This window comes from Microbacterium sp. MYb54, from assembly GCF_002979515.1.
Classification (GTDB): domain Bacteria; phylum Actinomycetota; class Actinomycetes; order Actinomycetales; family Microbacteriaceae; genus Microbacterium.
This window is the reverse complement of the sequence record NZ_PCPA01000021.1, coordinates 1-56,688: the sequence shown is the minus strand read 5'-3', so window position 1 is coordinate 56,688 and position 56,688 is coordinate 1. Positions and strand designations below refer to the sequence as shown.

General features: G+C 67.8%; 52 protein-coding genes (1 of these 52 only partly in view). 25 read left to right on the top strand and 27 right to left on the bottom strand.

The annotated features are described in order from the left end of the window. Window positions 1–242 carry the start of a Gfo/Idh/MocA family protein gene (locus CQ040_RS17265; RefSeq protein WP_105528626.1) on the bottom strand. The gene continues 922 nt to the left of window position 1, outside the view, so the window shows 242 of its 1,164 coding nt (coding positions 1–242); it begins with the start codon at window positions 240–242; its stop codon lies beyond the left edge, outside the window. A gap of 229 nt (window positions 243–471) precedes the next feature. Between CQ040_RS17265 and CQ040_RS17260 the strand changes: the two genes are divergently transcribed. Beyond that, entirely contained in the window at window positions 472–1,473 is a 1,002-nt protein-coding gene (locus tag CQ040_RS17260) for a LacI family DNA-binding transcriptional regulator (RefSeq protein ID WP_105528625.1), read from the top strand. Window positions 1,474–1,513: 40 nt separating this feature from the next. Here the strand turns inward: CQ040_RS17260 and CQ040_RS17255 are convergent, their stop codons facing one another. Genes CQ040_RS17255 through CQ040_RS17240 form a run of 4 tightly spaced genes read right to left on the bottom strand, consistent with a single transcriptional unit; the run spans window position 1,514 to window position 5,776 of the window. Continuing rightward, window positions 1,514–2,431, bottom strand: a complete 918-nt coding sequence (locus CQ040_RS17255) for a carbohydrate ABC transporter permease (protein WP_105528624.1) — start codon at window positions 2,429–2,431, stop codon at window positions 1,514–1,516. After that, a complete protein-coding gene (locus tag CQ040_RS17250; RefSeq protein ID WP_105528623.1) occupies window positions 2,428–3,375 on the bottom strand; it encodes a carbohydrate ABC transporter permease in 948 nt (315 codons plus the stop codon). The genes CQ040_RS17255 and CQ040_RS17250 overlap by 4 nt, the downstream gene beginning before the upstream one ends. Continuing rightward, window positions 3,372–4,709: an ABC transporter substrate-binding protein gene (locus CQ040_RS17245; protein ID WP_105528622.1), complete on the bottom strand. Its 1,338-nt coding sequence runs from the start codon at window positions 4,707–4,709 to the stop codon at window positions 3,372–3,374. The genes CQ040_RS17250 and CQ040_RS17245 overlap by 4 nt, the downstream gene beginning before the upstream one ends. Window positions 4,710–4,753: 44 nt before the next feature. Then, window positions 4,754–5,776, bottom strand: a complete 1,023-nt coding sequence (locus CQ040_RS17240; RefSeq protein WP_181157108.1) for a LacI family DNA-binding transcriptional regulator — start codon at window positions 5,774–5,776, stop codon at window positions 4,754–4,756. 77 nt (window positions 5,777–5,853) lie between these two features. Between CQ040_RS17240 and CQ040_RS17235 the strand changes: the two genes are divergently transcribed. Together CQ040_RS17235 and CQ040_RS17230 are read left to right on the top strand one after the other, a co-directional pair. Beyond that, window positions 5,854–7,143: an alpha-L-fucosidase gene (locus CQ040_RS17235; RefSeq protein ID WP_181157106.1), complete on the top strand. Its 1,290-nt coding sequence runs from the start codon at window positions 5,854–5,856 to the stop codon at window positions 7,141–7,143. Window positions 7,144–7,297: 154 nt separating this feature from the next. Beyond that, window positions 7,298–9,481 carry an alpha-L-fucosidase gene (locus CQ040_RS17230; RefSeq protein WP_105528619.1) on the top strand — a complete coding sequence of 728 codons (2,184 nt, stop codon included), beginning with the start codon at window positions 7,298–7,300 and terminating at the stop codon, window positions 9,479–9,481. 116 nt (window positions 9,482–9,597) lie between these two features. Here the strand turns inward: CQ040_RS17230 and CQ040_RS17225 are convergent, their stop codons facing one another. Beyond that, the gene (locus CQ040_RS17225) at window positions 9,598–10,554 is read right to left on the bottom strand and encodes a LacI family DNA-binding transcriptional regulator (protein WP_181157110.1); all 957 of its coding nucleotides are present in this window, start codon (window positions 10,552–10,554) and stop codon (window positions 9,598–9,600) included. Between the two features lie 201 nt (window positions 10,555–10,755). Between CQ040_RS17225 and galT the strand changes: the two genes are divergently transcribed. From galT to galE, 3 genes are read left to right on the top strand one after another with little or no spacing between them, the layout of a single operon-like run. Continuing rightward, window positions 10,756–11,934 carry a galactose-1-phosphate uridylyltransferase gene (gene galT / locus CQ040_RS17220; protein ID WP_374954153.1) on the top strand — a complete coding sequence of 393 codons (1,179 nt, stop codon included), beginning with the start codon at window positions 10,756–10,758 and terminating at the stop codon, window positions 11,932–11,934. Further along, entirely contained in the window at window positions 11,931–13,124 is a 1,194-nt protein-coding gene (gene galK / locus CQ040_RS17215; RefSeq protein WP_105528616.1) for a galactokinase, read from the top strand. The genes galT and galK overlap by 4 nt, the downstream gene beginning before the upstream one ends. A gap of 49 nt (window positions 13,125–13,173) precedes the next feature. Next, a complete protein-coding gene (gene galE, locus CQ040_RS17210) occupies window positions 13,174–14,154 on the top strand; it encodes a UDP-glucose 4-epimerase GalE (protein ID WP_105528615.1) in 981 nt (326 codons plus the stop codon). A 3-nt stretch (window positions 14,155–14,157) separates the two neighbouring features. On the opposite strand, the gene CQ040_RS17205 is transcribed toward galE, so the two are convergent. The 3 genes from CQ040_RS17205 to CQ040_RS17195 form a co-directional block, all read right to left on the bottom strand. After that, window positions 14,158–15,522, bottom strand: a complete 1,365-nt coding sequence (locus CQ040_RS17205) for an MFS transporter (protein WP_258133047.1) — start codon at window positions 15,520–15,522, stop codon at window positions 14,158–14,160. Further along, complete coding sequence (locus tag CQ040_RS17200; protein WP_105528614.1) at window positions 15,480–16,409, bottom strand: polysaccharide deacetylase family protein; 930 nt, start codon at window positions 16,407–16,409, stop codon at window positions 15,480–15,482. Before CQ040_RS17200 ends, CQ040_RS17205 begins: the two co-directional genes overlap by 43 nt. Window positions 16,410–16,516: 107 nt before the next feature. Further along, window positions 16,517–17,665, bottom strand: a complete 1,149-nt coding sequence (locus tag CQ040_RS17195; RefSeq protein ID WP_105528613.1) for an ROK family transcriptional regulator — start codon at window positions 17,663–17,665, stop codon at window positions 16,517–16,519. Window positions 17,666–18,001: 336 nt separating this feature from the next. Here CQ040_RS17195 and CQ040_RS17190 point away from each other — a divergent pair, with 336 nt between their 5' ends. The 6 genes from CQ040_RS17190 to CQ040_RS17165 all read left to right on the top strand — a co-directional run bounded on the left by CQ040_RS17190 (window position 18,002) and on the right by CQ040_RS17165 (window position 24,978). Continuing rightward, window positions 18,002–19,129: an aminotransferase class I/II-fold pyridoxal phosphate-dependent enzyme gene (locus tag CQ040_RS17190; protein ID WP_181157040.1), complete on the top strand. Its 1,128-nt coding sequence runs from the start codon at window positions 18,002–18,004 to the stop codon at window positions 19,127–19,129. Next, the gene (gene gntD, locus CQ040_RS17185; protein ID WP_105528611.1) at window positions 19,126–20,169 is read left to right on the top strand and encodes a guanitoxin biosynthesis L-enduracididine beta-hydroxylase GntD; all 1,044 of its coding nucleotides are present in this window, start codon (window positions 19,126–19,128) and stop codon (window positions 20,167–20,169) included. The genes CQ040_RS17190 and gntD overlap by 4 nt, the downstream gene beginning before the upstream one ends. Before the next feature lie 8 nt (window positions 20,170–20,177). Further along, complete coding sequence (locus CQ040_RS17180; RefSeq protein ID WP_105528610.1) at window positions 20,178–20,978, top strand: acetoacetate decarboxylase family protein; 801 nt, start codon at window positions 20,178–20,180, stop codon at window positions 20,976–20,978. 199 nt (window positions 20,979–21,177) lie between these two features. Beyond that, complete coding sequence (locus tag CQ040_RS17175) at window positions 21,178–22,533, top strand: aldolase/citrate lyase family protein (protein ID WP_181157041.1); 1,356 nt, start codon at window positions 21,178–21,180, stop codon at window positions 22,531–22,533. A 142-nt stretch (window positions 22,534–22,675) separates the two neighbouring features. Further along, on the top strand, window positions 22,676–23,761 hold the full coding sequence (locus CQ040_RS17170; protein WP_105596235.1) for an acetyl-CoA carboxylase biotin carboxylase subunit family protein: 1,086 nt from the start codon (window positions 22,676–22,678) through the stop codon (window positions 23,759–23,761). Then, window positions 23,758–24,978 (top strand): acetyl-CoA carboxylase biotin carboxylase subunit family protein, encoded by a 1,221-nt coding sequence (locus tag CQ040_RS17165; protein WP_105528607.1) that lies wholly within the window; start codon window positions 23,758–23,760, stop codon window positions 24,976–24,978. The genes CQ040_RS17170 and CQ040_RS17165 overlap by 4 nt, the downstream gene beginning before the upstream one ends. Window positions 24,979–24,994: 16 nt before the next feature. Here the strand turns inward: CQ040_RS17165 and CQ040_RS17160 are convergent, their stop codons facing one another. Further along, the gene (locus tag CQ040_RS17160; RefSeq protein ID WP_146115306.1) at window positions 24,995–25,432 is read right to left on the bottom strand and encodes a hypothetical protein; all 438 of its coding nucleotides are present in this window, start codon (window positions 25,430–25,432) and stop codon (window positions 24,995–24,997) included. A gap of 618 nt (window positions 25,433–26,050) precedes the next feature. Between CQ040_RS17160 and CQ040_RS17150 the strand changes: the two genes are divergently transcribed. Beyond that, window positions 26,051–27,043, top strand: coding sequence for a M23 family metallopeptidase (locus CQ040_RS17150; protein WP_258132761.1), 993 nt, complete (start codon window positions 26,051–26,053; stop codon window positions 27,041–27,043). A 59-nt stretch (window positions 27,044–27,102) separates the two neighbouring features. Then, a complete protein-coding gene (locus CQ040_RS17145) occupies window positions 27,103–27,627 on the top strand; it encodes a GNAT family N-acetyltransferase (RefSeq protein WP_105528514.1) in 525 nt (174 codons plus the stop codon). A gap of 87 nt (window positions 27,628–27,714) precedes the next feature. On the opposite strand, the gene CQ040_RS17140 is transcribed toward CQ040_RS17145, so the two are convergent. Further along, entirely contained in the window at window positions 27,715–28,989 is a 1,275-nt protein-coding gene (locus CQ040_RS17140) for a low temperature requirement protein A (RefSeq protein WP_105528513.1), read from the bottom strand. A gap of 61 nt (window positions 28,990–29,050) precedes the next feature. Then, entirely contained in the window at window positions 29,051–30,502 is a 1,452-nt protein-coding gene (locus CQ040_RS17135; protein WP_105528512.1) for a gamma-aminobutyraldehyde dehydrogenase, read from the bottom strand. 99 nt (window positions 30,503–30,601) lie between these two features. Here CQ040_RS17135 and CQ040_RS17130 point away from each other — a divergent pair, with 99 nt between their 5' ends. Genes CQ040_RS17130 through CQ040_RS17120 form a run of 3 tightly spaced genes read left to right on the top strand, consistent with a single transcriptional unit; the run spans window position 30,602 to window position 32,846 of the window. Next, window positions 30,602–31,069, top strand: a complete 468-nt coding sequence (locus CQ040_RS17130) for an Lrp/AsnC family transcriptional regulator (RefSeq protein WP_028500716.1) — start codon at window positions 30,602–30,604, stop codon at window positions 31,067–31,069. Window positions 31,070–31,098: 29 nt separating this feature from the next. Then, window positions 31,099–32,502: an FAD-binding oxidoreductase gene (locus tag CQ040_RS17125; RefSeq protein WP_105528511.1), complete on the top strand. Its 1,404-nt coding sequence runs from the start codon at window positions 31,099–31,101 to the stop codon at window positions 32,500–32,502. Then, window positions 32,499–32,846 carry a cupin domain-containing protein gene (locus CQ040_RS17120; protein WP_055866012.1) on the top strand — a complete coding sequence of 116 codons (348 nt, stop codon included), beginning with the start codon at window positions 32,499–32,501 and terminating at the stop codon, window positions 32,844–32,846. Before CQ040_RS17125 ends, CQ040_RS17120 begins: the two co-directional genes overlap by 4 nt. Window positions 32,847–32,915: 69 nt before the next feature. On the opposite strand, the gene CQ040_RS17115 is transcribed toward CQ040_RS17120, so the two are convergent. From CQ040_RS17115 to CQ040_RS17095, 5 genes are all read right to left on the bottom strand, one after another. Then, window positions 32,916–34,499 carry an ABC transporter ATP-binding protein gene (locus CQ040_RS17115; protein WP_105528510.1) on the bottom strand — a complete coding sequence of 528 codons (1,584 nt, stop codon included), beginning with the start codon at window positions 34,497–34,499 and terminating at the stop codon, window positions 32,916–32,918. Then, window positions 34,496–35,362: an ABC transporter permease gene (locus tag CQ040_RS17110; RefSeq protein ID WP_105528509.1), complete on the bottom strand. Its 867-nt coding sequence runs from the start codon at window positions 35,360–35,362 to the stop codon at window positions 34,496–34,498. Before CQ040_RS17110 ends, CQ040_RS17115 begins: the two co-directional genes overlap by 4 nt. Beyond that, a complete protein-coding gene (locus CQ040_RS17105) occupies window positions 35,359–36,315 on the bottom strand; it encodes an ABC transporter permease (RefSeq protein WP_105528508.1) in 957 nt (318 codons plus the stop codon). Before CQ040_RS17105 ends, CQ040_RS17110 begins: the two co-directional genes overlap by 4 nt. Window positions 36,316–36,400: 85 nt before the next feature. Beyond that, window positions 36,401–38,059: an ABC transporter substrate-binding protein gene (locus CQ040_RS17100; RefSeq protein ID WP_105528507.1), complete on the bottom strand. Its 1,659-nt coding sequence runs from the start codon at window positions 38,057–38,059 to the stop codon at window positions 36,401–36,403. Continuing rightward, window positions 38,059–39,786 carry an amidohydrolase gene (locus CQ040_RS17095; protein ID WP_105528506.1) on the bottom strand — a complete coding sequence of 576 codons (1,728 nt, stop codon included), beginning with the start codon at window positions 39,784–39,786 and terminating at the stop codon, window positions 38,059–38,061. The genes CQ040_RS17100 and CQ040_RS17095 overlap by 1 nt, the downstream gene beginning before the upstream one ends. A gap of 170 nt (window positions 39,787–39,956) precedes the next feature. Here CQ040_RS17095 and CQ040_RS17090 point away from each other — a divergent pair, with 170 nt between their 5' ends. The 4 genes from CQ040_RS17090 to CQ040_RS17075 all read left to right on the top strand — a co-directional run bounded on the left by CQ040_RS17090 (window position 39,957) and on the right by CQ040_RS17075 (window position 42,950). After that, window positions 39,957–40,631, top strand: coding sequence for a TetR/AcrR family transcriptional regulator (locus CQ040_RS17090; protein WP_105528505.1), 675 nt, complete (start codon window positions 39,957–39,959; stop codon window positions 40,629–40,631). An 83-nt stretch (window positions 40,632–40,714) separates the two neighbouring features. Continuing rightward, the gene (locus tag CQ040_RS17085) at window positions 40,715–42,004 is read left to right on the top strand and encodes a flavin-dependent oxidoreductase (RefSeq protein ID WP_105528504.1); all 1,290 of its coding nucleotides are present in this window, start codon (window positions 40,715–40,717) and stop codon (window positions 42,002–42,004) included. Next, window positions 42,001–42,477, top strand: a complete 477-nt coding sequence (locus CQ040_RS17080) for a MarR family winged helix-turn-helix transcriptional regulator (RefSeq protein ID WP_105528503.1) — start codon at window positions 42,001–42,003, stop codon at window positions 42,475–42,477. The genes CQ040_RS17085 and CQ040_RS17080 overlap by 4 nt, the downstream gene beginning before the upstream one ends. Beyond that, the gene (locus CQ040_RS17075; protein WP_258131647.1) at window positions 42,474–42,950 is read left to right on the top strand and encodes a DUF3237 domain-containing protein; all 477 of its coding nucleotides are present in this window, start codon (window positions 42,474–42,476) and stop codon (window positions 42,948–42,950) included. Before CQ040_RS17080 ends, CQ040_RS17075 begins: the two co-directional genes overlap by 4 nt. A gap of 66 nt (window positions 42,951–43,016) precedes the next feature. Here CQ040_RS17075 and CQ040_RS17070 read toward each other — a convergent pair whose 3' ends face one another. From CQ040_RS17070 to CQ040_RS17060, 3 genes are read right to left on the bottom strand one after another with little or no spacing between them, the layout of a single operon-like run. After that, window positions 43,017–43,766, bottom strand: a complete 750-nt coding sequence (locus tag CQ040_RS17070) for a phosphatase PAP2 family protein (protein ID WP_105528502.1) — start codon at window positions 43,764–43,766, stop codon at window positions 43,017–43,019. Continuing rightward, on the bottom strand, window positions 43,763–45,274 hold the full coding sequence (locus CQ040_RS17065; protein WP_105528517.1) for a carboxylesterase/lipase family protein: 1,512 nt from the start codon (window positions 45,272–45,274) through the stop codon (window positions 43,763–43,765). Before CQ040_RS17065 ends, CQ040_RS17070 begins: the two co-directional genes overlap by 4 nt. 29 nt (window positions 45,275–45,303) lie before the next feature. Further along, entirely contained in the window at window positions 45,304–46,611 is a 1,308-nt protein-coding gene (locus CQ040_RS17060) for an MFS transporter (protein ID WP_105528501.1), read from the bottom strand. Window positions 46,612–46,759: 148 nt separating this feature from the next. Here CQ040_RS17060 and CQ040_RS17055 point away from each other — a divergent pair, with 148 nt between their 5' ends. Then, window positions 46,760–47,329, top strand: coding sequence for a TetR/AcrR family transcriptional regulator (locus tag CQ040_RS17055; protein WP_105528500.1), 570 nt, complete (start codon window positions 46,760–46,762; stop codon window positions 47,327–47,329). Window positions 47,330–47,350: 21 nt separating this feature from the next. Here the strand turns inward: CQ040_RS17055 and CQ040_RS17050 are convergent, their stop codons facing one another. From CQ040_RS17050 to CQ040_RS17030, 5 genes are all read right to left on the bottom strand, one after another. After that, complete coding sequence (locus tag CQ040_RS17050) at window positions 47,351–48,277, bottom strand: site-specific DNA-methyltransferase (RefSeq protein WP_258131655.1); 927 nt, start codon at window positions 48,275–48,277, stop codon at window positions 47,351–47,353. A gap of 134 nt (window positions 48,278–48,411) precedes the next feature. Next, on the bottom strand, window positions 48,412–49,461 hold the full coding sequence (locus CQ040_RS17045) for a biotin/lipoate A/B protein ligase family protein (protein ID WP_105528499.1): 1,050 nt from the start codon (window positions 49,459–49,461) through the stop codon (window positions 48,412–48,414). A gap of 37 nt (window positions 49,462–49,498) precedes the next feature. Beyond that, window positions 49,499–50,236 carry a DUF1684 domain-containing protein gene (locus CQ040_RS17040; protein WP_105528498.1) on the bottom strand — a complete coding sequence of 246 codons (738 nt, stop codon included), beginning with the start codon at window positions 50,234–50,236 and terminating at the stop codon, window positions 49,499–49,501. A gap of 167 nt (window positions 50,237–50,403) precedes the next feature. Further along, complete coding sequence (locus CQ040_RS17035; RefSeq protein ID WP_105528497.1) at window positions 50,404–51,255, bottom strand: alpha/beta fold hydrolase; 852 nt, start codon at window positions 51,253–51,255, stop codon at window positions 50,404–50,406. 35 nt (window positions 51,256–51,290) lie between these two features. After that, a complete protein-coding gene (locus tag CQ040_RS17030; RefSeq protein WP_105528496.1) occupies window positions 51,291–52,028 on the bottom strand; it encodes a copper homeostasis protein CutC in 738 nt (245 codons plus the stop codon). 59 nt (window positions 52,029–52,087) lie between these two features. Between CQ040_RS17030 and CQ040_RS17025 the strand changes: the two genes are divergently transcribed. From CQ040_RS17025 to CQ040_RS17015, 3 genes are all read left to right on the top strand, one after another. Beyond that, window positions 52,088–52,528: a MarR family winged helix-turn-helix transcriptional regulator gene (locus CQ040_RS17025; RefSeq protein ID WP_105528495.1), complete on the top strand. Its 441-nt coding sequence runs from the start codon at window positions 52,088–52,090 to the stop codon at window positions 52,526–52,528. Window positions 52,529–52,533: 5 nt separating this feature from the next. Further along, entirely contained in the window at window positions 52,534–53,868 is a 1,335-nt protein-coding gene (locus CQ040_RS17020) for an MFS transporter (RefSeq protein ID WP_105528494.1), read from the top strand. A 63-nt stretch (window positions 53,869–53,931) separates the two neighbouring features. After that, on the top strand, window positions 53,932–54,219 hold the full coding sequence (locus CQ040_RS17015) for a hypothetical protein (RefSeq protein ID WP_105528493.1): 288 nt from the start codon (window positions 53,932–53,934) through the stop codon (window positions 54,217–54,219). 151 nt (window positions 54,220–54,370) lie between these two features. Here the strand turns inward: CQ040_RS17015 and rocD are convergent, their stop codons facing one another. Both rocD and ddaH read right to left on the bottom strand, forming a co-directional pair. Next, window positions 54,371–55,591, bottom strand: coding sequence for an ornithine--oxo-acid transaminase (gene rocD, locus CQ040_RS17010; RefSeq protein ID WP_105528492.1), 1,221 nt, complete (start codon window positions 55,589–55,591; stop codon window positions 54,371–54,373). Next, window positions 55,588–56,466, bottom strand: a complete 879-nt coding sequence (gene ddaH, locus CQ040_RS17005) for a dimethylargininase (RefSeq protein ID WP_105528491.1) — start codon at window positions 56,464–56,466, stop codon at window positions 55,588–55,590. The genes rocD and ddaH overlap by 4 nt, the downstream gene beginning before the upstream one ends. Window positions 56,467–56,688: the final 222 nt, after the last annotated feature.

Sequence of the window (56,688 nt, the reverse complement as noted above, 5' to 3'; positions counted from 1 at the left end):
AGGGCGGCGTCGAGGTCGGTCGTCCAGTCCTCGATGCCGTGCTTCGCTGCGAGCTCGGCGAGCTTGGCCTCGCTGCGGCCGACGAGGATCGGCTTCACGGTGATCCTCGAACCGTCGGAGAGCTCGATGCCGCCCTCCTCGCGGATCGCCAGGATCGAGCGCACCAGGTGCTGCCGATATCCCATGCGTCCGGAGACGCCGTTCATGATGATGCCGATCTCGCGGGTGTTCGCCTGGGCCATGGTGTTCCGTTCTGTCGCAGGAAGCTGTTCGCGCTTGCCCCACCAACTGGGAAAGCGCTTTCCGAGATCATGCCACGAGACTCGGGACGATCGCAACCGCAGGCCGCCGACCCGGTGCAGCCGAGATCCATCCGGCAGGCCGACGCGCTCCCGGGCCTCCGCCGTCTGCGCGGACACCCGCCATGACAGGATGGGCGAGTGACGACTCCTGCGACGACGAAGGTGCACTATGGCGACCATTCGTGAGGTCGCGAAACGCGCAGACGTCGCCCCCATGACGGTGTCGCGCGTCATCAACCGTCCGGAGACCGTCGCCGAGGCCACGCGCGAGCGCGTGCAGCGGGCGATCCGGGATCTCAACTACGTCCCCAACCGCCTCGGGTTGGGGCTGCGCAACAAGCAGACGATGGTGATCGCCCTCGTCGTCGGCGACATCTCGAACCCGTTCGCGACCGAGCAGATCCTCGGCGTCAGCGAGGCGGCGAAGTCGCAGGGGTACAACCTGATCTTCGCCCACACCGACTCATCGCCCGAGGAAGAGCTCGCACAGCTTCGGCACCTGGTCGAGCGCCGCGTCGACGGCATCGTGCTCTCTCCGGTGCTGAACACTCCCGACGCGGTGCGGTTCGTGCAGGAGCAGGGCGTGCCGATCGTGGTACTGGACTACCCGATGCCCGACAACGACGTCGACGTCGTACGCAGCGACAGCGAGGACGGCGCCCACCGCCTCACGCAATACCTCATCGACCTCGGCCACACCCGCATCGCGATGCTCAGCGGCACGGAGCAGGCGGTGACGGCCCGAGAGCGGGCAGCAGGATACCGTGCGGCGATGCAGGCCGCGGGGCTCAGCGAAGACATCCGCTTCGGCGCCTTCAGCATCGCGAGCGGGTACGCCATGGCCGGCGACGTCCTCACGGCGAAGGATCGCCCGACCGCACTCGTCACCGCCAGCAACTTCATCGGGCTCGGAGCCGCACGCAGGGCCCGCGACCTCGGCCTGCGGATCCCGGAAGACGTCTCAGTCGTCACGTTCGACAACATCGGCACCGAGATCGCCTTCGACCCGTTCTTCACCGGCATGGTGCAGCCGGTGCGGGAGCTCGCCGCCCTCGCGACCGACATGCTCCTCGAGCGCGCCACCGAGCGCCATGAGGGTCCTGGCCGCGATGTCGTGCGACTGATGGAGCTCGACACGCACAGCTCCGCCGCCGGACCGCACCCCGGCTGACCCCGACCCGCACCGTCACCCGGGCACCCGGGCACCCGACTCATTCCTTCACTCCGCCGGCCGCGAGCCCCTTCGTGACGAAGCGGAACGCGAACACGATGATGATCAGTGCCGGGACGCCGAGCAGGACCAGCGCGGCGTAGTACTGCGACGACTCCAGCGGCGTCGGCGCGAAGGCACTGCGGATCGACTGCACGGCCTGCGCCGCGGTCGTGAGCTCGGCGGAGCGCAGCAGCACTGAAGGGAACACGAAGTCCTGCAGCGACCACATCACACTCAGCGCGGCCAGGTTGATCAGCGGCCCGCGGCTGAGTGGGACGGCGATGCTCCAGAAGATGCGGAAATGCCCGGCGCGGTCGATGATCGCGGCCTCGACGAGCTGCCTCGGGATGTCATCCATCCGGTTGCGCAGCAGAAGCACCGCGAACGGCAGTGTCAGCACCGCCTCGGGCAATGCGACCCCGAGATGCGTGTTGAACAGGCTCAGCGTGCCGCTGAGGAAGTACACCGGAACCAGGATGGCCGTCGCCGGCACCGCGAGGAACAGGAGCACGCCGTAGTACAGCGCCTCCTTCCCGCGGAACGGCACGAAGGAGAACGCGTAGGCGGCGAGCGCGCCGATCGTGCAGACGAGGAGCGCGTGGAACAGTGCGACGATCGCGCTGTTGAGGAACGTCTGCGGGATCGAGACGCCGTTGAGCGGCCGGGTCAGCACAGCCCAGTAGTTGCCGATGCCGCCGACGGCCACCGACATCTGGACGGCATTGATCAGCGGGGCGGCGAAGGCCAGCGCGAAGATCGCGAGAAAGGCGTAGATCACGATCCGGTCGACTCGACGGGCCCTGATCGGGAGCGATTCCTCGCTCTCCTCGCTCTTGGCCTCGGCACGCCGACGCTGTCGTTCCGTGATCGTCGATGCGGCCGTCGAGACCGCCTTCGTCGATGCCGTGGTCGTCATCGGTTCGCCTTCCGCTGGGTGAGGATCTGGAGCACCGAGATCCCGAGCGCCACGATCAGCACGATGATGGATGCCGCGGCTGCGAAGCCGACCCGGTCTGCGCCGAGCGTCGCGCTGTAGATGTAGGTGCCGACGATGTCCGTCCGACCGCCCGGCTGTCCGCCAGTGGAGAAGTAGATGATGTCGAACGCGCGGAAGCTGCCGAGGAGCACCGAGAGCGCCACCGTGATGTGTGTCGTGCGCAGCAGCGGGAACAGCATGATGCGGTAGATCTGCCAGACGCTCGCGCCGTCCAGCACCGCCGACTCGATGATCGACGCGTTCACCTGGGCGACATCGGTCGTGTAGTACATGATCGGCAGACCGATGCCATAGGTGAGCAGGATGCCCACTGCCACGTAGGCGGCAGCGGGGTCGCCGAGCCAGTCCGGCGCGACCCATCCGAGTCCGGTGGCGCGGAGAGCCTGGTTGAGCGCCCCGTCGCGCGTCTCGAGCATCCGTCCGAACACCGTCGCGAACAGCGACATCGGGATCAGCGACGGCAGCAGGAACACGGTGTAGAAGAGCCTGCGGAGCTTCACCCCCGACGCCATCATCATCGCCAGCACGAAGCCGAGCGTCATCGCGACGACCACGCTGAACAGTCCGAAGAGCACGGTGTTCAGCAGCGACTGCTGGAACGACGGATCCCCCAGCACGAGGACGAAGTTCTGCGCGCCGACGTCGACCGCGTTGCGGAAGGTCAGCCCGACCTGCTGCGTGCTGACGACCCCGAGGATGCCGAAGCTGTAGAGGTAGTACACGCCGTAGAAGATCAGCAGCGGAGCCAGGAAGAGCAGGGCGATCCAGCCGCCGTGCTTGCGCAGCGGGCCGCCGGCAGCCCGGGGGCGACGTTTGCGCCGCCCCCGGGATCCTTCCGTGCCGATGACGGATGTCTCCGTCATTGCGCCCCGCTCTCGCCGTGCGGGTAGCGACCCGAGTCCCACTCGGACTGCATCTGGGCCGCGGCGTCCTCTGCCGAGGTCGTGCCGCGGAGCACGTCGAGGATCGCGTTGCCCTCGACCTTGTTCAGGAAGTCCTGCTGGCTGTTTCGCTGTGAGGTCGGGTCGGCGATCACGGCGCTCACGGCCGCGTAGCCGGCACGCGCCGCATCCGTCTCGAGCACGTCCTCTGAGACCTCATAGCCGGTGAGGCTCGGGACCAGGATCAGGTCCTTCGCCCAGATGTCGGCACCGGCCGGGCTCAGCAGGAAGGAGATGAACGCGGTCGCCGCCTTGACGTTCTTCGAGTTCGCCGGAATCGCGAGGCCACCCTCGGCGAGGGCGCGGATGGCAGGCTCGCCGCCGTCGACCAGCGGCAGCGGCGCAGCACCGACATCCTCGAGGTCGATCCCGGCAGCCGCACGTCCTGAGGCGGACAGCAGCGAGTTCTGCCACGAGCCGTCGATGAAGAAGGCCGCCTCGCCGGAGGCGAACAGCTCGCTCGGTCGGCTGCCCTGCAGGCTCAGCACGTCGGAGCCGACGATGCCGTCGTCGAACAGCGACTTGTAGGCGTTGAGCCCCGCGACCAGCGCGGGCTGGTCCCAGGAGCCGCTGCCGCCGATGATGTCGTCGGAGAGTCCCGGCGAGGTCTGCTCGGCGATCGTGAACAGCATCTCCTCCTGCCAGTACGGCTCACCGCTGAAGACCACGGGAGTGACGTCGGGCTTCGCGGCCTCGACGGCGGCGACAGCGGTCTTCCACTCGTCCGCTGTCTTCGGCACCGCGATCCCGAGCCCGTCGAGCATCGCCGCGTTGTAGTACATGACGGCGCTGCCGATGGAGCCCATCGGAAGCGAGTACAGCTCGCCGTCCGAGGCGATCTGCTCGGTCTGCGCGACCATGGACTCGTTGAGTCCGCCGACGAGATCGGCACCCCAGTCGCTCACCGGCAGCAGGTAGTCCTTGACCGTGTTGGTCATCGCCGAGACCTGAACGCCGACCACGTCGATGCTCTCGTCGCCGCTGAGGGCCAGCGGCAGCTGCTTCTGGTAGTCCTCGTTGGTGAAGGTCTTGAGCTTCACGGTGATGTTCGGGTTGGCCTTCTCGAACGCGTCGATCGCGGCGTTCAGGGTCGCCTCCGGCGGGAACCACGTCCAGTACGTGATCGTCGCCTTCTCGGAGGTGTTCTGCTCGACGCCTTCATCGCCGCCGACACCGCCGCTCGAACCGCAGCCCGCCAGGGCGACAGCCGCGACGGTCAGAGCGGCCAGGGATGCCGTCTTCACGAATCGCTTCATGGTGTTCCTTCGCTTCCTTGTGATTGTGCCCCCGGGTGGGGCGTTCAGGAGAAGATCGGTTCCGGGCGCTGCTCGCTCGGAACCGCGGATGAGCCGTGCACGTCGAGCACCGTCGGCAGCACGATGTCGCGTCCGGGTCCCGAGTACTCCCGGTCGAGGCGCTCGAGCAGCAGCGCGGTCGCCTGGCGCGTCATGGCATCGACGGGTTGGACGATGCCGGTGAAGAACGGGTCGTGCACGATCTCGGTGCGGGCGTTGTCGAACGTGACGATCGACAGGTCGTCCGGGATCGTGGCGCCCCTCTCGCTCGCGCGCCGCGCCGCGCCGATGGCGATGAAGTTGTTCGCGGTGACGAGCGCGGTGGGACCGGATGGCGCGTCGAGCACGCCCTCTGCCATCGCATAGCCGCTGGCGATGGTGAAGTCTCCATACCGGATGTCGACAGGGAGTCCTGCCGCGTCCATCGCGTCGCGGTATCCGTCCGCCCGGTCGACCGCCGTGACGATCTCGCGCTGTCCGCTCAGCATCGTGATGCGGCGGTGCCCGAGGAGGAGGAGATGCTCGGTGAGCTCGGCGGCGGCGGAGCGCGAGTCGCAGCGCACCGCATCCACATCGTTCTCCGGCATGCGGTAGCCGATCACGACGATCTCGCATCCGGCCTGCTGCACGAAGTCGACGGGTTCGGGGCCGTTGCGGACGGGCGAGAGGATGATGCCGTCGACCCTGCGCTCGATCATGGAGCGCAGCTGCCGCATCTCTTCGGCGGGGTCCGCCTGCGTGTGGGCGAAGATCACGGTGTATCCGGCCGCGCGCGCCGCGTCGCTGACCGCGGTGATCTGCTGGATCGCGAAGGGGTTCGTGATGTCGCTCACGAGGAGCGCGAGCGTCATGGTGCGCTGGTGTCGCAACCCCTGCCCGATCATGTTCGGCACGTACTTCAGGTCGTGGATGGCCTGCTCGACCCGCACTCGCGTCTTCGGTGCCACGCTGCCCGGATCGTTGAGCACGCGGGAGACGGTCATGGGCGCCACTGCTGCCCGTCGTGCGACGTCGCGCATCGTTGCCATCGTCCACCTCCTCGTGTGCGGTACGCGTATCATGATATGCGTACCATAAAGGAATGCACAACCTCGAAGGAGCAACGATGTCCCTCACCCCCGCCAGCTGGTTCCCCGGAGCCGCACTCGGCATCTTCATCCACTTCGGGCACGCCGCCCGCCGAGGATGGGAGCTCTCGTGGCAGCTGACCGGAGGCGTCGAAGGACAGTTCCCCGCCCGGGAGCCGGTGCCGACGGAGGAGTACTTCGCGAATGCGGCTCTCTTCGACCCCCAGGGTTTCGATGCCGCTGAGTGGGCGGATGCGATCGCCGCGACGGGCGCGACCTACGCGGTGTTCACGACCAAGCACCACGACGGCTTCGCGATGTTCGACACCGCACTGAGCGACTACTCCATCACGCGCACCTCGCCGTTCGGGCGCGACATCACGCGCGAGCTCGTCGACGCGCTGCGCGCCCGCGGCATCCGGATCGGCTTCTACTTCTCGTTCCCCGACTGGCATCACGAGGACTACCCGCGGATGACGGATGCCACCACCACCAAGCCGTACCGGATCGGCTCCTACGTGCGCACGTCGCCGGCGCAGTGGGCGAGGTTCCACGCGTTCATGCGCGGCCAGATCACCGAGCTGCTCACGAACTACGGCGACGTGGCCGTGCTCTGGTTCGACGGTGAATTCGAGCACACCGCCGAGGAATGGGACTTCGCCGGGATACGCGAGCACGTCCGCTCCCTGCAGCCCGACTGCCTGGTGAACGACCGCTGCCTCGGCCAGGGCGACTTCCTCACCCCGGAGCAGCAGCTTCCGGACGCGGCACCGGCGCAGCCCTGGGAGGTGTGCCTCACCATGAACGAGTCCTGGGGGTGGACTACCGACGACGAACGCTGGAAGAGCACCGCGACGATCCTCGACCGCTTCATCCACACGATCGCCGCCGGCGGCAATCTCCTCCTCAACGTCGGTCCGAAGGGTGACGGCACGTTCCCCGCGGAGGCGAGCGAACGGCTCACCGAACTCGGCGCGTGGGTGTCGCGGAACCGTGAGGCCGTGTACGGCCTCACGGCCGCACCGGATCGGATCAGCGGCCCCGTCCCGCTCGCCGCCAGGACAGCCGACGACGGCATCCGGCTCTTCGCGTACTGCACGCTGCGCCCGTGGGACCGCCTCGTCCTCCGCGGGGTGCCGGTGCGGCGCGTCCGCGGCGTGCGGGTTCTCGGCACCGACAGCGCCCTCGAGTACGAGGCCGTCCCGAGTCTTCCCGACGTGCATGCAGGGTCGACCGATCCCCGCGGAGACCTCGAGATCACGGTGCCGCGGGATGTCGCCGACAGCCTCATGCCGGTGATCGAAGTACACCTGGCACCGCTGGCCTGATCCGCTCTCGACGCGCCCCTCCAGGCCGGCCGCCACTCCGCCTCGGAGCCGGTGGGTCTTGCGTTCCGGAGGATGCTACGCGTACCATCGCCAACGATACGCGTACCATGCGTGTCGTCCTCGAGAGATCAGTCGCAACGATGCGGAGACCCTGATGAAGACCATTCCCGCCAGGCGCGGAACCCGCGCCCGGATCGCCACGATGGCGGTCGCCGCTCTGGTCGGAGGCCTGCTGGCCGCCACCGTCCAGACGCCGGCGATCGCCGCCACCCCCACCGTCCCCCTGCCTCAGGCGGCGGACTTCGAGCAGCCGATCACCCTCCTCACCGCGAGCGGCGAGCTCTCCCCCGGCCTCGCCGTCAATCGCCCGGCGGCGCAGCCCAAGCACTTCTGGACCGACGGCTTCATCGACGGCAGCCGCTCCGTCACCTGGTCGGTGTCGTCCGCCCAGCCGACCTCGTACCGGATCTCGCTGCTCGCAGACCTCGGCACCGGATCCACCCTCACTCTCACGTCGAGCGCCGGCGCTGTGACGACGATCACGACGACCGCATCGGGGTGGACGCGCACGGATGGCGGCGAGATCGCCCTCCCCGCCGGGACGAGCACGCTGACCCTCGCCCACACGAGCGGTTCCGGGCAGTCGATCAAGTCGATCGAGCTCGTGCCCGCCGGCGCGTGGGCCGACTACCAGGCTCGCGTCGCCGCCTTCAAGCAGGCGTCGGAGGCGACCAGGGTCGAACTCTCCGAGTCCGGGATGGGACTCATGTTCCAGTACGGGGGATGGTCGTTCCCCGCGACCGGGGCCAACCCCGACCTCGAGACCCACACCGATGACTTCGACGTCGAGGCGTTCGCCGACCTGGTCGAGGAGGCGGGAGTCGAGCACGTCATCTGGTCGATCACGTGGTGGAACTACACGATGCAGGCGCCGATCTCCGCGGTCGACGACATCGTCGGCAACGGGAACCGCACCGCGTCACGCGACCTGATCGGCGAGCTGGCCGATGCGTTCGAGGAGCGCGGGATCATGTTCCTGCTCTACTACCACATCGGTCAGGACGAGCACCTCGGATACAACTCGACCGACTTCTGGCAGGCGCAGCAGTGGCCGGACACATTCACCCCGACCGGGCTCGGCGACCGCTCCACCGCGCTCGAGAACTGGAAGACGATCGTCACGCAGATCGGCGAGCGCTACGGCACGAAGCTCGACGGCTGGTTCTTCGACGACGGACTGATCTACTACCCGGCCGACTTCGAGGAGCTGGGTGCGGTCGCGCGTGCAGGCAACCCCGCGCGCCTCGTGTCGTGGAACAACTGGATCGTCGCCGACTACACCGAGTTCCAGGACGTGGCCTTCGGCGAGGAGGGGTGCGTCGACCGGCCGGGAGCGGGTTCGCCCGCCGTGGGCGGAGACGGCATCATCGTCTCCGGCAAGGATGCGGGCCTCCTCCAGCACTGCATGCAGCGGATGGAGCAGGACTGGGGAGTCAACAGCGCGAACATGCCGATCACGACCCTGCAGACCGCGGCCGGGCTGCAGTGCTCCGTCAGCGATCGCCTCGCCCGCAACGGCGCGGTCAGCCTGAACCTGATGATGCACTACCCCGGAGTGCCCTCACCGACATCGATGGCCGAGATCGAGAAGCTGGCGGCGGGTCCCGTCGCCCCTGAACCCGGCGCACTGATCAACAACACCGAGTGCGGCATCTCGTACTCGGAAGGCTGGGCCACAGCGAGCAACCGCACCGGCGCCGGGGACCACCTCCTCGACGTCACCTACACCCAGACGCTCGATGCCTCGTTCGAATACGCCTTCACCGGCACCGGGATCGACGCGCTCGGCCCGATCGACTCGGCCGCGAGCGTCGGCGATGTCTACATCGACGGGGCCAAGGTCGACTCGTTCTCGCTGACGGCACCGTCACACACGCCGCAGAGCGTTCTGGCATCGGTCCAGGGCCTCCCTGCGGGTTCTCACACGCTGAAGGTCGTCCGCACCGGCGGCTCGTACCTGCAGCTCGACGCCCTGCGGATCACCGCCGCTCCCCCGGAGGTCGCCGTCGAAGCCACCGTCGTCGCGACCTGCCGCGGCGCGAAGGCCTACCTGAACGCATCGGTGACGAACGGCGAGGGCGCGCCCGTCTCGGTGAGCATCGCCACCGCCTACGGCACGAAGGAGATCGAGAGCGTTCACGCCGACAGGACGCGAGACGTCACGGTGAAGACGAAGCTCAAGAGGATCCCGGCAGGGACGACGACCGTCACGGGCTCGACAGCAGACGGCCGCACGTTCACCCGCACGATCGAGTACGCCGCCGTCGCCTGCCGCTGACGACGCACGACCGGGTGGGCGGGTGCCGGCTCCACATGAGCGAGCACCCGCCCGCCCGCGCATCCGCGCATCCGCGCTTCCGGGCTCAGCGCATCTGGGCTCAGCGGGACGAGGGCTCAGCGGGACGAGGTGCTCGCGCGCTCGACGAGAACCGTCGGGATGACGTCAGCCTCCAAGACTTCCGAAGTGCCCTCGATCGCTCCGACCAATACCGACACCGCGCGGTGGGCGAGGGCTTCGAAGTCCTGACGGATCGTGGTCAGCGGCGGGCGGTAGTTCGCGGCATCCGGCACGTCGTCGAAGCCGATCACACCGACCTCCTCCGGCACGCGACGGCCGGAATCGGCAAGCGCCCGCAGCAGCCCGAGCGCCATCTGGTCGTTGGCGCAGAAGACGGCTGAGGCCGAGGCCAGCGCCTGCCCCTGGGCATAGCCGGAGTCCGCGCTCCAGTCCCCGCGGACGACGGCGGGAGGACGGATGCCCGCCGCGATGAGCGTCTCGCGCCATCCCCGCTCGCGCTCGAACGAGGCGAAGGAGTCGGCGGGCCCCGCGAGGTGGTGCACGGTGGCATGTCCGAGGGCGAGGAGCCGACTCGTGGCCACGGACGCGCCGCCCGCGTGGTCGCTGTGCACCGACGCGAAACCGGCGTCGATCGGCGCATCGACCACGACCAGACGCAGTCCCGCTGGACGCTGCGCGTCGGAGACGAGCGCCGACGCCTCGTTCAGGACGATGGCGCCGTCGACCTCCTGCTCCGCCAGTCGGTCGAACGCTTCGGCGACGCCGTCGGCCGCTGTCACGAGGGTGAGAGCGTATCCGCGTTCCGCCGCCGCTTCGGCTGTGGCCTGCAGCATCCGAGAGTTGCCGACCGTGGCGAGCGTGGTGACGACGAGTCCGATCGTCTGCGAGCGGCCGGTGCGCAGAGCGCGAGCCGCACGGTGCGGGCGGTAGCCGAGCGCTGCCATCGCGTTCTCAACGCGCGCGCGGGTGTCGGGGTCGACTCGCGGACTGCCGTTGACGACCCGCGAGACCGTCTGGCCGGAGACCCCGGCGCTCGCGGCGACCATGGCCATCGACACGCGGCCGGAAGACTGCCGCTGCCGCGCGGGGCCGGAGCCCTCGACCTGGTCGCGTTCGCTCTCGGTCACCCGCATCCTCCGTCCGCAGTGCCGGTCGTCACTCGGGTCACGACTCGGGCTCACATGTCCGCCGTGTTGACGTTATCACGGCTCTGTGCGTACCATGTTTACGTGAACACGCACGATCTTCCCGAGTTGCACTCCGAGACGCTCGGCGCCGGCGTCGTCAAACGCGCCACCACGCTCGCCGACGGCCGAGACCTCATCTACTACGACGATCCCGGCACCGCGCTCGGAGCCGAGCGCGCCGTCGATGCCCGTACCCTCGACCCTCGCCCCGACACCGCGACGATGCGCCTCGACGTGCTCACCGGAGACTGGATCACGGTCGCCGCGAACCGGCAGAACCGGGTCATGATGCCGGGCGTGCACGCCGACCCTCTGGCGCCGCAGACGCCCGACAACCCGTCGGAGGTGCCGTCGCGCTACGACGTCGCGGTGTTCGAGAACCGCTCCCCCGCATTCGGCCCCGCACTCGCCGCGGCCGTCGGCACCGCGCCGGAGGCCTCGAACCCCCCGCGCGGGCTCGACGACCTCGCAGCTCTCGGCCTCGGACGCACCCGCACCTCTGTCGGGCGGTGCGAGGTCGTCTGCTTCAGCCCCGAGCCCGCAGGCTCGTTCGGCACGCAGACCGTCACCCGCGCCCGCACAGTCATCGAGGCCTGGGCCGATCGCACGGCCGCGATCTCGCAGCTGCCGGGCATCGAGCAGATCTTCCCGTTCGAGAACCGGGGCGAGGCGATCGGTGTGACCCTGCCGCATCCGCACGGTCAGATCTACGCCTACCCGTACGTGACTCCGCGCACCGCCCGCGTGCTGGAGTCGATCGACCGCACCGCGCCCGACCTGTTCCAGCGCATCCTCGAGTCGGAGCAGGCCTCCGAGCGTGTCGTGTTCCAGGGCGAGCACTGGACGGCGTTCGTGCCGTTCGCCGCACGCTGGCCGCTCGAGGTGCACCTGATGCCACACCGCCACGTGCCCGACTTCGCCGAGACGACCGAGGCTGAACGCGACGAGCTCGCGCCCCTTTACCTGCGGCTGCTGCGCGGCGTCGACGCCCTCTACGACTCCCCGACGCCGTACATCGCGGCGTGGCATCAGGCCCCCGTGCACGTCGGTCGCGACACCGTGCGCCTGCACCTGCAGCTGACGAGCCCTCGCCGAGCCGCCGACAAGCTGAAGTTCCTCGCCGGCTCCGAGGCCGCGATGTGGGCCTGGGCCGCCGAGGTGCCGCCCGAGCTGGGCGCAGCGCGCCTCCGCGACGCGATCGAACGCGCATCGCACGACCAGAACGACGCAGGAGCATCCGCATGACCGCCGCACACGACGCCGCACGAACCCTCTTCACCGCGCTCACCGGGCGCACCCCTGACGGCCTCTGGTCGGCTCCCGGCCGCGTGAACCTCATCGGCGAGCACACCGACTACAACGACGGCTTCGTGCTGCCGTTCGCCATTCCGCAGCGCACCGTCGCCGCGGTCGGCCGCCGCGACGACGATCGCGGTCGGGTCCTGGTCGGCTCGACCTTCGCCGATGAGCCTGTCGAAGTCGCCCTCGAAGATCTCGACCGGCTGTTCCCCACGGCACCCGGCGCGCATCCGGCTGTCCCGGAATGGGCCGCCTACCCAATCGGCGTCGCCTGGGCTCTGCGTCAGGCCGCAGGCGCGGGCGGTCCGTTCGGTGGACTCGACATCGCGATCGCCTCCGACGTGCCAGTGGGCGCGGGGCTCTCGTCGTCCGCCGCGATCGAAGGCGCGACGGCATCCGCGCTGAACGAGCTGTGGGGAACCGGCTTCGACGGCACCGCCCTCGCCCGCATCGGAAGGCGGGCCGAGAACGAGGCCGTCGGCGCACCCACCGGCATCATGGACCAGATGGCGTCGATGCTCGGCGAACCCGACACAGCGATCTTCCTCGACTGCCGGTCGCTCGAGACTCAGCTCGTGCCGCTCGGCGTCGCTGAAGCCGGGCTCGCGATCCTCGTGATCGACACCCGCGTGAAGCACGCGCACTCCACCGGCGGCTACCGTGAACGCCGAGCATCCTGCGAACTCGGGGCCTCGATCATGGGCGTGCCTGCGCTGCGCGACGTGTCGATCGCCGACCTGCCGAGGGCTCAGGACCTCATGGACGACGTGACCTTCCGACGGGTGCGCCACATCGTCACCGAGAACCAGCGTGTGCTCGACACTGTGCAGCTGCTCCGCGAAAAGGGCGTGCGGGCGATCGGCGACCTCCTCGTCGCGTCGCACGCCTCGATGCGCGACGACTTCGAGATCTCGACCCCCGAACTCGACACCGCTGTCGACACGGCACTGGCCGCCGGCGCACTGGGGGCCAGGATGACCGGTGGCGGGTTCGGAGGAGCCGCTATCGCCCTGGTCGAGCTGGCTGCCGTCGACCGTGTTTCGGCCGCGGTGAACGCAGCCTTCGCCGCCTCACGGTTCGCATCTCCCCTGCTGTTCACGGTCACCCCGTCCGCCGGCCCGCGCCGCGACGCATGACAGAATGATCCATCGGGCCGCGACGATTCCGCGGCGGAAGAGGAGAGCAATGTCCTGGATCGTCACCGGTGGCGCCGGCTACATCGGAGCCCATGTCGTGCGCGCCCTCGCAGACGCCGGGCTGACCCCCGTCGTGCTCGACGACCTGTCCAGCGGAGTCGCATCGTTCGTGCCAGAGGGTGTGGCATTCGTGCAGGGCAGCATCCTCGACCGCGAGCTCGTCGAGAAGACGCTGCGCGACCACGAGGCCGAAGGCGTGATCCACGTCGCAGGCTTCAAATACGCGGGCGTCTCGGTGCAGCGCCCCCTGCACAACTATGCGCAGAACGTCGAAGGCACCAGGGTCGTCCTCGAAGCGATGGAGGCCGCCGGGGTCTCGAACATCGTGTTCTCGTCGTCGGCCGCGGTGTTCGGCACCCCCGACGTCGCACTCGTCGTCGAAGACACCGCCAAGAAGCCCGCCAGCCCCTACGGGGAGTCGAAGCTCATCGGCGAGTGGCTGCTTCGCGACCAGGCCATCGCGACGGCAGACTCCGAGCGCCCGTTGCGTCACACCTCGCTGCGGTACTTCAACGTGGTCGGCTCGGCCGATCCGACGGTCTACGACGTCAGCCCGCACAACCTGTTCCCGATCGTGTTCGAATCGCTGCTCGCGGGGAAGACCCCCCGCATCAACGGCGACGACTACGACACCGAAGACGGCACGAACGTGCGCGACTACGTGCACGTGGGCGACATCGCCGCGGCCCACGTCGCGGCGGCTCAGCGCCTCGCCGACGGCCGCCCGATCGAGGCCGCCTACAACCTCGGTTCCGGCGACGGGCTCAGCGTGAAGCAGATCATGGATGCCATGGTCCGCGTCACGGGCATCGACTTCACACCCGAGATCGGCCCGAGGCGTGCCGGCGACCCCGACCGCATCGTGGCGACCGGCGAGCTCGCAGCGCGTGACCTCGACTGGAGCATGCGGTACTCGGTGGACGAGATGGTGCGCACCGGGTGGGAGGCGCGGCAGGCTGCTGCTTCCTAGGCGTCAGAGGTCGCGGGTGCGGATGGGATAGAGCCAGAAGCAGAGCCAGGCGAGGGCGGTGAAACCGAGCGGGACGACGGCCAGCATCAGGCGGATGCCGCCGTCCACCGTCTCGGGCTGCGCGTCGCCGAGCGTGGCATCGAAACCGGAGGCTGTCAGCACGACCGCTGCGACGATCGCCTGCAGCACCACCGAGCCGCGCACCACGAATCCGTTCACCCCGAAGTAGGCGCCTTCACGACGGTGGCCGGTGCGCACGGCATCCTCATCGATGATCTGCGCGAGCATGACCTCGAGCAGTTGCAGCAGTCCGCCGACACCCACGCCGACCGCCACACCGACCAGGGCCGCCCCGAGCACGTTCGACGGGGCGAGGTAGCCGAGCACGGCCACACCGAACACCGCGACGCTCCACAACACCGCGGTGCGAGGCGAGGTGCGACGCACGACCGCGCTCCACAGCACGATCGAGGGGATCGCGGTGACGAAGATGGTGCCGAGCAGCAGGCTGCCCTCCCCCTCAGGTGCGTGCAGGGAGTAGCGCACGTAGAAGGGGATCGCGGCGAGGATCACGGCGATCGAGGTCTGCACGAACAGCGATCCGAGCACGTACGGGACGAAGGCCCGATTGCGGAACGTGTACTTCAGCTGGTCGCTCCAGCGCATGGCCGCGGATGCCGCCTCTGGAACCCGACGCTCGATCATCCCGCCGAAGAACGACCAGACCAGCAGGACCAGACAGACCGCGGCGAGCACGATGGCCATGCCCGGCCAGCCGATCGCGCTGTAGAGAGCGGGGGCACCGGCCGTGCCGAGCACCATGCCCAGGATCGCGAAGATCTGCCGCGGCACATTGCCGCGGGAGCGCTCCTCGGTGGTGCGGAAGATCTCGGGGAACAGTGCCGAGATGTTCAGCACCACCACCACGAACGCGACGTCGTACACCGCGACGACGACGAGGAACCAGACGATGAGGCCCGCGACGGGAAGCTCCGGCGGCATCCAGACCAGCGCGAATGCCACCACGAGCGGCACGATTCCGAGGCCGATCCAGGGGATGCGACGCCCCCACGGGGTGCGCAGCCGATCCGAGAGAGCGCCGACGACGGGGTTCAGCACGGCGTTCAGGATGCCGTGGACGATCATCGCCACCGCCACCCACCCCGCCGGCACCGCGAGGTGGGAGACGTAGAAGTAGACGACGAAGGCCGAGAACGTCTGCGCCATGAGCTGCGTCGGGAACCCCGATGCTCCGAAGGCGATCGTCTGCCCTCTGGTGGGCGCCGCATCGAGGCGCCGGTCGCGCAGACGCTCGCGAAGCGACGTCACCGCGAGCCCGCCCGCTGCAGGTCGCGCAGGTCGCGCCACCCGACGCGCACGAGCGCCTCATCCTCGATCGCCTGCAGCACTGCCGGGTCGCTCAGTAGACGCAGCTCGTAGCCGCGCTTCGCGGCACTGAAGTCGACGGCCGCACGAAGCTCGTCGTCATCGACCATCGGATGCAGGTAGATCTCGGTGACCCCGGCCGGCACGGCTCGCAGCAGAGCGATGAAGCCGTCGCGCATCTGCTCGTACGTCTCCTCGTCTGGTGTGCCTTCGGCGCGGAGTTCGAAGGGATGCGACCACAGCCGATCGATGATCTCGACACCGATTCCGTCCGCGGCCGCCGCTGCGCCATCGAGCTGGGTCTGCAACGCGGAACCCTCGCCCACACCGTCCATGCTGCGGGGCAGCCGGAACGGGAGGCCGTGCCGTGCGGCGAGCTCGAAAACCGGACGGAGGAAGTCACGGCCGGTCACGAGTCCGTAGACCGAGCCCATGTGATTGTCGAGGTGCGTGACGTCGACACCGGCATCGAGCGCCTTCTGCAGTTGGGCGGAGAGCTCGGCAGCGACATCGTCGTCGGAGGCGTTCTGCTCGACCGAGAGGACATCGGTCGGGAAGAATCCCGCGGCGTCGACGAGGCTCGTAGCGGTGCCGGTGAGCGGACGCCACCGGTAGCGAGCCCACTCGCTGGTGAGGACGAGGTGCACTCCGATGTCGAGGTCGGTGCGAGATGCAGCGAAGGCGAGGGCTTCCGGGGACCACGAGCACGGGACCATCAGTGTCGTCGAGTCGATCCGGCCGGCAGTCAGCAGGTCGACGATGGCGGTGTTCGCCGCATGGCACATGCCGAAGTCATCCGCGTTGATGATGATCGCCCTGGCGCCGGGGGCGAGCCCGAGGCGGTCGGCGAGGTCGGAGGGTGCGGTCATCGGGGGTCCTGTCGGGTATGGGCAGCGGGGGCGTTCGGGCGGGTGGTGCTCGAGCGGGTGGTGCTCAGCGGGTGGTGCTCAGCGGGTCGTGTTCAGCGGGTCGGTGCTCAGCGGGTGCCCTTGGGAGCGGGGGTGAGGATGCGGGTGAAGAGTTCGCCTCGGAGCGCAGCGGCCGCTTCGTCGACAGCACCGACGAGCGGAGCCTCCGGACCGAAAGACGAGACGAGGATCCGGAGAGGGAGCTGCGCCTCGTACTCGTCGGCGATGCGCTTGATCGCGGTGACGAGTGCCGGGTGAGCTGCCTTGCCGCTGAGGATGAAGGCCTCCGGGTCGAGCACCAGCCCCACGCTGCCGGCCACGAGAACGATCCGGCGGGCGATTTCGGAGACGATCTGGATCGCCGCGTCGTCTCCCAGGACGGCCGCCTCCAGATGATCGGCCAGAGTCGCCTCGGCATCGCGGCCGACGCCGAGGGCGAGGTCACCGACCACCGCGTCTCCCACGAGGGGTGCGCCGATCGGGATGGGTGTCTGCGGCAGGTACATGACTTCGCCGGCGACGCCGGAGAATCCGCGGTGCAGGGCGCCGTCGATCACGATGCCGGCTCCGAGGCCGTCGTCGAGCAGCAGCAGCGCGAAGCTGGCGAGGTCACCGCCGACACCGGCTGTGAGCTCGGCGAGGGCGGCGAGGTTGACGTCGTTCTCGACGCGGACCGAGCAGTCGAGTGCCGCGGCCAGGGCGGAGCGGAATGCGCCCCCGTCGGGACCAAGGTCGTCGCGGATGCCTCCATCTGCAGTGACGATGCCGGGCACCCCGACGACGGCGAGGTGCACGGCTCCCTTGGCCGCCTTGACCGAAAGACGACACCGGTCGACGAGCGCCACGATGTGCGCGACGCGATCGTCGGTTCCGGGGAAGGCGGCGTGCTCCTCGGCACGCACGGTCCCGGTGGCATCGACCAGCACGACGTGGGCGGCATGGTGATCGACGTGCACAGCGGCGGCGAACCCGAGGCGCGGGTGCAATTCGACGCGTCCGGCCGCAGGCCCACGCGTCTCGCGGTCGAGTCCCGCGGCGGCGACGGCTCCCGCGCTCTCGAGCATCCGCAGCACTTGGGTGACGGCGGTGCGCGACAGGCCGGTGGCGGACATCAGCTCGGCACGAGTCTGCGGACCACTGCGCGCGAGAGTCTCGAGAATTGCGCGGCCGTTGAGCGTGCGTAGCAGGCCCTGCGGCCCCGCAAGTGGTCTGGACATAGGTGTTCCGGAGTCGCCTCTCGTCGTCGCGTCCCGCGCCGAGTTTCTGTGCCGGGCGCAGTGCCCGCAAGCATGCCACATCGTGTCGCACAGGTCGATACTTCGCACCGAGTCTGGTCGAGACGGTGCAGCGGTCACCGCGCCGGGGTGGTCACTGCCGGTGGGGTCGCCGTCGGGTGGGGTCCCACCAGGCGGGTCCGCGGATGTGTGGGGTGCTTGTGCGCGCAGGCGGCACCTCGTGGCAGAAGGTAACATTTCAGATTGCTGAAACCTAAAATGGTAAGCCTGACGGTCGCTGCCGTAGCGGTCGTCACAGAAAGTATGAGGAGAGCACTCTTGCAGAGTCTGACGGAGCTTGAGCAACTAGCGATCGACGCGGCCTTCAACCTCACAGATGGGCATCCGCGGCAAACGCTCACGACCTCGCAGGCGACGATCGTGCAGCGCCTTCCCGTCCTTTTTGCGGAGGCGGCCGTGCGGCCGCTCGCCGACCTTGAGTATGAATGCAAAGAGTCGTTCTTCTCGCTGCTCGGACAGCACTCCGCGCCGATAGCAGATGGACGGGTCTTCAGCGTCTATTCTTCCTCGGTGGCGACGATGGCAGTCGCGGCAGCTTTCGCGGAATCGGGCTCAAGGGTTGGCCTCCTGCATCCAACCTTTGACAACCTCCACGACCTGATGAACCGTGTGCTTCCGGTCGTCCCGATCGAAGAGGGGCTGAGGCCGACCGAGCGCGTACGCGCGGCAGTGGAGGGTGGAGCCTCGGTACTGTTTCTCACCACGCCGAACAACCCGACAGGGCAGGTCGTCAACGAACACGAACTCCGCGAGTATGTGACGTTGTGCCTTGAGTACGATCTGACGCTATGTCTGGACACATCCTTCCGCGGGTTTGACCCTCGAGCCCAGTTCGACCACTACTCGCTCTTGGAGTCAAGTGGCGTCCGGTACATCATTGTCGAAGACTCGGGGAAACTCTGGCCGGTGCTCGAAATGAAGCTCGGTTTTGTCGCAGTGAGCCGACACTGGCGGAAGCAAGTTGAACACGCGCTAAGCGATATCTTGCTTAGCGTTTCACCGCTGGTGCTCGCGCTAGTGAGGGAGCTGTCCCGAGACTCTATGGCTGGCGGGATGCAGAAGATGCAGCAACTGATCTCCCGCAACAGGCGTATCGTCTCCGATGCCGTTCGTTCCCTGAGCGACGTCAGAGTGTTGGACGAAGAGGCTCGAGTGAGCGTGCTTCGACTTGAGTTCGAGTCCTCGGACCTTGCCACAGAAGTGCGCGAAGAACTACACCTCACCGGTATGCACGTTCTACCCTGCGACCAGTTCCATTGGAGTGACCCTTCGCAAGGACGCCGCACGCTCAGAATCGCGTTGTCACGAGATGAAAGTGTGATCCAACGTCTCGTCACAACTCTCATCGATGTCATGTCCAGCCGGAAGCTGGAGTCAGTCGCGTGACCGGCCTCATCCCCTCCGCCTATCTCCTCACCGCCAAAGACCTTGCTGAGATCGATGCGCTCCTGGGCCAGATACTCAGCGGAGGGCTACACACCGTTGAAGACTCTGGCTTCCATGAGGACGCTCCCGTCCTTGCGCACGGATTGCCGCTTGCCCTACGTCGGCATCTGTATGAGTTTCGCCTCAAGGAGCCTTCTGCTGCTTGCCTGGTGCGGGGTTTCGTCCTCGACGATGATGCGCTCGGCCCGACTCCTGCAACGTGGCGCGAGGCTGGTTCGTCGGGCCCCACACTCACGGCTGAAGTCTTCTTCTATCTGTGCGCAACGATCCTAGGCGAGTCGGCGGCATGGTCGACGAAGCAGGATGCTCGGTTGATGCACGACATCGTCCCTGTGGAGGGCGACGAGGACAAGCAGCTCGGCTCTGGGAGCAACACCGTCCTTACGTGGCACACCGAAGACGGCTTCTCGGATCTGCGCGCGGACTACCTCGGTCTGATGTGTCTCCGAAATCATTCTGCGACCGGCACGACTGTCGCCAGCGTGGACACCATGTCCTTCGACGCCCGTACAGCCGCCGTTCTCCGTGAACCGCGTTTCGAGATCGTCCCCGACGGTTCCCATTTTCAGCCAATCAGTGCGACCGTTCGCGCCAGCCTCGGGGCTGAGTTGCTTGCACGGGGGCTTACGCGCTTGGAACACATGCGGGACTCTCCTGCACCGGTGTCGCTGCTGTTTGGCGCGCGTGAACGCCCCTACCTTCGGGCCGATCAGTATTTCGCACGCGCTATCGATGGAGACGACCTAGCAGCGGAGGCCTATGCATCGCTCGCTGAAGAGGTCGCGTCACGCCTAGAACCAGTGATCCTAGAGCCCGGTGATGTCCTCTTTCTCGACAACTATCGCGCGGTGCACGGACGGGACTCCTTCCAAGCGAAGTTCGACGGCACTGATCGTTGGCTGAAACGCCTCAACCTCGTCAGGAACCTTCGAGACTCCATGGAATACAGGAGCTCCCCATCCACCCGCGTAATGGTCTAGGTGTAACAATGACGAATACAGAACTGAGGGGCTACACCCTCCCCCTATCTCCCTCCGGAACAACGGCCCTGGTCGCCCCGCCACCCTGGCACTTTGCTGGCGACGTGCTCATGGTCGAGTTCCTAATGGAACCCGCTGTCCTGCAGGGCTTGCTCCCAAAGGGCCTAACTCCGGATGAGGACGATCCAAGAGGCGCAGTTATCGTTGGGGACTGGCAGTCTCTGTCACAGGATCAACATGAGGTGGCGGAGCCTCTTCTCGGACAGTATCGCGAGTTTTATATCGCGCTGAAGGCAAAGTTCAACGGTGAAGCCGTCGTGCGCAGTCCCTTTTGCTGGGTAGACAAAGACTTCTCGCTCCTGCGAGGTCACATCCAGGGCTATCCCAAGAAGCTCGGGGAGATCGGCATGACGCGGTCATTTCCCGTCGGTCAAGCCTCGCCGAGAATCGACGCCGGTGGCATGTTCCGCGGCACCCTTTCATCGGCGGGGTACCGGCTCGCGAGCATAGGAGTAACCCTGGAACGAGTCGTCGCCGAGCCGCCCGAGCTAATGACAGCTCCTCTCGCTCACAGCAGAATCTTCCCGCAGTGGGCTCCCGGCGGGGCGGGTGTGTGCGAACTGGTCACCGGTGGAAGCACCGATCAGCAAGTCTCCGAGGTATGGGCAGGCCAGGCTGACCTCAGCTTCTTTGACTCTCCGCACGATGAGCTCTCTAGGTTGAGGCCGGTTGAAGTGCTTGACGGATATAGGTTTTCCTTCTCGGAGACGTTGACCGGGGGGAAGTTGCTTAGTGATGACGGGCGCTGACCTGAGGGCAGGAATCCGGGCGTCCGGGTGGCATTCTTTCCGGACAGCGTCAGCGAACCCTGCGCCTGAAATGTCGCTGAGCGGCGCACTTGAGACCGACCTCGCATGCCTCGAGGGACTCACTGCTGGAGCCCCGCCGGAGAGTGAGCGGATTCTGCAGGGTAGGCCGATCTCCGCAGGCCTGCGATGCGGTCCACTGATGAGCGAGCAGGAGTTCCTGGACGGTACCAAGACGAAGGACGCGGTGGTTCTATCCGCCTTCCTTGACGAAGACCTCCTCATCCACCGATCGCGCCTTGCCGCCGTCCTTGTCGAGTCGGTGGACCCGTCTTCCCACGCCGTGATTATGGCGCGAAGTTCGGGACTACCGGTTGTTGCGATCTCCCCAGGAGAGCGAGGCATGCTATCCAGCGCCCATCAGGGGAAGTCTGTCTCAGTTGACGGTACGACCGGTAGCGTCTACCGTGGCGCACTCGACAACTTGACGGAGCAGTGGCCGGCCTCTGTTCACAACTGCCTTTCTGCCTGCGAACGGGCATCACGCATTAAGGTCTACGCGAATGCAGACCTGCCGGGGGACGTTCAGAGGAGCCGAGAGCGGCATGCCGCTGGCTTCGAGCCTCGCCTCGAACACCTTCTTCTTTCTGGACGAAACCTTACGACCCTTCAATGCGTGCTCTTCGGCAGGGACGCGGAGATCCCGCTCGCTGAATTCGTCGACTGCCTCGCTTCGGAGGTCGCTGACCTCTATCGCGCGGCCGGGGGTCTGCCCCTATATCTCAGGCTCCTGGATCCGCCGAGTCATGAGTTCGAACCCCGAGGAGCTCAGCTTTCACTGGTCGCCGAACGCCTAGGTATTTCTGTAGAGGCCGTCTCCAAGCGCGCAGAAGAACTACGCGAGATCAACCCGATGGTCGGATTCAGGGGTGCCCGGCTCCTCCTCGCGCGGCCCGACCTGCTCCGCGCTCAGGTCATCGCGATGGTCCGAGGGTTCACTGCGGCGAAGAATGATGGCGTCGAAGGCGACGAGATCCTTGTACTTATTCCCATGGTGATGGATGCGGAGGAGGCGAAGCGCATCCGTCAGGAGATCATCGAGACAGCTAAGGCGGAGCTGCAGCTCACCAGAGTCCACGTCCGGATCGGAGCCATGGTGGAAACGCCGCGAGCCGCTATGACCGCTGGCAAGATCGCGGAACATGTCGATTTCATAGCATTCGGCACGAACGACCTCACGGCACAAGTCTTCGGCATCTCCCGTGGCGACGCCTACAAGAAGTACCTCGACCACTACCTGTCTAACGAGATCCTCGAAAGCGATCCATTCGAAGTTCTCGATGATACGGTCGCGGAGCTGATCCGCGCCTGTGTTGCGGACATGAGGAAGGTCAACAGGGCCATCACATTCACTATCTGCGGCGAGCAGGCGGGCCATCAAAAGACCATCGCTTTTGCTCTGCAGGAAGGCATTGATGCCGTTTCTGTCGCCATCGAACTCATCCCCAAAACAATTATCCGTTCCGCGCCGAGACTGAGCCAGGAGCCCCGTGCTTAATATCCTCTTCCAATCTGAAGGTCGTTTAAAGGTTGACTGGACGCAGCTGCACCTGGTCGAAGGGTCCGTGGTCCTGGTTTGCTCTGCGTCGGCAGCATCTAAGCACCGGGACGTTGATCGAGCCGGCCATGAAGTGGTCATAGTGGATGAATTGACCCCGGAGTCTGTACGCTCCTTCGTTGCGTCCGCACTCCAGGCCATGCACCCGAAGGATATGCGACTAGCGACACTCGACGAGCACCTGATCCCGACACTTGGATCGATACGCGACCAGTTCGGAATCCCTGGAGTGTCACAGGAACAATCTCTGCGCTTCAGCGACAAGAAGCTCATGAAAGAGGCTCTGGCTAACAGCGGCGTTCGGACACCGCAGTTTGTCGTTGTGTCGGCCGACTCCGAACCGCCGACATATGATTTGCTCGTCGCCAGACTGGGGAGCCCGCTGTTCGTCAAGCCCACCTGCGGTGCAGGAAGCCACGGCACGCGACTTATCGAAACAGAAGCAGAATGGAGGGCGTGGCTCACGGTGCGCCCCGAAGACGTCGAGTTCGAGGTCGATGCCTTTCTGCAAGGCACTCTTTACCACGTCGACTTTGTCGTTGGAATTGACTCCAGTGACTGGTGCTCCGTCGGCGAATACACCCACCCCAACGCCGAGTTCCTCCAAGGAGGAACCCTCGGCAGCCGCGCGTTATCTCCCGACGATTGGGCAACACCGATCGTTCGCCACGCTGCGGTCCAAGCCCTGAACGCGCTGGGTGCTGGCACGGGGGTCTATCACGTCGAACTATTCTTGTCCAGCGCCGGAACGGTGACATTCCTCGAGGCCGCAATGCGCCCCCCCGGGGCCATGGTGCCAGATCTCTATTCGCACATCTATGGCAAGAACATCCAGTCGTTGGGTGTCATGGCGCAATGGAGGTCAGATGGAGCGACCGCAATTATCAAGTCGATTGCTTCCCCGAAACGAACTGGGTTTGGAATCTGGGCATGGATACCGCCTGCTCCAGGGGTCGTCGTAGCACTACAGGCACCAGAGCTGCCGCCAGGCTCGGAGCTGTCGATCACGTGGAGATGCTCAGTCGGAGACGCCCTTATTAGCCCGGAGGTCATCGTCGAGCGGGCAGGGATGTTGTTCGCCTCCCTGGCGAACTACGACGAAGAGCGTGTCGTCCTAAACGGGCTGAGACATGACTATCGACCAATCATCACGGAGGGACTGGCATGATCCATTTCGTTGTCCTGCAGAAGACGAGCAGATTCAAATTCAACGTCGCCGACATTGCAGATCAGCAGCGGAGGCGTATCCACATTGTCACGCGGGCAGTCAATGGGCTGACGCTTTCGACAGAACAGCGAGGGATGTTCGAGAGCATCGTTCATGTGAATGAATGGTCACTCGCAGACCTGCGCGCCGCAGTCTCCACATTGCTCGCGGAGCATGGAGCTGACAACCTGCGTCTCGTGACTCAGGACGAGTATTCCATGATGTTTGCCGCGATTATTAGAGAGGCATTCGACCTTCCCGGAGCGCGACCTGACCAGATTCGTAGATTCACCGACAAGCCGACGATGAAGGCGTTTGTTGGGAATTCGGGGATCGCCATTCCCAAGTTCGCCCAAGTTCAAACTACAGAGCGAACGTCGCATGCGGAAGCCTCGAGACTTCTGGCTGAGGTGGGTCTGCCGGCCTTCGTGAAGCAAGTTGATGGCACGTGCGCGGAGCATTCGCTCCGTGTAGACACCCGCACAGAACTTGAGACTTGGATTGACGCCACGCCTAATGCTTCACGTTTCGAAGTAGACACCTTCCTAACGGGCACGCTCGTGCACGTCGATTCGATCATCCAGAACGGTCGAGTTGTTCACACCCAGCTGACACGGGATACTTTCCCCAGTGCTGAGGCGACCGGCGACAAGCCGATTGGGGCGATAACCCTGCCGCATGTCGGCAAGTTTGCCGAACGGATGAAGGCATTCAATCTTCAGTGTCTGGAGGCGCTCAAGCCGCTCGTCGATGGCACCACGCATCTCGAGTTCTTCTGGACGCCCAACGATGAGTTCATCTTTCTCGAAATCGCCGCGCGGAGCCCCGGGGCAGATTGCCCTGCGCAGTATGAATTGAATTCCGGGATCAATTTCCAGTCGATTTACTTCCAGATTCACTTCGACCTTGATCCCGTCGTCTTAGCACAACCGGGCCCCTACGTTGCATGGCTTTGGTACGCGCCCCTTGACGGGCGGGCTGGAGCGTTCGAAGAACCTCGGCTCGAATCCGAGTATCGCCTCACACGGAGCATCGAACTTGGCGAACTGAGCTCTTCCACCGATGACACAAGGGTTCGCGCCGCCCGCATCATGCTGTGGAACCACGATTTTGATGCCCTGGAACGGGATTTCAACTTACTGCGACTCGATTATCAACCGGTCACCTATGTCCTCTAGCGTCCAGGCGAACCGATTAGGTAGGGACCGGTCCGGTCGCGGCCAACACTCCGGCGACCCCGACCGTCCCGGCCAGCAGTGCCGCCCGCAGTTCGGGCCACCGCGCCGGCAACCAAGCCCCCGACGACAAGTTCACCTCACGTCGCACGGCCTTGGCCGCCTTCACCACCCGCCCCGCACCCGCGGCGTCCGTGCGCAGCACCCGCTGCAGCAACTCACCCACCGTGCGGCACCCGAACTTTCCGCAGAACCCGACCTCTCCCGACCCGGCCGGACGCGCATCGACCGACGCGACCGTCTCCACGACCACTGCCTCCACCCGCCGCTGCACCTCGCCCGCCACCCACAGAAGCTCCATCTTCTCCACATCATTCAGCCCCGCCAGCACGTCAGAACGCAGCACCACATCCAGGTCGGCGACGACCTGACCAAGCAGTTCCACGGGGCTGTTCATACCCGCAAGTCAACACGGAACCACCGACATTCAAACCCTCAAGAACCCCAGATCAGAGCAATATTCCAGAACACTCTCGAAACTCACCAATCCTCCACAACAAGACTCAGAGCGCCGCTCTCCACACCTCCAGCCCCCGCCCAGGAAACCACCCCTCACCCCTCCATATGGTTGACGAATGAGCCCAGTGATGATCCGCAAAGCCCGCACCGATGACACCGAAGACTCCGAAGACATCACGGGCGCGCGCGTCCACAGGCGAGGTCTCACCTAGCCCAGACTTATCGAGCACCCCGTTCGCGCTAATACTCCAGCTCGACCCCCACGACACGTCCCCAACTCCGACCCTCGACCCCGCAAGAGACCCACCGTCATCCGCTCTCGATTTGACGCTCGCGATTTCGCGGATTAAATTACAGATCGGTAACGGTGGCATCCGGGGGGATCGACCGCCGCGAATACCTGCCCTCCCGGAAGGATCCCGTCACGAATTCCCTGCCACCCGAGCGCGCTCATGATGCCTCGGAAGTCCCGACAGAAGTCCCCGACTCGACCCGACCGCTTTTGAGGCGTGACCGGCGGCGCTCCGCCATCGCAGATTCGCAGAGTCCCCTCCCGGTGAATGCAGCTCCCGCACCGGACGCGACCCCCGCACCCGACGCAGCCCCCGCACGCAACGCCGCGCCCGAGGCAGCCCCCGCACGCAACGCGGCCGCTGCACCGGACGCAGCCTCCGCGCCCGAAGCCGCCCCCGCGCCCGAGGCAGCGGCACCGCAACCGCAGACAGCCAACAAGCCCCGGTCCTGGGACCCTCGCCTGCGCCCCCGGCACATGGCTCCGCAGACCGCACCGCGGGCTGCATCACCCTCGCGGGTTCCTGCCGGCCGAGCGAAGCGTCCGTGGGCGAAGGCCAAGGCGCTCGGCGCCACCTTCGCCATCGGTGTGATGATCACCGGTGCCGCACTGCCCGCGCTCAGCACCACGAGCGATCAGGCCGCCGCGACCACTGCCCGGGTCTCCACCGTGGCAGACGGTACCGCACAGTCCTACACGGCGAAGGACGAGATCCGCGCCGAGATCGCTCCGCGTGGGAGCTTCTCCGCGACGACGCCAGAGGAGATCAAGGAAACCCACTCGCGCGCCGTCGCCGCCGCAATCGCTGCCGGCATGCCGCTCGGGAGCGCGCTGGAGATCCCTCTGGCCGGACGCATCGTCATGCCGATGGCCGATGGGACCTACTCGTTCACGGATGGGTTCGGCGCCTCGCGTCCAGGCAGATCGCATCTCGGGCAAGACTTCGCAGCCCCCGTCGGCACGCCGATCAACGCCGCGATGAAGGGCTGCGTCTCCCGCTCCACCGAGAGCTACCAGGGCTACGGCGTGACGATCCAGATCGAGAGCATCGTCGACGGGCAGGCCGTGAGCACGGTGTACTCGCACATGACGTACGGAAGCCGCGCGGTCGAGGTCGGCGACTGTGTCGAAGAGGGCCAGTACATCGGCGACGTCGGATCGACCGGCTATGTGTTCGGCTCCTGCCTGCACTTCGAGGTGCACATCAACACCGTCGCCGTCGATCCCATGCCGTGGCTCAAGAAGAACGTGAGCTGACCCCGACCGTCCACCTGCACGGCCGCCGCTCGACTCCGGGATCCCCCTAGGGTGGGTGGATGAGCCCGCTGGTGATCCGCGCCGCCCGCACCGAAGACGCCGAAGACATCGCCGGCGTGCACGTCCGCTCGTGGCAGGTCGCCTACCGCGGGCTCATCGACCAGTCCGTGCTCGACGGTCTCTCCATCGACGAGCGCGCTGCAGGTTGGCGTCGCATCGTCGCCGAACCGCTGCCGACGGGCCTCGGAACCCTTGTCGCCGTGCGCGACGACCGCGTCGTGGGCTGGGCGTCGCTAGGCTCGGGCCGAGACCCCGATGGACTCACCGACGGCGAGGTCTACGGCATCTACGCCGACCCCTCAGCCTGGTCGACGGGCGCAGGCCACGCGCTGCTCGAGGCGGCCGAACAACGCATCATCGAGGCCGGCCATGACCGCGCCTACCTCTGGGTGCTCGATGGGAACGAACGTGCCGACTCCTTCTACGCCCGTCACGGTTGGGTCGAGGACGGCGCGATCAAGATCGAGGAGCGCCCGCAGCTCATCCTGCGCGAACATCGCCGAGTGAAGCTGCTGCCGGCCTGACTGCTCGGTTTCCCCGCTCGGTTCCCTGCGGTTTCCCCGCTCGGTTTCCCGCACGGCTTCCCCGCACGATCCCGCGCACGATCCCCGTCAACCGGCCATCGCGCGACCGGCACTCACCGCCCGGTCGAGCTGGGCATCGAGTGCGCGCCAGGCGCCGAGCTCGAACGACAACACGATCGCGATCGGCGAGATCACGATGACGAGCAGGCACAGCCACAGCGGTAGCCCCACCGCCGCCAGCACGATCGCGAGCACCGGCAACGCGAGAACGGTGATCTGCAGCGGCGAGTTCTTGGGGAACTCGGACACCAGCCAGGCATGCAGCAGGTACAGCGTGACCATGAAGACCAGCACCGGGACCGCGATCGACGAGATCGCCGTGAGAGTGCTCACGTGATAATGCTCGTCGTACACGTACCCGATGACGTGCAGGCCCGCACCGACCGCGGCGATCGCGGCGAAGAGCAGGATGTGGCCGTACCCCCACACCAGCGCCTTGGAGCGACGCACCGCGAGGATCGGCGCGCTCGGAACCATGAAGTAGACCCACCACAGCGCGAAAGCCATGACGATCCCGAGCCCGATCACCATGATCGACGAGAACGACCAGCCCTCCGCGTCGGTCACCGCCTGCGCCGCAGCCAGCGTGCCGAACACGGTCTCTCCGAGCGCGATGATCGCGAGCAGCGAGTAGCGCTCGGCGATGTGGTGCGGATGCCACGGGGTGGCCCCGCCGTGGCGAAGCCCCTTCGTCTCGGCGACGATCGGACTCGACCAGTCGATCACCGAGACGATCAGCGCTCCGATCAGGAACCCCATCGGATCGAGCGGGAGGAAGAGCAGGATCACCCATCCCACCTGCGCGATCCCGATGATCAGGGCGTAGGTCTTGGCGACGGCGAGATACTGCGGACTCCCGTGCGCGGCACGCAACCACTGCGCGATGACGGCCACCCGCATCACCACGTACCCGGCGACCATGATCTCGTTCTCGACCGGCTGTCCCCGCTCGAGCGACGCGAACATCGGCGGAAGGCCGATCGCCAGCACGACCACGCCCGCCATCTGCACCATGGTGAGCACCCGGAACAACCAGTCATCCGTGTCGAACGCCGACGCGAACCATGAGTAGTTGATCCATGCCCACACGATCGCGACCATGGCGAAGCAGAACCCGCCGATACCTGCGGCGAAGTCGCCGTGGGCGATCGCCGAGGCGAGCTGGTTGCCGGCGACCCCGAAGGCGGCGACGAATGTCAGATCGAACAGCAGCTCGAGTGGAGTCGCGGCGCGATGCGACTCGGTCGCATCGCGCCCCGACATCCGTCGCAGTCCATGGCGGAAGTAAGTAGGCGTCGACATGTGAACCCCCCAGAGTTTGTCGGTTCACGATAGTAGCCCGCTTCGACCCGGCGGGCTCGCGTCAGTCGAGCGCGCTCATCACGTGCTTGATGCGCGTGTAGTCGTCGAAGCCGTACTGCGAGAGGTCTTTCCCGTAGCCGGAGTGCTTGAACCCGCCGTGCGGCATGTCCGACACGAACGGGATGTGCGTGTTGATCCACACGCAGCCGAAGTCGAGGTCGCGCGAGAAGCGCATCGCCCGTGCGTGGTCGGTCGTCCACACCGAAGCGGCGAGCGCGTACGGCACGTCGTTCGCCATCTCCAGCGCCTCGTCATCCTCGGAGAACGACTGCACCGTGAGCACCGGCCCGAAGATCTCGCCCTGCACGACCTCATCGTCCTGGTGCACGCCGGATACGATCGTGGCCTCCCAGAAGTAGCCCTGATCTCCCTGGCGACGGCCACCGGTCTCGATCTTCGCGTGAGCGGGCAGGCGATCGATGAATACCTGCACCTGTGCGAGCTGGGCGGCGCTGCTCAGCGGTCCGTACAGCACGCCTTCCTCGTGCGGGGCACCGGTGCGGGCGTGAGTCTTCGCCCTGGCCACGAGCGCGGCGACGAGCTCGTCGTGCCGTGAGGCGTGCACGAGCACCCTGGTGGCCGCGGTGCAGTCCTGCCCGCCGTTGAAGAAGGCCCCGTTGACGATGCCGTCGACGGCCTTCTCGATCGATGCGTCGGCGAACACGATCGCCGGGGCCTTGCCGCCGAGCTCCAGGTGCACGCGTTTGACGTCGTTCGCCGCAGAACGCGCCACCGCCATGCCCGCCCGCACCGAACCGGTGATCGCGACCATCTGCGGCGTGGGGTGCTCTACGAGCGCGACGCCCGTGTCCCGATCACCGAGCACGACGTTGAGGGTGCCGGCCGGCGTATGCAGCGCGACGATCTCGGCGAGCAGCAGCGTGGTGAGCGGCGTCGACTCCGCGGGCTTCAGCACGACCGTGTTGCCGGCGGCGAGCGCGGGAGCGATCTTCCACACCGCCATGTTCAGCGGGTAGTTCCACGGGGTCACCTGGCCGATCACCCCGACGGGCTCGCGACGCACGAAGGAGGTGTGCCCGGCGAGGTACTCCCCCGCCGCCCGACCCTCGAGGCTGCGAGCGGCGCCGGCGAAGAAGCGCAGCTGGTCGACCGACTGCATGATCTCGTCGGCGACCAGGCTCGCGCGCGGCTTCCCCGTGTCCTGCGACTCGAGATCGGCGAACTCCTCGGCTCGCGCCAGCATCTCGTCGGCGATGCGGAACAGCGCCAGCTGCCGGTCGGCGGGCGTGACATCGCGCCAGAACCGGAAGGCGGCGGATGCGGCGGCATACGCGGCATCCACGTCGCTGACGTCGGAGAGCGGCAGCTCGCCGTAGGTGTCTTCGGTGACCGGGTCGGTGAGCGGCATCCGGCCGGCGCCACCCGCGGGCACGTAGCGTCCGCCGATGAAGTTCTGCAACGGCGCTGAATCCTTCAGAAGATGACTGGGCATGGGGTCATCGTATCCGCTTCGATACGGAATCTGAAGATCTGATCAGAGCAGACGACTGAATCAGTTGCATAACAAAGGTATGGCTGACAATATCGACATATGAGCACGAAGCCGTCCCTGCCTGCCCTTGATGACATCTCGAAGCGCATCGTCGAACTGCTGCAGGAGGACGGCCGCCGCCCCTACGCCGAGATCGCTCGAGAGGTCGGGCTCAGCGAAGCCGCGGCACGCCAGCGGGTGCAGCGGATGACAGAGGCAGGCATCATCCAGATCGTCGCGGTCACCGACCCGATGCAGCTCGGCTTCCACCGCATGTCGATGGTCGGCATCCGGGTCTCGGGGGATCCGCGCGCGATCGCTGAAGAGCTCACCACGATCCCCGAGCTGGCCTACGTCGTCGTCACGCTCGGCACCTTCGACATCCTCGTCGAGGCAGTGTGCGAGAACGACGAGCACCTGATCGACCTGATCGCGACCCGCATCCGCACGATCCCCGGCGTCGCGCACACCGAGAGCATGCTCTACGCAGGCCTCTACAAAGACCTCTACAACTGGGGCACGCGCTGAAGCGCGCCCCGCACACAACGGAGAGAACAATGGGCACCACCGTTTTCGAACGCCAGCAGCCGTCGCCGTCCGTCATCGACGACTCCCTCCGCGACACCGCCCTGCGGGTGTTCTGGCTCGACGATGTCGATCGACCGACGCATCCTCGCCTGAACGGCACGGTCCGCGCCGACCTCGCCATCGTCGGCGGCGGGTACGCCGGGCTGTGGACGGCGGTGCGAGCGAAGGAGCGCGACCCCGAACGCCGCGTCGTGGTGGTCGAGGCCTCGCGCATCGCCTGGGCGGCCTCCGGTCGCAACGGCGGCTTCTGCGAGTCGAGCCTCACCCACGGTCACGAGAACGGCGTGAACCGGTGGCCCGAAGAGATCGACCGCCTCGAAGAGCTGGGCCACGAGAACCTCGACGGCATCGGCGAGACCGTCGAGCGCTACGGCATGGATGCGGAGTTCGAGCGCACGGGGCAGCTGGCCGTCGCCGTCGAGCCGCACCAGGTCGAGTGGTTCCGCGAAGAGCCGGGCTTCCTCGACCGCGAAGCCGTGCAGGCCGAGGTGCACTCGGAGACGTTCCTCGCCGGCGCCTGGGACCGCGACGGCTGCGCCATGGTGCATCCGGCCAAGCTCGGCCTGGAGCTGGCGCGCGTGGCCGCAGATCTGGGCGTCGAGATCTACGAGCACAGCCTGGTGCGCGCCATCGAGGGCGACGGGTCGGGCCCGATCACGCTGGTCACCCCGAACGGTCGGGTGATCGCGGATGCCGTGGCCCTCGGCACGAACGTCTTCCCCTCGCTCCTCAAGCGCAACCGCCTGATGACCGTACCCGTGTACGACTACGTGCTGATGACCGAGCCGCTCACGACCGAGCAGCTGGCGTCCATCGGCTGGTCGAACCGCCAGGGCCTCGCCGACAGCGCGAACCAGTTCCACTACTACCGGCTCACCGGCGACAACCGCATCCTGTTCGGCGGCTACGACGCCGTCTATCACTTCGGCGGCAAGGTGCGCCCCGAGTACGAGGACCGCATCGAGAGCCACCGCAAGCTCGCCTCGCATTTCTTCACGACGTTCCCGCAGCTGGAGGGTTTGCGCTTCACGCACCGCTGGGCCGGGGCTATCGACTCGTCCAGCCGCTTCTGCGCCTTCTTCGGCACCGCCCGCAAGGGACGCGTGGCCTACGCGACCGGGTTCACCGGCCTGGGCGTGGGAGCCGCACGCTTCGCGGCCGACGTCATGCTCGACAAGCTGTCGGGGGATTCGACCGAGCGCACCGAGCTGCGGATGGTGCGCGAGAAGCCCATCCCCTTCCCACCGGAGCCCGCCGCGTCGATCGGCGTCAACCTGGTGCGGGCCGCGATGAACCAGGCCGACCACAACGAGGGCAAGCGCAACCTGTTCCTCAAGACGCTCGACGCCGTGGGAATGGGCTTCGACTCGTGAACGGTCTCGCCGCAGGGGCGGGAGTGGATGCCGGCGCCCTGGCACTCGACCACGAGCCGCTCCCTGCCGAAGAGGTGCTCGCCGGTTCGCCGACGACCGCCGTGCACGAGCTGGCGACGCTCGGCGGGATCGAGGTCGGCATCTGGGAGATGACCCCGGGCACCGCGACCGACACCGAGGCCGACGAGGTGTTCGTCGTGCTGTCCGGCCGCGCCACGATCGCGTTCGCCTCATCGGGCCTCCCCGACCTCGAGGTCGGCCCCGGCTCGGTGGTGCGCCTCGCCGAGGGCATGCGCACGACCTGGACCGTCACCGAGACGCTCCGCAAGATCTACGTGGCCTGACGCGCTCGAATCGCGAGAATGGCCCCATCCCGAGGGGAGATGGGGCCATTCTCGCGATTCGAACAGCCCTCAGGTGATCGGAACCGGCACCGAGTCGATCAGCAGTCGCGTGTACTCGTGCTGCGGGTCGCCCAGCAGCTGCTCGGTCGGACCGGCCTCGACGATCTCGCCTCGACGCATCACGATCGTCTCGGCGCACACCTTGCGCACGACCGCGAGGTCGTGGCTGATGAACAGCAGCGTGAGACCCTGCTCCCGGCGGATCCCGGCGACGAGGTCGAGCACCTGCGCCTGCACCGAGACATCGAGCGCACTGGTCGCCTCGTCCATCACGAGCAGCTCCGGCTCCACGGCGAGTGCGCGGGCGATCGCGACGCGCTGACGCTGGCCCCCCGACAGCGTGCGGGGTCGGGCGGCGAGATGCTCCTCCCCCAACCCGACGGCCGTGATCAGTTCGAGCGCCCTAGCCGCGGCATCGGCCCCGGTCCGCCCGGTGTGCAGCTTCAGCACGTCTTCGATCGCTCTCCCCGCAGGGATCCGCGGGTCCAGCGACAGATACGGATCCTGGAACACCATCTGCACGCTCTTCGCGCGCTCGAGACGCTCCGCACGCGACCGCGGGATGCCCGACATCGAGCGTCCGCCGATGCGGATCTCCCCTGCGTCGGGCTCCTCGAGCCCGACGATCATCCGCGCGAGCGTCGACTTGCCCGATCCCGACTCGCCCACCACGGCGAGCGACCCGCCACGGGCGATCACGAGATCGGCATCGGCGACGGCCGCGACCGGATCCTTCCCTCGGCGCCGATACGTCTTGCCGACTCCGGCCACCACGAGCTGCGGTTCGGAACCGGATGCCGCGGTCGGCGGCGTGATCGACCCCGAGATGCGCGGAGTCGCGGCGACCAGACGACGCGTGTACTCGGCGGCAGGCGCCGTGAGCACCTCCCGCGCCGCGCCCTCCTCGACGATCGCGCCGTCCTTCATCACCACGAGCCGATCACACAGGGAGCCGGCGAGGTTGAGGTCGTGCGTGATGAACAGCATCCCCATCCCGCTCTGCGCGCACAGGTCGCGCAGCACCTGCACGATCTCGGCCTGGGTCGTGACGTCGAGCGCGGTGGTCGGCTCGTCGCACACCAGCAGGCTCGGCGACGCGCTCAACGCACCCGCGATCATGACGCGCTGCAGCATGCCACCTGACAGCTCGTAGGGATGCTGCGACAGATGGTCGGCGGGCGCCGGCAGACGCACGGCCGTGAGCAGCTCGACGGCCCGTGCGTGCGCGGCATCCTTCGCCCACCCCTCGCACAGCCGCAGCGCCTCCGTGACGTGGTCGCCGATCGTGCGCATGGGGTTGATGCCGGCCCGCGGATCCTGGAACACCATCGCCGCCTCGTGTCGACGGATCTCCTGCCGACCGGCCGCACCCGCGAGCGGGGACCGCCCGTTCACCTCGACGGTGCCGCCCGTGATCGCCCGGTCGGGCAGCAGCCCGAGCACCGAACGCGCCGTGAGCGATTTGCCGGAGCCGGACTCGCCGACCAGCCCGACGGTCTCGCCCGGCGCGACCTGCAGCGAGATGCCGTGCAGGAGGCGGGTGCCGTTCGGGAGGTCGAGCGTGAGGTCCTGGATGTCGAGAAGAGTGCTCATGCGGGGATCCCTCCGCCGATCCGATCGGAGAGTTCCTCACCGATGATGTTCACGCACACGACGACGATCACGACGGCGACGGCCGGGGCGATCGCCGGCAGGAACTGCCCTGCCGCCACCCCCGACTGCGCCTCGTTGATCATCGCGCCCCAGTCGGCGGTCGGCGCCTGCACGCCGAGGCCGAGGAACGACAGCCCCGCGAGCTCCGCGAGCACGTAGCCGAAGTTCAGAGTGGACTGGGCTCCGACGATCGGCGTGACGTTCGGCAGCACGCGGCGCAGGGCGATCCACGATCCTCCGAAACCCTGCACCCGATAGGCCGAGACATACGGGCGGGTGCGCTCCGCGGCGACCAGCGAGCGGGTGAGCCGAGCGACGAAGGGGGCGTAGGCGATGCTCATCGCGATGATCGGAGCGACCAGCCCCTTGCCGAACAGCGCGACCGCCATGATCGCGATCAGCAGCGAGGGGAATGCGAACAGCACGTCGAAGACCCGGCTGAGTGCGGCGTCGATCCACCCACCCCGCCATCCGGCCCAGAGCCCCAAGAGGATGCCGATGACCGTGGAGAAGACGACCACGAGGAGCGGGCCGATGAGCGCCGTGCGCCCGCCGTAGATCAACCGGCTGAGCAGGTCGCGACCGAGCGAGTCGGTGCCGAGCCAGTGCGCGGCCGAGGGCGGAGCGAGGAAGGCGGTGAAGTCCACCGCATCAGGGTCGTAGGGTGCGATGAAGGGCGCGAAGACCGCGGCGAGCACGACGATCCCGAGCACGACGACGCTGGCGAGGTACAGGAATCGCGGACGCTTCCGGCGGGGCGCACGCAGCACCCGCATCGCGAGAGTGGGGGTCGAGGAGGTCATCGGGCACCAGCTCCGGCAGCGGATCGCGGGTCGATCCAGGGTTCGAGGATGTCGACGATGGCGTTCATCACGACGAACGCGATCACGACGAGGAGGACGATGGCCTGCACGACCGGGAAGTCGAGCCGGTCGACGGACTGCACGAGCAGCGAGCCGATGCCTGACAGCCCGAACGCGGCCTCGACGATCGAGCTCGCCACGATGAGCCCTGCCACGAGCACGCCGCTCACGGTGAGGATCGGGCCCAGGGCATTGCGCAGCACATGCCGGCGCACGACCACCGAGCGTCGCACGCCACGGCTCGTCGACACCTCGACATGCTCGCGGCCCAGCTGATCGACCATGGCCGAGCGAGTCACCTTGCCGACCAGGACGATGAACACCAGCGCCAGCGCAATCGAGGGCAGCGTCAGGTGATAGACCATGTCGAAGAAGCCCTCGCCGGCCCCGAATGAGGGGAACCAGCCCAGCTGCACCGAGAACAGCGCGATGAGGACGATCGCTCCGACGAACGACGGGATCGCGCCGAGCACCGTGAGTCCGATCAGCACGAACCGGTCGAGGGCCTTCCCTCGGTTCAGCGCGGCGACGGCACCGAGCACGACGCCGGCCACGAGCACGATCGCACCCGACATCGTCACGAGCATCAGCGTCACGGGAAGCCGGTCGCCGATCACCTCGGTGACGTCCTGCCGATACTGCAGCGACCGGCCGAGGTCGCCCTGCAGCAGGCCGAGGACCCACCGGATGTACTGCTCCCACGGCGGGAGGTCGAGCCCGTACTGGGCGGTGACCTGCGCCACCGCCTCCGGGCTGGGCTTGCGTCCGCGGAGCAGGAAGCTCACGGGATCTCCGGGCACCAGGAAGCGCGAGAAGAAGACGAGCAGCGACGCCAGGAACAGCGTCAGCAGCAGGCCGCCGAGCTTTCCGGCGACGCGACGTGCGGCTGTCATCGGGTGGTCTCCTCCGGGGTCGAGGTTCCGGCGATGCCGGGGGTGACGGGTGCGGCGGCCGCTTCGGGGCGGCCGCCGCATCCGCTCAGCGGGCGCCGATCGTGGCGGCCCAGGGGTAGTACATGAAGGCGATCGAGGGTTGCACGCCCGTGATGCGCTCGCCCAGGTAGAGCGAGATCGGCGCCTGGTACAGCGGCAGCCACGGCAGCTCCTCGTTGGCGATCTGCTGCGCCTTCGCGGTCAGCTCGCTGCGCGCCGCCGGGTCGTCGATCGTGACGGCCTCCTGCAGGATCGCGTCGAACTCGGGGTTCGACCAGCCGCCGTAGTTGCTGAAGTCGCCGGTCCTCAGCACCGAGTACATCTCGAGCGCATCCGGGCTGGAGAGGTACCAGCTCGTGTAGAACAGGTCGACGCCTTCGCGGGCGCTCGGGTCGGAGAAGAGCGCGGTGTAGGCGTTCGGGGTGACGGTCTCGACCTTCACCTTCAGACCGATCGACTGCGCCGCGGCGACGGTCGCCTGCGAGATGACGGCGAAGTCGTTGCTGATGGGCGCGGTGACGTAGGTGAGTTCTGCCCCCTCGGCACCGGCCTCGGCGATGAGCTTCTTCGCCTCCTCCACGTTCTGGTCGTAGGAGGTGATGTCGTCGAACGCCGCGGTGCGCGCGGCATCCGAGGCGTCCTGCCAGACCGACTCGGTGGTCATCACATCGGTCGTCGCGCCCACCCCGCGATACGCGGCCTGGAGGATCCCGTCGCGGTCCATCGCGAGCAGCAGCGCCTTGCGCACGCGGACGTCGCCGAGCGGGCCGTCGAGGTTGCTCACGACGACGTTGCCGACCGCCGTGTTCATGCCGAACAGCACGTCACCCTTGCCCGCGGACTGCAGGGTGGGCACGGCCTCCATCGGCACCATCCACGACCCGTCGACGCTGCCCGACTTCAGGGCGTTGATCCGCGCGGTCGGGTCGGTCATGAAGACGAACTTCACCTCACCCGAGCGGGCCTTGAGGTCGGCGTCCCAGTAGTCGTCATAACGGGTCATCGTGATCGACTCCCCCGAGTCCCACGAGGTCAGCTGGAACGGGCCGGTGCAGTTCACGCCGCCGGTCGAGTTGCCATAGTCGGCGCCCTTCTCGGAGAGCGTCGCCGCCGACTCGATGACGCCGGCCGACCCGCCCATGCCGAGGTTGAATTGCGAGTCGGGCCCGGTCATCGTGACCGTCACCTGACGGTCGCCGGTCTGCTCGATGGACTTCACGTTCTGATAGACCGAGAACCAGAACGAACCCACGGCGGGGTCCAGGTGTCGGCTCATCGACGCGACCGCATCGGCGGCGGTGAGCGGCGTTCCGTCGTGGAAAGTGACGCCCTCGCGGATCGTGTAGACCCAGGTATCGGGCGTCGGGTGCTCGAACGACTCGGCCAGTCCCGGGCTGAGCGAGTAGTCGGGGTTCAACCGCAGCAGCGATTCGCAGACGTTCGCGAGCACGGAGTTGTCGGCGTAGTCGAAGGCGTACGCGTAGTCGAGGGAGTACGGCTCGGCGTAGCTCGCGAAGGTGAACGAGTCGATGTCGCCGCTGGGTGCGGCCGTGGTCTCGGTCAGCTTCCAGTCGATCGGTTCGTCGGAGCCGGCGTCGGTCGAGCCGGCGGGGCCGCAGCCGGCGAGCGCGGTGATGGCGAGCAGGCCGGCGAGGGCTGCCGCGCTGCCACGGATGAGGGGGCGGGAGAGGAGCGTGCGGTTCATCAGGACTCCTTGCGGTGGGTGTCGGGTACAGCAGGGTCGTATGCAGAGGCGTCGGATGCAGCGGCGTCGGATGCAGAGGCGTCGTACACGAGGCGCCCTTCGATCCATGTCGACGCGACCCGTGCCGTGTGCAGCTCGGCGGACGGGATGCCGAACGGGTTCGGCTCGATCACGACGAGGTTGGCGAGGTAGCCCTCCTGGATGCTGCCGGTGTCGTCGTCGCGCCGGTTCACGTATGCGGTGCCTGAGGTGTAAGCGGCGAATGCGGTTTCGAGATCGAGTCGCTGCTGCGCGCCACCGAGGGGAGGTTGCGCGGAACCCGGGTAGGTGCGGTTCACCGCGACGTGGATGGCGGCGAGGGGATCGGCCGTGGAGACCGGCCAGTCGCTGCCCGCTGCCAGGCGCACGTTCTCGCGCACGAAGTCGCCGAACGGATACTGCCGGTCGACCTGTCCGTCCTGCAGGAACGGCAGCGTGAGCTCATCGAGCTGATCCTCGTGCGTGGCCCACAGCGCCTGGATGTTGGCGATGGCGTCGAGCGGTGCGAAGCGCGCGACGTCATCCGCTGCGACGATCTGCAGGTGCGCGAGGTGATGCCGACCATCGGTGTCGCCGTTGGCGTCGCGAGCGATCTGCAGGGCGTCGAGCGCCTCGCGCACAGCGCGGTCTCCGAGCGCATGCATGTGCACCTGCTGCCCGGCTTCGTCGAGCGCCGTCACGTATTCGCGCAGCTTCTCCGGCTCGATGAAGCTGAGGCCGTGGTTGCAGGTGTCGTGCCCCGTCTCGTCACGGTACGGGGTGAGCATCGCGGCGGTCTGGTTCTCGGCCACGCCGTCGACCATGATCTTGGTGGTCCCGAGATCGATCCGCCGATCGGGGTACTCGGCAGCGGCGCGGGCACGGCGGTCCGCCATCCGCGCGACCTGGTCGATCCCCCCGTCGCGCGCCCACCACTGCGCACCGACGACGTGCACCAGCAGGCGCCCTTCGGCAGCGGCGCGCTCGTAGGCGGGGAGCGGGTCGGCGATGCCGCCGGAGTTCGCTGCGACCATCGCGTCCTGCCATCCCGTGACGCCGAGGGCGATGAGCTCATCCTGTGCACGCAGGAGTCCCTGATACGCGAGATCGTCGGAGGTGGCAGGGCGCACGGTGGCGAACAGCTCGCCCGCTCCCTCGTGGAAGGTCCCTGCCGGGAAGCCGTCGGCCTCCCGCACGATCCGGCCGTCTTCCGGGTCGGGCGTCTCGGCCGTGATCCCGGCCCGCTCGATCGCCGCGGTGCTCGCCCAGGTGCTGTGGTGGTCGCGGCTCTGCAGCAGCACAGGCCGACCGCCCGCCGCCTCGTCGAGCAGGCCGCGGGGCGGGTTGCCGCCGGGGAAGTGATCCATCCCCCACCCACCGCCGAGGATCCACTCCTCGTCGGGGTTCGCCTCGGCGTAGGCGCGGATGAGGGATGCCGTCTGCTCGGCGTTCTCGGCCTCGGTGAGGTTGCACTGCAGCAGTTCGATGCCGCCGCCGACCGGGTGGATGTGCGCATCCTGGAAACCAGGGCTGAGCAGCGCGCCCGCGAGGTCGACCCAGGTCGCATCCCCCGCCGCACGCGCCGAAGCATCCGCGTCGGGGAGGACGGCGGCGATCCGCCCGTCGCGGACGATCACGGCGTGACCGGTGAGTGGGGTGCCGGAGCCGGTGAAGACCGCACCGCCATGGAAGACGAACTCGGATGACATCGTTCTGCCTCTCTGCAGCATCGAAGGGGGAACTGCGATCACGCTAGCTCCCGACAACACCGGTGTCAACAGTGTTGACCACACTCGGGACTCGACCTAGATTGAAGACGTCGCGTCACGCTCGGAATCCGATCGGACTGCGATGATGGACGAGACGGAAGGAGGCGGCGATGAGCGCGGTCACGAAGAAGGACCAGCCGCCCAAGCGCGCCCGACTGGATCGAGACCTCATCGTCGAGGCCGGCCTCGAACTCTCCGGCGCACCTGGCGTCACGACGATCTCGGTACGCGACCTCGGTTCCAGGCTCGGCGCCGACCCCACCGCGATCTACCGCCACTTCCAGAGCAAAGACGCCCTGATGGGTGCGCTCCTGGACGAGCTCAACGGCCGCGCAGCGGCATCAGTGCGAACGCCCGTCGAGAAGTGGGACGAGCGCCTGCGCGAACTGTCGCTCGCGACACTCGACCTGTTCACTCGGCACCCCGCGATCGGCGCCGAGGCGATGACGCTCACGACGCACGGGCCCGGCGAACTCGCCGCCATCGAGCTGATGCTCGACGCGTTCCAGCGCTGCGGACTCGACGGTGAGGAACTGGTGCGGCACTACGCCCTGCTGGCCGCGCACGTGCTCTCGCTCGCCGCCGGCATCGCTCGGGCACGGGCCGAGAACACGAGCGATGACGACGGCGACTCCTGGCTCGACACCCCGCTGCTCGCCGACCCGCGCAGGTTCCCGCTCATCGCGCAGCACTCGCTGCTGCTCTCGGAGCTGCAGGACCGGGACCTCTTCCTGAGCGGGGTCGACCTCATCATCGACTCCGCCAGACGCACCGCCGCCGCCTGAACACACGGACCCCTTGCGCTCCAAGTAGTTTTGTGACAAAACTATGTTCACCGCTCACGGCGAGCGGAGAGCAGGAGAGATCGATGAGGATCATCATCGTCGGCGCAGGCATCGGCGGACTCGCCACCGCGATCAGCCTGCACGAGGCGGGGTTGCGCGACGTGACCGTGTTCGAACGCAGCAGCACCATCCGCGGGCTCGGCGTCGGCATCAACCTCCTCCCCCACGCGATGCGCGAGCTCACCGAACTCGGTGTCGCCGACGCGATCGCCGCCGAAGGCGTCACTCCCACGACACTCAGCTACTTCAGCCGCCGCGGCCAGGAGATCTGGAGCGAGCCGCGCGGCCTCGCCGCCGGCTACCACTGGCCGCAGCTCTCCGTGCACCGGGGCCGTCTCCAGCTCGCCCTGCGCGACCTCGCCGAAGCCCGCCTCGCCGAGCCGATCCGCCTCGGCCACCGCCTGATCGCCACGGCATCGAACGCCGACGGCACCGAGACCGCGCGCTTCGCGACCGACGACGGCGAGGTCGAAGAGACCGCAGACGTGATCATCGGCGCCGATGGCATCCATTCGGCACTCCGAGCCCTGAGCTACCCCGCCGAGGGCGCACCGCCCTGGAGCGGTCTGACGCTGTGGCGCGGCATCACCCGCATTCCCGCATTCCTCGACAGCCGCACCATGATCATGGCCGGCGACGGCGAGCAGAAGTTCGTCGCCTACCCCCTGAGCGAGAGGGATGCCGCGGGTGACATGCTCGTGAACTTCATCGCCGAGCGCCGCGTCGGCGGCACCGGCGACGCGGACTGGAACCGCGCCGTCGACCCGGCGCCGATCGCCGAGCTGTTCCGCGAGTGGAGCTTCGACTGGCTCGACATCCCCGCTGCGATCGCGCGTGCCGAAGAGATCCTCGAGTATCCGATGGTCGACCGCGATCCCCTCCCGCAGTGGACCCACGGGCGCACCACCCTGCTCGGCGACGCCGCGCACGCGATGTACCCGAACGGGTCGAACGGCGGCTCGCAGGCGATCCTCGACGCTCGCACGCTGGCGTTCCACCTTGCCGCCTCCGACGACTCCGCCGCCGGCATCGAGGAGGCGCTCGCCCGCTATGAAGACGCTCGTCGCCCCGCGATGACCGCGCTGCTCGCCGGGACCAGGGCCACCGGCCCCGAGCGGGTGATGCAGCTCGCCCGCGAGCGCGCACCGCAGGGCTTCGACGACATCGAGCAGGTGATCCCCCTGGCCGAGCGTCGACGGATCGCGACCGACTACAAGGTCGCGGCCGGATTCCTGCCCGAGCTGCTCAACGACCGGCCGTCGCTCACCCCGCCCTCTGCTCGCTCGTCGACTCCGACGCAGGCGCGCCGATGACCGGGCTGGACGCCGCCAGACTCGCCGCCGTCATCTCTCCGCTGCGTCGCGCACTGCTGGCCGCGACGCGGGCGGAAGCCGGTCTCCCCGAGCTCTCGGAGGCGCAGATCGATGTCCTCCGCACCCTTCCGGCGGGTGCGAGCCGAGGTCCGGCGGAGATCGCCGCGCAGTTGCGCCTGAGCCGACCGACGGTGAGCAACCTGCTCAGTTCGATGGAAGCGGATGGCCTGGTCGAGCGTGGCCCCGATCCTTCCGACGGACGTCGAGTCGTGGTGCGCGCCTCCGACCGGGCGCTGGACCTGTTCGACCGCTTCGATGCCGTGAACTCCGCCCTCGTCGCACGGGTGAGCCGCGAACTCGACGACGCGGATCGCGCTGCCCTCGACGCCGCACTCCCCGCACTCGAACGCCTCTGCGCCGCGCTCACCGGGCCGGATGCCCCCACTTCGTCGAACCGTCAGGACACCCCGTGAACACCCTGCACGATCTGCTGCCCGCCCCGACGCTCGAGGCCGCCTTCGACGTCTCCGTCGACCTCGGTGTGCTGGAGGACCACGGCGCCACCAGTGCCGGGCATCGCCGCGTGGTCCCGATCCTCGGCGGCCGCATCACCGGCACCGTCGAGGCCGAGATCCTTCCCGGCGGCGCCGACTGGCAGCTCGTCCGCCCCGACGGCACGATCGAGATCGACGGCCGCTATTCGGCGCGCACCGCATCCGGCGACCTCCTGCTGCTGCACGCGAAGGGACTGCGCACCGGGTCGCCGGAGGTGCTGGAGAGACTGGGCCGCGGAGAAGACGTCGATCCCCGCTCGTACTGCTTCCGCACGACCGTGCAGGTCGAGACCGCTGCACCTGCGCTCGCCGATCTCCAGCGCAGCCTCTTCATCGCGGTCGCGCAGCGCCAGGCGAACGCGGTGCACTACCGCGCCCATCGCGTGGGCTGACTCCGGATGCGAAGAACGCCGGGAGCCCCTGAGAGCTCCCGGCGTTCTCGATATCGTGCCCAGACCTCAGCCCGCGGCATCCGCCTTCCGCAGGAACCACACGCGGCGCTCCTGATCGCGGCGCAGCCAGGGCAGGAACGCCCACCACAGCAGCACGGCCACCGCAGCACCACCGATCAGTCCGGCGCACGTGTCGGTGAACCAGTGCGCGTTGATGAGCGTGCGCTGCCACACCATGCCGACGGCCAGGAGCACCCCGAGCACGATCCAGACGCGACGCACCCAGACCGCGGACGCCGGGATCAGCGCGAGCACCGTGATGATGATCGCCGCCATGCTCACCGAATGCCCGGATGGGAACGAACCGTGGTCGACCTGCACGAGCGGGCCGAAGAGTCCGCCCGCCACGTCTTCGGCCGGACGCGGCCTGTCGACGAGGTTCTTCGTGAGCTGCGACAGGAGCCCAGGGCCTGAGAGCTGCACCGCGATCACGAACAGCGCGGAACGCCAACGACCGATCAGCACCAGCACGAGCGGGAGCAGGATCATCATGAGCACAGCCCCGGGGAGCTGACCGAGGTTCTGGAACATCTGCGCCAGCGCGAAGCCGGGCAGCGTCGACTCCGGCCCGACCCCGATGCCGCTGCGCCACAGGTCGTCGAGGCCCTGCGTCCACGGCGCATCGGGCGCGGCGAGCACGCCGATCGCGAGCGCCACGAACACCGCGAGCAGCCCGAGCGCGGTCCACAGCATCCACCGAGGGCGTGGCATCGCTGCCGGTCGGGTGGTGTCCCCGACCGCGACAGCCGTCGTCACGATGACGTTCCCAGCAGCGGACGCACCGAGGCATAGGCGTCGGCGACGTCACGCGTCGGCACGTCGTAGACCCGGGCGATGCCCTTCGCCCCCTGATGGCGCGGCCACCCGGGGTCACCGCCCGCGATGAACGCCACAGCAGCTCCGTGCACCTCGTCGGCCAGCTCCTGCGGCGGGTTCGGGCCGGCGAGCGGCTCCATCGCAGGACCGTCGAGGCAGTCGAAGAAGAACGGCACGTCGAGGCAGTGCTCGGCGAATCCGAAGTGTCCCGACGGCCACGAGAACCGGTACAGCCAGGTGGGGGCGGTGCCGCGGTCGGCGACGATCTTCAGCAGCGCCGAGCGGAACATCCGGTCGGTCAGCAGCCGACCGGCCACGCGTGCGTTGCCCAGCCCTGTGAGGTCGGCGTTGGCGGCGAGATACTCCCGGCGCACGCTCTTCGGCAGACCGAGCTTGTTCAGCAGGAGCGACCTCGGCACCCAGCGGAGCTTCTTCGCCGCGTCCGAGAACGCCATCGTGAACTCGTCGTCGGTCGCGCCGAGCACCAGCGGCTTGTCGGCGCCCACACCGGCCCTGAGCGCCTCGCGCGTCGAGCGCGGCAGCAGGTCGCCGTCGATCGTCGGTCCGAGCGGCAGCCCCTCTTCGACCACGCTCCCGAGCGAATCGGGCCCGAGCTCTGTCGCCTTCTTCTGCAGCTCGAGGATGCGCTCCTCGGACAGCGTCGAGAACCCGGCGACGGTCGGCTCGACCCCCGCGGCCGCAGCGAGTCCGCGACCGGACGCCTCGGCACGCGCCGGGGCGACATCGGCGAGCGCACCGGAGATCGCATACACACCCTGGAACAGGTGCTGCGCCTTCTCCATGCCGAGCAGCGTCATCACAGCGCCTCCACCGGCGGACTGCCCGGCGATCGTGACCCGCGACGGGTCCCCGCCGAACTCCGCGATGTTCTGCTGCACCCACTCGAGCGCGAGCAGCCAGTCGCGCACGCCGCGGTTCGAGGGCGCATCCTCGATCCAGCCGAAGCCGTCGAAGCCGAGGCGGTACGACAGCGACACGGTGACGACGCCGTCGCGGTTGAAGTTGCGGCCGTCGTACCAGGGGCTCGCGGGCGAGCCGGCGAAGTATCCGCCGCCGTGGATCCAGACGAGCACCGGGAGTCCTGCCCCCTGCTCAGCACGGGTCGGGTTCGGGGTGAAGACGTTCACGTTGAGCGTGGAGTCGCCCTCGACGCTCGGCTCGGGGATGAGCGTCACGCCCGGGTCGCCGCGCTGCGCGGTGGCCGCGAACTCGAGCGCGTCACGCACCCCCTCCCACGGACGCTTGGGCACGGGCGCTTGGAAGCGCAGCTCGCCGATCGGCGCCTCCGCGAACGGGATGCCGAGGAACCCCGCCGACCGCGGATTCCCGCGCCCTCCCGTGGTCGGACGCCAGCGTCCACGCACCCGTCCTGCGGCGGTTGCCACCTCGACGAAGTCGGCGGTCGTCTCGAAGTCGGTATCGGTCATCACAGCATTCTCCTGGTCGTTCCTGGTCATCAGCGCACTCCCTTGATCGGCGCGGTCGCGACGGCGGCGAGGATCACGAACACGATCGCGAAGACGAACAGCATCGCGTAGCCACCGAGAGCCGTGATGATGACACCGCCGATCGCGGGGCTCAGAGCCTGCGGCACGTTGGTCGCGACGTTGAGGATGCCGAGATCCTTGCCGGCCGAGACGCCTTCGTTCGGCAGCACCTCGGTCATGAGCGCCGCATCCACCGACATGTAGAGGCCGAAGCCGACGCCGTTGATGATGCTCATCAGGATCATGCCGGTCATGTTCGGCTGCAGCAGCGGCATCGCAAGCCCCGCCACCATCACGACGGATGCGGCGTAGATGAAGACCTTGCGACGACCGACCTTGTCGCTCCACCAGCCCGAGAGCGCGATCGCGATCAACGTCGGTATGAACGCCACGAGCGTCAGGGTGACCACCGCACCCTGGGCTTCAGCGAGAGGCAGGCCGATGTAGTCGGTGAGCATGTACAGCTGGTAGGCGCTGACGACGAAGTAGCCGAGGATCAGCAGGAACCGCGCGGCGAACGCCCACGCGAAGTCCGGGTGGCGACGCGGGTCGATCCAGAAGCCCTTGAAGAATGCGCCCCAACGGAACGCGTCGACAGCGGCATGCTTCGACGACCAGTCGCGGTTCACGAGCGCGAACAGCAGCGCGGCCACGATCACTGCGCCGCCGAAGATCCCGTATCCGATGCCGATCTGCGCGGCGAACGCACCGGCGAGCATGATGCCGACCGTCATCCCCAGCTGGGTGCCGAGGCCGATCATCGCGCTCGCGCCGCCTCGCTTCGAGCGGGGGAATCGGTCGGCCGTGATGGCGGTGAGCGGCGCCTGGAAGAAGTTCAGCGCCACCTGGATGACCACCCAGAACACCGTGATCCAGAGGATGTCCGTCAACGAGCCCATACCGAACAGGAAGATGCCGCCGATGACCGCGCCGAGCACCATCCACGGCACGCGGCGCCCGAAGCGCGAGCGCGTGCGGTCGCTCAACGCCCCGACGATCGGTTGAGCGAACAGCGTGAAGACGAAGGAGATCGTCGTCACGATGGCGAGGTTGCCGACCTTGTTCGCCTCGTCGATCATCAGGATCTGGCTGGGCAGCAGGATGGCGATGAGCCCGCCGTACGTGGCGAACAGAGTGAGTGACGCGATCAGCAGGCTGGGCAGCAGACGCCGATTCGCCGGCGGGCTCGCGGCAGGGTCACCCGCTTCGGGCGGCACGGATCGAATCGTGCCGGTCGGGGCGAGTTCGGCGGCGGGGTCGAGCGGGGACACGGACATGTCGGCTCCTCGTTGAGCGGTTTCGGGTTAATACCAAACGCCGTTCGGTATTCATCCGACATCGTGACAGATCGGACGCCACCCCCGCAAGCCATTCACGAACGTTGTTTGGTTTTTGTGATCTCGCCGTGACGGTTACCCTGGAGCGATGGCGACACGAGGGGCATACGCGAAGGGCGTCGCGAAGCGCGAAGAGATCCTGGAAGCCGCCCTCGCCGTCGTGGCCGAACACGGATACCGCAAGGCCTCGGTGCGTGAGATCGCGGATGCCGCCGGCCTCAGCCCCGCAGGACTCCTGCACTACTTCGGCTCCAAAGAAGAGCTGTTCGTCGCGATCCTGCGTGCCAGAGACGACCGCGACGAGCAGCAGTACGCCGGAACGGATGCCGCCACCGCCTTCCTCGCGGTCATGCGCCACAACGCCTCCGTCCCCGGGCTCGTGCAGCTCTACGCTCAGCTGGCCGCCGAGGCGGGAGACCCCTCGCACCCCGCGCACACCTACTTCCGCGAACGCACCGCACGCGTCGAGGGCTTCTCCGTCGCCCAGCTCGCGGAAGATCAGCGCGAGGGCCGCATCCGCTCCGACCTCGACCCCGCCTGGGTCGTGCGCACCCTGCACGCCCTGGCCGACGGGCTCCAGGCGGCATGGATGCTCGACCCGACGCTCGACATGGCGGCCGAGATCGAGCAGTTCCTGGTGCTGCTACGGCCCGTGTGACGACGAGCCCGACCACTCGGTTCAGTCGAGCGTCTTCACCTCGGCGTGCGGCATCCGCGTCTTCATGATCCGGACCGCCTCGGGGTTGTCGTCGACCAGCACCGCGTCGCGGCCGAGCGCCGAGGCCACGGCTCCCGTCGTGCCGCTGCCCGCGAACAGGTCGAGCACCCGGTCGCCCGGACGGCTCGAAGCCGTGACGATACGCCGCAGGATCCCCTCCGGCTTCTGCGTGGGGTAGCCGGTCTTCTCGCGCCCGGTCGTGGGCACGATCGTGTGCCACCAGACGTCGGTGGGGAGCTTTCCGCGCGCGGCCTTCTCGGCCGTGACCAACCCCGGCGCCATGTAGGGCTCGCGGTCGACCTCGTCGGAGTTGAAGACGTACTCCCGCGGGTTCTTCACGTAGACCAGGATCGTGTCGTGCTTCGTGGGCCACCGGCTGCGCGACTTGGCGCCGTAGTCGTACGCCCAGATGAGCTCGTTGAGGAAGCAGTCCCGCCCGAACACCGCATCGAGCATGACCTTCGCGTAGTGCGCCTCCCGGTAGTCGAGGTGCAGGTACAGGGTGCCGTCATCCGCCAGCAGTCGCCAGGCTTCCTCGAGCCGCGGCATCAGGAACGCGCCGTAGTCGTCGAAGCGGTCGTCGTAGGCGCGCAGCATCCCGCGCACGCGCTCGTACGCGTGGCCGTGGAATCCGTGCCGCACCTCGGTCTCGGGCTCAGCCTCCCCCGGTGCGGAACTCAGGACGACCGGAGCCGCATCCCCCGTTTCGGAGGCCGGAGCGTCCGGATCCGGGACTTCCTCCTGAGTTGTGACCATCCGCCGAGCGGTGACCACCTGTCGCTCCTGCGTGCGGCCCGTGTTGAACGGCGGGTCGAGGTACACGAGCGTGAACGACCCGGAGGGCAGGGTCGCGGCGACGGCGAGGTTGTCGCCCTCGACGATCGACACCGCACCCGGCACAACAGGATCGGGAACGACCGGCTCGGGCACGACCGGCGCGATCACGGACGCGGTGTCCGACACGTCGTCCGGAGTGTCCGCCACGGCGTCCGCCGCCGTGGGGAGGTCAGGTTCCAGCGCCGTCACGGCACCCGATGCAGCCACGCCTCGGTGGCGAACTTCGATTCCACGAGCGCCTCGGCGTCGGCATACTCGTCTGCCGAGATCGACCCGATCTCGGCGTCGGTCAGCGAACGGAAGGTGTCTTTGAAGCGCTCGATGATCTCGGCGCGCTCGAGTCCGGTCTGGCTGCGCAGCGGGTCGACGCGCTTGGCGGCGGACGCGGTGCCCTTGTCGCTGAGCTTCTCCCGCCCGATGCGGAGCACCTCGGTCATCATCTGACCATCGATGTCGTACGACAGGGTCGCGTGGTGCAGCACTCCCCCGTTGGCGAGGCGCTTCTGCGCGGCGCCGCCGATCTTGCCGGTCGGGCTCGCGATGTCGTTGAGCGGCTGGTAGACCGCGTCGATGCCGAGGGAGCGCAGCGCCTGCAGCACCCAGTCGTCGAGGAAGGCGTAGGAGTCGGCGAAGGTCATTCCGGCCACGAGCGACGCCGGCACGTACAGCGAGTAGGTGATGATCTGCCCTGCTGCCATGAGCATCGCGCCGCCGCCGGAGATGCGGCGGACGACGTCGAATCCGTGCTTCGCCGCACCATCGGGATCGACCTCGTTGCGATACGACTGGAACGAGCCGATCACCACGGCCGACTGGTCCCACTCCCAGATGCGCAGGGTGGGTCGGCGGCGCCCTTCGCCCACACGGGCGGTGAGCACCTCGTCGAGGGCGAGGTTCATGCGGGGCGAGACGGCCTTCTCGTGCACGATCTCCCAGTCGAAGTCACGCCACCCCGGCGCCGTGACGAGCGCGCGGCGCACAGCGGTGCCGACCGCTTCGGGAGTGAAGCCGAGCAGCTGAGCGCCATCGGGCAGCGCCTCGCGGACGGCGGATGCGATCGCCGTCGCATCCGACTCCACCGGCAGCCCGTTCACCGCGGCGTTGATGTCGTCCAGCGCCGAGTCCGGCTCGAGGAAGAAGTCTCCGGCGAGGCGGAAGCGGGAGATCCGGTCGCCTTCGATCTCGAGGTCGACGACGACGAGCTTTCCACCTGGGACCTTGAATTCACCGTGCACGGTTCCAGCTTAAGGCGCGCAGCCCTCGTTCCGGCGGTCAGCCTCCGAGCACCACCACGCGCTCCCCGGCGCGGATCGGCGTCGAGTACCGATTGCCGACGGGTGGGAGCGGGCAGACGAACTGATCGGAGAACGCGCACGGCGGCAGGTACGCGCGGTTGAAGTCGATCACGGCCGTGCCGTCATCAGCCGGCTCGTCGACCGGCAGGAACCGGAAGCGATAGGTCTCGAGCCCGTTCGTGCCGTCGGCGAACACCGCGCTCAGTGCCCCCTGACCGTTCCTGGTCACGGTGAGCGTCTGCGGCGCCCCGGCCAGCTCGAACCGCAGCCGCCCGGCGACGGCGGTCTCTCGCGCATCGCCGTCGACCGACGTGATCACGATCTGCTCATCCGGCGTCTCCTCGAAGATCGCCGGCAGTCGCCAGCGTTCATCGGGGGAATACGCGTCGATCGCCGTGAACCACTCCCGTTGCGGGCGGGCCGGATTCAGCACGCGCAGCGCGAGTGTGCCGTGACGTTCGAACACGCGCACCTCACGACGTCCGAGACGGATGCTCTCCGCACCGCGCAGCGTGACGGTGGAGCCTGCCTGACCGAGCTCACTGCCGCGGATGCCGCCGTCGCCGGTCAGCGCCCAGAGCCCGGGGATGCCGTCGACCGCCGCTGCCTCGGTGATGAGCCAGTTCGTCGACTCCAGCGCCGACGGACCGTACTCCGACCCCGCATAGCGCTCGCGTGACGCGTGCCAGTCCTGCCAGTCCTTCACGAAGCTCATCGGAGCGGATCCTCCCTTGCGAGGGCACCGCACCGCGGAGCACTCCTCGCTCATGCGCGGAATATTGCCCCGAATCTACGGTGGCTCCGCGGCCGGCGAGGCGGTCGCGTCACACGCCTTCACCGCGCGTAACGCCGCGTCACACCAGCGGCGTCGGGGAAGGATCCTCAGCGCGCGGGGATGTGCTTGTCGAGCCACGCCAGCACGTCGGCGCGCACCTCGTCCTGCTGAAGTTCCGCGAAGATCTCGTGGCGCGCATCCGGGTAGACCAGCGTCGTGACGTCGGTGAGTCCGGAACGGCTGCGGTATTCGTCGGCGAGCTTGTGCACGCTGCGGGGTCCGCCCACCGGGTCGTCCCGACCGACCAACAGCAGCATCGGGATGTCATGCCCCAGATCCTTGGCCGGGCGGCCGTAGAGCTTCGCGGCCTCGATCGGCCCGAACAGCTTGAGCAGCGGCTCATCGGTGGTCAGCGGGTCTTCGTCGAACGCGGTCCAGACGGCCGGGTCTCGGCTGAGCCATTCGAGCCCGGTCGCCCCCTCACCTGCCCAGCGCGCGTTCAGAGGTGCGGCGTTGAGCGAGCCGGGCATCCGAAGCGCAGAGCCGGAGAGGATGACCGCATCCCATGCGTCAGGGTGGCCGTTGACGAGCATCTGCGCCAGGAACGAACCCCAGGAATGACCGAGCAGCACGAGCGGCAGATCGGGGTTCTCGTCGCGGATGATCTCGGTCAGCTGCCAGACGGCCTCTTCGGCCGCGCGCAGCCCGCCCTTGCCCAGTCGGCCGAGCTTCTCGGGCCCGCCGTGCTGACGGATGCCGGTGCGCCCGTGCCCGCGGTGGTCGTCGGCATAGACGTGGAAGCCGGCAGCGGTGAGTGCCGCGATCAGCGCGCCGTACCTCCCGGCATGCTCGCCGACACCGTGCAGCAGCTGCACCACGCCGCGGGGCGACCCCTCGGCGGAATGGACGTCGTAGACGATGTCGACGCCATAGGCATCGGTGAACTCACGGGTATCCATCACGGTGCGAGCCTACCCACGCGCGTCGCAGGCGGCTAGCGCGCGAGGGCATCCCGGATCGCGAAGGCGATGTCGCGGTCAGTGACCTCGTACCCGCCGACGCCGTCGGAGGCAGAGCCCATGCGCACGCCGCCGTCCTCTGCCACGGCACGCTTGGCGGAGAAGTGGATCGCATCGACGCCGGCCGCTGCGAGCACCGGAGCACTGGCGACATCGACCCCGCTGCCGGCCATGATCTCGATCTCGCCCTCGGCTGCGGCGACGAGCGCACGCAGGGTGTCGACGCCGTCGATCGCGGCGGAGGCTCCACCCGAGGTGAGTACGCGGGCAAGGCCCAGCTCGCGGGCGCTCTGCAGCGTCGCGACGGGGTCGGCGGTGACATCGATCGCGCGGTGCAGCGTCGCGGGCGCGCCCCCTGCGGCATCGCGCAGACGCGCCATGGCGAACAGGTCGAGGCGCCCGTCGGCGTCGAGCGCACCGATCACCACACCGGATGCACCGGCGGCGATCGCGCGGCGCACATCGAGTTCGGCGACCGCGAGCTCATCCTCGTCGTAGTGGAAGCCACCCGCGCGCGGCCTGATCAGCACGTGCACCTCCGGGCCATCCGCTCCGGCAGCCTCGACCGCGAGCTCGAGCGTCGCGGGCGACGGGGTGAGTCCGCCGAGAGCGAGGGCCGTCGCGAGCTCGACGCGCGCGGCGCCGACCTCCTTGGCGATGCGCACTCCTGCGGGGTCCTGCACGGCGATTTCCAGGGCGAGCGTTCGGGTCACCCCTCCATTGTGCCCGCTGCTGAGACGGCATCCGAAAAATTAGATAGACTAACTAAGTAATGTCTGCGTCTGATGAATCACTCCACCTCACCGCCACAGACCTTCGCATGGCCACTTTCCGGCTGGCCCGTCGCCTGCGTTGCGCACGTGCCGCCGACACGATGAGCGATGCGCAGCTGGCGGTGCTCGCCGACCTGCGCATGAACGGACGCCGCACGATCTCGACCCTCGCCGAGCGCGAGCGGGTGGCTGCACCGTCGATGACCAACACCATCAACGGTCTCGAGGAACAGGGCTTCGTCGTGCGTGCCACCGACGAGGACGACCGCCGCCGCGTGCAGGTCGCCATCACCGAGGCCGGCGCCGAGATCGTCGTCGAGACCATCCGCCGCCGCGACGAGCTGCTGGCCGACATGCTGCGCGAGGTCGACTACACCGAGGCCGAGCTCACCACGCTGCGAGAGGCCAGCGCCCTGATGAGGCGGGTGGTTGAGCGATGAGCGCCATGTTCCGCTCCTTCGCGAACATCAACTACCGCATCTGGTTCGCCGGCGCCCTGGTCTCCAACGTCGGCGGGTGGATGCAGGCGACCGCCCAGGACTGGGTGGTGCTCACAGAGCTCACCGACAACGATGCGACGGCGATGGGTGTCACCATGGCCCTGCAGTTCGGGCCGCCGCTCGTGCTCGTCAGCCTGACCGGGTGGGTGGCCGACCGCTTCGACCGCCGGCACATCCTGTTCGCGACCCAGTCGGCGCTGCTGGCCCTCGCGATCGCGGTCGGCGTGCTCCTGCTCAATGGTGTGATGACGCTGCCGATGATGTTCTGCTTCGCCCTGGGCTTCGGCGTCGTGAACGCGTTCGATGCCCCCGCCAGGCAGGCGTTCGTCTCCGACATGGTCTCCACAGGTGACACCTCCAACGCGGTCGCACTCAACTCCGCGTCGTTCAACCTCGCCCGCATGGTGGGGCCGGCGGTCGGAGGCCTCCTGATCGTGGCGATCGGCTCCGGCTGGGTGTTCATCGTCAACGCCGCGACCTTCCTGGCGATGCTCCTCGCGCTGATGATGCTGCGCCGCAGCCTGCTCGCCCCTCGCCTGAAGAACCGCAGCCGCGGCGGGCTCGCTGCCGGATTCCGCTACGTGTGGGGACGCAGCGACCTGCGCGTGGTGTTCGTCACCGTATTCCTGATCGGCGCCTTCGGCATGAACTTCCCGATCTTCGCCTCGACCATGGCGCTCGAGTTCGGAGCGGGAGCAGACGGCTACGGGGTGCTCAGCTCGGTCCTCGCGATCGGCTCGCTCATCGGCGCCCTGCTCGCCGCACGACGCGATCGGGCACGGGTGCGGGTCGTGATCCTCGCCGCCGGCGGATTCGGGATCGCCGCGTTCATCTCGTCCGCGATGCCGACCTACGCCTCGTACGCCGTCACCCTGACCTTCACCGGCTTCATGATCGTGACCCTGCTCACCACGGCCAACGGCTACGTGCAGATCACGACCGAACCGGCGCTGCGCGGACGCGTGCTCGCCCTCTACATGGCCGTGATCATGGGCTCGACCCCGGTCGGCGCCCCCATCGCCGGGTGGGTTGCCGACACGTTCGGGCCGCGAGCCGCGATCATGCTCGGCGGCACCGCCGGATTCGTCGCGTGCGCGATCGGCGTCATCTGGGTGGCGACCTCGGGACGCCTCCGGCGCGCCGAGAACCGTCGATTCCTCCTCACGCTCGACGAGACCCGTCCGCTCCGCGTCGTCGAGGTCGACCCGATCGAGTTCAGCGACGAGGCGGCCGTCACCACCCCGATCCGGAGCGCCAAGAAGCGCGACCTCGAAGGCTGACCCTCCTCGCGGCGTTTGTCAACGCCCTCCACGAGGTGCCGGTGGCGACCGTACCGTCGAAGCATGGACGAGAACACGGAACGCACCCCCCACCCGCACCCGCAGGATCCGGCTGAGGGCGCGCGCCGGGTGCCTGACGAAGACACCGGGCAGGGCGACGGCACCGGTGGCGCGATCCAGGGCGACAGCTCACGTGGCGAGTCGACCGGCGGTGCCATCCAGGGCGACGCAGGTCAGGGTCACCGCGCACCTCTGGGCGGCGACGAGGGCACCGAGGATCAGCTCGACGCCGACAACGAAGCAGAAGAAGACACTCTGAAGACGCTCGACCCGGATTCCCCGCCGGCCTGAGCGTCTGCGAGGGCAACGCCACCGCCAGCCGTCGGCTCCCCCAGGCCACGGCCCTCCCCTGCGATGGCGTTGCCCGCCGCATCGGCCCGCTCTCCTGAACGCGAAGAACCCCCTTGCAGACGATCGCAAGGGGGTTCTTCGACGAGGCAGGTCAGGCGAGCACGAGTTTGAGCTGCTCCACCGCCCAGTCGAGCTCGGTCGCGCGGATCACGAGCGGCGGTGCGATGCGCACGGTCTGACCGTGCGTGTCCTTCACCAGGACCCCGCGCTCGAGGAGCTTCTCGGCGATCTGACGCCCGGTGCCCTTCGCGGGGTCGATGTCGACACCGGCCCAGAGACCGGCGATGCGAACGGCCGTGACGCCGTTGCCGATCAGCGGCTGCAGAGCCTTCTCCAGGTGTGCGCCGAGCGCCCGCGCCCGCTCCTGGAACTCGCCGGACTGCAGCATCTCGACCACGCGCAGCCCCACGGCAGCGGCGAGCGGGTTGCCGCCGAAGGTCGAGCCGTGCTCGCCGGGACGGATGACGCCCAGCACGTCGGTGTTGCCGACCACGGCCGAGACCGGAAGGATGCCGCCGCCGAGCGCCTTGCCGAGCAGGTACAGGTCGGGCACGACACCCTCGCGGTCGCACGCGAAGGTCTCGCCGACACGGCCGAGCCCTGCCTGGATCTCGTCGGCGATGAACAGCACGTTCTTCTCGTCGCAGATCTCGCGGATGCGGCGGAGGTAGCCCTCCGGCGGGATCACGACCCCGGCCTCGCCCTGGATCGGCTCGACCAGCACGGCTGCCGTGTCGTCGGTGATGGCGGCCGCGATGGCATCCGCGTCGCCGTAGGGAACCACGTCGAAGCCGGGCGTGTAGGGCCCGAAGTCGTCACGCGCCTGCTCGTCGTCGCTGAAGCTGACGATCGTGGTCGTGCGCCCGTGGAAGTTGCCGGCCGCGACGATGATGCGCGCCTTGCCCGGAGCGACCCCCTTGACCCGGTACCCCCACGCGCGGGCGACCTTGATGCCGGTCTCGACAGCCTCGGCCCCGGTGTTCATCGGGAGCACGAGATCTTTGCCCGCGAGCTCTGCGAGCGCTGCGGCGAACGGCTCGAGGCGGTCGCTCTGGAACGCGCGGCTGACGAGCGTGACCCGGCCGAGCTGCTCGGTGACGGCGGCCACGAGTGCCGGATGCCGGTGCCCGAAGTTCACGGCCGAGTACGCCGCGAGCAGGTCGAGGTAGCGCTTGCCCTCGACATCCGTGACCCACGCACCCTCACCACGGGCGATGTTCACCGGCAGCGGGTGATAGTTGTGGGCGACGTGGGGCTCGGCGCCCGCCTCCGTCACGGCCTCCGCGCCCGCGGTGGCGTCGACCGCGGTCACTCGGCACCCCGCAGCTCGAGCGTGCAGCACTTGATGCCGCCGCCGCCGAGCAGCAGCTCGGAGAGGTCGATCATGATCGGGTTGTAGCCGCGCTCGCGCAGCTGCTTCTCGAAGCCCTTGGCGCGCGGCGAGATGACCACGTTGTAGCCGTCGCTCGCCGAGTTCAGGCCGAACACCGAACCGTCTTCGTCCGAGACCAGGATCGCGTCGGGGAAGCGCTCCTCGAGCACCGCGCGGCTGGCGTCGTCGAAGGCACCGGGGAGGTACGCGATGTTCGCGCGCTCCGGGCCGCCGTTCTCCGTGCCCTGCACCGGGTCGAGCACGGCGATGGCGGTGTCGAGGTGGTAGAAACGCGGGTCGACCAGGTTCAGCGACACGACCTCACGGCCGAAGATCTCGCCCACCTCGCGGTGGCTGTCGCCCGTGGAGCGGAAGCCGGTGCCCGCGAGGATCACGTCGCCGACGAGCAGGAAGTCACCCTCGCCCTCGTTGACCTCCTTCGGCATCACGGTGTCGTAGCCGGCGGCGCGGAACCAGTCGGCGAAGGCAGGAGACTCGCCCTGGCGCTGCACGAAGCGGAACTCGGGCACGTAGGCACGGCCGTCGATGAGGAATCCGCCGTTGGCCGTGTAGACCATGTCGGGGTAGCCGGCGAGCGGCTCGATGAGCTCGACCTCGTGGCCCAGTTCGATGTAGAGGTCGTAGAGCTTCTGCCACTGCGCGACCGCGTTCGCGGTGTCGGTGGGCTTGGTCGGCTCCATCCACGGGTTGATGGAGTAGTTGACCGTGAAGTGCTCCGGCTTGCACATCAGGTAGTGGCGGTGATGCGCGGTGCGGACGGGTGCGGTGGAGACGGCGGCTTCAGTCGTCGACATGGGTGCTCTCCTCATAGGACGGGCGCGGCGGACGCTGTCCAGGGGCCCGGCGGTCCTTCGACCTTTCGCTCGTTCAGAGCGGGCGTCGGGGAAGATGCGACTCGGGCACGCCGGGATCCATTGTGTCATCCGTCCCCTGTACGCCGCCAGAGCGCCGCCCCTGTGGGAAAAAGGCGGCAGCAACTGCGACCGGAAGGAGAGGAACGGCGCGGTCAGACCGCA

Excerpts from the sequence above, each read along its gene's own strand:
- CQ040_RS17260 (WP_105528625.1), top strand. The coding sequence starts at position 472 with ATGGCGACCATTCGTGAGGTCGCGAAACGCGCAGACGTCGCCCCCATG.
- CQ040_RS17255 (WP_105528624.1), bottom strand. The coding sequence starts at position 2,431 with ATGACGACCACGGCATCGACGAAGGCGGTCTCGACGGCCGCATCGACG.
- CQ040_RS17250 (WP_105528623.1), bottom strand. The coding sequence starts at position 3,375 with ATGACGGAGACATCCGTCATCGGCACGGAAGGATCCCGGGGGCGGCGC.
- CQ040_RS17245 (WP_105528622.1), bottom strand. The coding sequence starts at position 4,709 with ATGAAGCGATTCGTGAAGACGGCATCCCTGGCCGCTCTGACCGTCGCG.
- CQ040_RS17240 (WP_181157108.1), bottom strand. The coding sequence starts at position 5,776 with ATGGCAACGATGCGCGACGTCGCACGACGGGCAGCAGTGGCGCCCATG.
- CQ040_RS17235 (WP_181157106.1), top strand. The coding sequence starts at position 5,854 with ATGTCCCTCACCCCCGCCAGCTGGTTCCCCGGAGCCGCACTCGGCATC.
- CQ040_RS17230 (WP_105528619.1), top strand. The coding sequence starts at position 7,298 with ATGAAGACCATTCCCGCCAGGCGCGGAACCCGCGCCCGGATCGCCACG.
- CQ040_RS17225 (WP_181157110.1), bottom strand. The coding sequence starts at position 10,554 with ATGGCCATGGTCGCCGCGAGCGCCGGGGTCTCCGGCCAGACGGTCTCG.
- galK (WP_105528616.1), top strand. The coding sequence starts at position 11,931 with ATGACCGCCGCACACGACGCCGCACGAACCCTCTTCACCGCGCTCACC.
- galE (WP_105528615.1), top strand. The coding sequence starts at position 13,174 with ATGTCCTGGATCGTCACCGGTGGCGCCGGCTACATCGGAGCCCATGTC.
- CQ040_RS17200 (WP_105528614.1), bottom strand. The coding sequence starts at position 16,409 with ATGACCGCACCCTCCGACCTCGCCGACCGCCTCGGGCTCGCCCCCGGC.
- CQ040_RS17195 (WP_105528613.1), bottom strand. The coding sequence starts at position 17,665 with ATGTCCAGACCACTTGCGGGGCCGCAGGGCCTGCTACGCACGCTCAAC.
- CQ040_RS17180 (WP_105528610.1), top strand. The coding sequence starts at position 20,178 with ATGACGAATACAGAACTGAGGGGCTACACCCTCCCCCTATCTCCCTCC.
- CQ040_RS17175 (WP_181157041.1), top strand. The coding sequence starts at position 21,178 with ATGAGCGAGCAGGAGTTCCTGGACGGTACCAAGACGAAGGACGCGGTG.
- CQ040_RS17165 (WP_105528607.1), top strand. The coding sequence starts at position 23,758 with ATGATCCATTTCGTTGTCCTGCAGAAGACGAGCAGATTCAAATTCAAC.
- CQ040_RS17160 (WP_146115306.1), bottom strand. The coding sequence starts at position 25,432 with ATGAACAGCCCCGTGGAACTGCTTGGTCAGGTCGTCGCCGACCTGGAT.
- CQ040_RS17145 (WP_105528514.1), top strand. The coding sequence starts at position 27,103 with ATGAGCCCGCTGGTGATCCGCGCCGCCCGCACCGAAGACGCCGAAGAC.
- CQ040_RS17140 (WP_105528513.1), bottom strand. The coding sequence starts at position 28,989 with ATGTCGACGCCTACTTACTTCCGCCATGGACTGCGACGGATGTCGGGG.
- CQ040_RS17135 (WP_105528512.1), bottom strand. The coding sequence starts at position 30,502 with ATGCCCAGTCATCTTCTGAAGGATTCAGCGCCGTTGCAGAACTTCATC.
- CQ040_RS17130 (WP_028500716.1), top strand. The coding sequence starts at position 30,602 with ATGAGCACGAAGCCGTCCCTGCCTGCCCTTGATGACATCTCGAAGCGC.
- CQ040_RS17125 (WP_105528511.1), top strand. The coding sequence starts at position 31,099 with ATGGGCACCACCGTTTTCGAACGCCAGCAGCCGTCGCCGTCCGTCATC.
- CQ040_RS17115 (WP_105528510.1), bottom strand. The coding sequence starts at position 34,499 with ATGAGCACTCTTCTCGACATCCAGGACCTCACGCTCGACCTCCCGAAC.
- CQ040_RS17110 (WP_105528509.1), bottom strand. The coding sequence starts at position 35,362 with ATGACCTCCTCGACCCCCACTCTCGCGATGCGGGTGCTGCGTGCGCCC.
- CQ040_RS17105 (WP_105528508.1), bottom strand. The coding sequence starts at position 36,315 with ATGACAGCCGCACGTCGCGTCGCCGGAAAGCTCGGCGGCCTGCTGCTG.
- CQ040_RS17100 (WP_105528507.1), bottom strand. The coding sequence starts at position 38,059 with ATGAACCGCACGCTCCTCTCCCGCCCCCTCATCCGTGGCAGCGCGGCA.
- CQ040_RS17095 (WP_105528506.1), bottom strand. The coding sequence starts at position 39,786 with ATGTCATCCGAGTTCGTCTTCCATGGCGGTGCGGTCTTCACCGGCTCC.
- CQ040_RS17090 (WP_105528505.1), top strand. The coding sequence starts at position 39,957 with ATGAGCGCGGTCACGAAGAAGGACCAGCCGCCCAAGCGCGCCCGACTG.
- CQ040_RS17085 (WP_105528504.1), top strand. The coding sequence starts at position 40,715 with ATGAGGATCATCATCGTCGGCGCAGGCATCGGCGGACTCGCCACCGCG.
- CQ040_RS17080 (WP_105528503.1), top strand. The coding sequence starts at position 42,001 with ATGACCGGGCTGGACGCCGCCAGACTCGCCGCCGTCATCTCTCCGCTG.
- CQ040_RS17065 (WP_105528517.1), bottom strand. The coding sequence starts at position 45,274 with ATGACCGATACCGACTTCGAGACGACCGCCGACTTCGTCGAGGTGGCA.
- CQ040_RS17060 (WP_105528501.1), bottom strand. The coding sequence starts at position 46,611 with ATGTCCGTGTCCCCGCTCGACCCCGCCGCCGAACTCGCCCCGACCGGC.
- CQ040_RS17055 (WP_105528500.1), top strand. The coding sequence starts at position 46,760 with ATGGCGACACGAGGGGCATACGCGAAGGGCGTCGCGAAGCGCGAAGAG.
- CQ040_RS17040 (WP_105528498.1), bottom strand. The coding sequence starts at position 50,236 with ATGAGCTTCGTGAAGGACTGGCAGGACTGGCACGCGTCACGCGAGCGC.
- CQ040_RS17035 (WP_105528497.1), bottom strand. The coding sequence starts at position 51,255 with ATGGATACCCGTGAGTTCACCGATGCCTATGGCGTCGACATCGTCTAC.
- CQ040_RS17025 (WP_105528495.1), top strand. The coding sequence starts at position 52,088 with ATGTCTGCGTCTGATGAATCACTCCACCTCACCGCCACAGACCTTCGC.
- CQ040_RS17020 (WP_105528494.1), top strand. The coding sequence starts at position 52,534 with ATGTTCCGCTCCTTCGCGAACATCAACTACCGCATCTGGTTCGCCGGC.
- CQ040_RS17015 (WP_105528493.1), top strand. The coding sequence starts at position 53,932 with ATGGACGAGAACACGGAACGCACCCCCCACCCGCACCCGCAGGATCCG.
- ddaH (WP_105528491.1), bottom strand. The coding sequence starts at position 56,466 with ATGTCGACGACTGAAGCCGCCGTCTCCACCGCACCCGTCCGCACCGCG.